53 protein-coding genes and 1 tRNA gene (1 of these 54 only partly in view) are annotated in these 57258 nt (G+C 55.0%); 23 read left to right on the top strand and 31 right to left on the bottom strand.

All coding sequences use genetic code 11. From position 1 onward, the window contains the following. The 4 genes from rpsJ to gap form a co-directional block, all read left to right on the top strand. Positions 1 to 263, top strand: the 3' portion of a protein-coding gene (rpsJ, locus tag LEP6406_RS0217700) for a 30S ribosomal protein S10 (protein ID WP_263971260.1). It extends 46 nt beyond the left edge of the window; only the last 263 of its 309 coding nucleotides appear in the window; the start codon falls outside the window, past its left edge; the stop codon is at positions 261 to 263. 227 nt (positions 264 to 490) lie between these two features. After that, on the top strand, positions 491 to 1132 hold the full coding sequence (locus LEP6406_RS0217695; protein ID WP_008317751.1) for an LON peptidase substrate-binding domain-containing protein: 642 nt from the start codon (positions 491 to 493) through the stop codon (positions 1130 to 1132). 5 nt (positions 1133 to 1137) lie between these two features. Further along, on the top strand, positions 1138 to 1764 hold the full coding sequence (locus tag LEP6406_RS0217690; protein WP_008317749.1) for a methyltransferase domain-containing protein: 627 nt from the start codon (positions 1138 to 1140) through the stop codon (positions 1762 to 1764). Positions 1765 to 1947: 183 nt separating this feature from the next. After that, on the top strand, positions 1948 to 3006 hold the full coding sequence (gap, locus tag LEP6406_RS0217685) for a type I glyceraldehyde-3-phosphate dehydrogenase (RefSeq protein WP_008317747.1): 1059 nt from the start codon (positions 1948 to 1950) through the stop codon (positions 3004 to 3006). Between the two features lie 207 nt (positions 3007 to 3213). Here the strand turns inward: gap and ftsH2 are convergent, their stop codons facing one another. Together ftsH2 and LEP6406_RS0217675 are read right to left on the bottom strand one after the other, a co-directional pair. Continuing rightward, the gene (ftsH2, locus tag LEP6406_RS0217680; protein WP_008317744.1) at positions 3214 to 5100 is read right to left on the bottom strand and encodes an ATP-dependent zinc metalloprotease FtsH2; all 1887 of its coding nucleotides are present in this window, start codon (positions 5098 to 5100) and stop codon (positions 3214 to 3216) included. Between the two features lie 270 nt (positions 5101 to 5370). Further along, positions 5371 to 5919 carry a PadR family transcriptional regulator gene (locus tag LEP6406_RS0217675; RefSeq protein WP_263971194.1) on the bottom strand — a complete coding sequence of 183 codons (549 nt, stop codon included), beginning with the start codon at positions 5917 to 5919 and terminating at the stop codon, positions 5371 to 5373. Between the two features lie 374 nt (positions 5920 to 6293). Between LEP6406_RS0217675 and LEP6406_RS0217670 the strand changes: the two genes are divergently transcribed. The 3 genes from LEP6406_RS0217670 to LEP6406_RS0217660 all read left to right on the top strand — a co-directional run bounded on the left by LEP6406_RS0217670 (position 6294) and on the right by LEP6406_RS0217660 (position 11770). Then, entirely contained in the window at positions 6294 to 7640 is a 1347-nt protein-coding gene (locus LEP6406_RS0217670; RefSeq protein ID WP_008317740.1) for an efflux RND transporter periplasmic adaptor subunit, read from the top strand. A 100-nt stretch (positions 7641 to 7740) separates the two neighbouring features. Further along, a complete protein-coding gene (locus tag LEP6406_RS0217665; RefSeq protein ID WP_027269236.1) occupies positions 7741 to 8349 on the top strand; it encodes an adenine nucleotide alpha hydrolase family protein in 609 nt (202 codons plus the stop codon). Positions 8350 to 8689: 340 nt separating this feature from the next. Further along, positions 8690 to 11770: an efflux RND transporter permease subunit gene (locus tag LEP6406_RS0217660; RefSeq protein WP_008317735.1), complete on the top strand. Its 3081-nt coding sequence runs from the start codon at positions 8690 to 8692 to the stop codon at positions 11768 to 11770. A 255-nt stretch (positions 11771 to 12025) separates the two neighbouring features. Here LEP6406_RS0217660 and LEP6406_RS0217655 read toward each other — a convergent pair whose 3' ends face one another. The 3 genes from LEP6406_RS0217655 to LEP6406_RS33895 all read right to left on the bottom strand — a co-directional run bounded on the left by LEP6406_RS0217655 (position 12026) and on the right by LEP6406_RS33895 (position 18370). Next, a complete protein-coding gene (locus LEP6406_RS0217655; RefSeq protein ID WP_008317733.1) occupies positions 12026 to 14086 on the bottom strand; it encodes a carotenoid oxygenase family protein in 2061 nt (686 codons plus the stop codon). 112 nt (positions 14087 to 14198) lie between these two features. Further along, positions 14199 to 14525 carry a DUF433 domain-containing protein gene (locus LEP6406_RS0217650; RefSeq protein ID WP_008317731.1) on the bottom strand — a complete coding sequence of 109 codons (327 nt, stop codon included), beginning with the start codon at positions 14523 to 14525 and terminating at the stop codon, positions 14199 to 14201. Between the two features lie 182 nt (positions 14526 to 14707). Further along, a complete protein-coding gene (locus LEP6406_RS33895; RefSeq protein WP_027269235.1) occupies positions 14708 to 18370 on the bottom strand; it encodes a type I restriction endonuclease subunit R in 3663 nt (1220 codons plus the stop codon). A 69-nt stretch (positions 18371 to 18439) separates the two neighbouring features. Here LEP6406_RS33895 and LEP6406_RS0217640 point away from each other — a divergent pair, with 69 nt between their 5' ends. Both LEP6406_RS0217640 and LEP6406_RS0217635 read left to right on the top strand, forming a co-directional pair. Then, a complete protein-coding gene (locus tag LEP6406_RS0217640; RefSeq protein WP_008316396.1) occupies positions 18440 to 18691 on the top strand; it encodes a type II toxin-antitoxin system Phd/YefM family antitoxin in 252 nt (83 codons plus the stop codon). After that, positions 18688 to 19065, top strand: coding sequence for a type II toxin-antitoxin system VapC family toxin (locus LEP6406_RS0217635; protein ID WP_008316394.1), 378 nt, complete (start codon positions 18688 to 18690; stop codon positions 19063 to 19065). Before LEP6406_RS0217640 ends, LEP6406_RS0217635 begins: the two co-directional genes overlap by 4 nt. Here the strand turns inward: LEP6406_RS0217635 and LEP6406_RS31430 are convergent. The 6 genes from LEP6406_RS31430 to LEP6406_RS0217580 all read right to left on the bottom strand — a co-directional run bounded on the left by LEP6406_RS31430 (position 19036) and on the right by LEP6406_RS0217580 (position 22220). Continuing rightward, positions 19036 to 19302, bottom strand: a complete 267-nt coding sequence (locus tag LEP6406_RS31430) for a DUF4926 domain-containing protein (protein ID WP_008316392.1) — start codon at positions 19300 to 19302, stop codon at positions 19036 to 19038. The two genes, LEP6406_RS0217635 and LEP6406_RS31430, sit on opposite strands and share 30 nt — an antisense overlap. 124 nt (positions 19303 to 19426) lie before the next feature. After that, positions 19427 to 20695: a restriction endonuclease subunit S gene (locus LEP6406_RS0217625; RefSeq protein ID WP_008316390.1), complete on the bottom strand. Its 1269-nt coding sequence runs from the start codon at positions 20693 to 20695 to the stop codon at positions 19427 to 19429. Positions 20696 to 20848: 153 nt separating this feature from the next. Beyond that, positions 20849 to 21142 carry a nucleotidyltransferase family protein gene (locus LEP6406_RS0217610; RefSeq protein ID WP_008316388.1) on the bottom strand — a complete coding sequence of 98 codons (294 nt, stop codon included), beginning with the start codon at positions 21140 to 21142 and terminating at the stop codon, positions 20849 to 20851. 105 nt (positions 21143 to 21247) lie between these two features. Continuing rightward, positions 21248 to 21454, bottom strand: coding sequence for a hypothetical protein (locus LEP6406_RS28725; protein ID WP_008316386.1), 207 nt, complete (start codon positions 21452 to 21454; stop codon positions 21248 to 21250). Beyond that, positions 21447 to 21632, bottom strand: coding sequence for a hypothetical protein (locus LEP6406_RS0217595; protein WP_008316384.1), 186 nt, complete (start codon positions 21630 to 21632; stop codon positions 21447 to 21449). Before LEP6406_RS0217595 ends, LEP6406_RS28725 begins: the two co-directional genes overlap by 8 nt. A gap of 231 nt (positions 21633 to 21863) precedes the next feature. Beyond that, complete coding sequence (locus LEP6406_RS0217580; protein WP_008316381.1) at positions 21864 to 22220, bottom strand: HepT-like ribonuclease domain-containing protein; 357 nt, start codon at positions 22218 to 22220, stop codon at positions 21864 to 21866. A 151-nt stretch (positions 22221 to 22371) separates the two neighbouring features. Here LEP6406_RS0217580 and LEP6406_RS31420 point away from each other — a divergent pair, with 151 nt between their 5' ends. After that, positions 22372 to 23316 carry an IS630 family transposase gene (locus LEP6406_RS31420; RefSeq protein WP_027268884.1) on the top strand — a complete coding sequence of 315 codons (945 nt, stop codon included), beginning with the start codon at positions 22372 to 22374 and terminating at the stop codon, positions 23314 to 23316. Here LEP6406_RS31420 and LEP6406_RS35690 read toward each other — a convergent pair. The 14 genes from LEP6406_RS35690 to psbD all read right to left on the bottom strand — a co-directional run bounded on the left by LEP6406_RS35690 (position 23301) and on the right by psbD (position 35703). After that, positions 23301 to 23492, bottom strand: a complete 192-nt coding sequence (locus tag LEP6406_RS35690; RefSeq protein ID WP_263971259.1) for a nucleotidyltransferase family protein — start codon at positions 23490 to 23492, stop codon at positions 23301 to 23303. The genes LEP6406_RS31420 and LEP6406_RS35690 overlap by 16 nt on opposite strands. 26 nt (positions 23493 to 23518) lie before the next feature. Further along, entirely contained in the window at positions 23519 to 23884 is a 366-nt protein-coding gene (locus LEP6406_RS0217570; RefSeq protein ID WP_008309046.1) for a hypothetical protein, read from the bottom strand. 29 nt (positions 23885 to 23913) lie between these two features. Then, the gene (locus tag LEP6406_RS0217565; protein ID WP_008309047.1) at positions 23914 to 24258 is read right to left on the bottom strand and encodes a papain fold toxin domain-containing protein; all 345 of its coding nucleotides are present in this window, start codon (positions 24256 to 24258) and stop codon (positions 23914 to 23916) included. Positions 24259 to 24346: 88 nt separating this feature from the next. Beyond that, positions 24347 to 24772: a type II toxin-antitoxin system VapC family toxin gene (locus LEP6406_RS0217555; RefSeq protein ID WP_008309051.1), complete on the bottom strand. Its 426-nt coding sequence runs from the start codon at positions 24770 to 24772 to the stop codon at positions 24347 to 24349. Next, positions 24769 to 25020: a hypothetical protein gene (locus LEP6406_RS0217550; RefSeq protein WP_008309053.1), complete on the bottom strand. Its 252-nt coding sequence runs from the start codon at positions 25018 to 25020 to the stop codon at positions 24769 to 24771. Before LEP6406_RS0217550 ends, LEP6406_RS0217555 begins: the two co-directional genes overlap by 4 nt. Positions 25021 to 25067: 47 nt before the next feature. Beyond that, positions 25068 to 25241, bottom strand: a complete 174-nt coding sequence (locus LEP6406_RS28715) for a hypothetical protein (RefSeq protein ID WP_155834713.1) — start codon at positions 25239 to 25241, stop codon at positions 25068 to 25070. Positions 25242 to 25295: 54 nt separating this feature from the next. Further along, positions 25296 to 25550, bottom strand: coding sequence for a hypothetical protein (locus tag LEP6406_RS0217540; protein ID WP_008309057.1), 255 nt, complete (start codon positions 25548 to 25550; stop codon positions 25296 to 25298). Between the two features lie 54 nt (positions 25551 to 25604). Then, positions 25605 to 25949, bottom strand: coding sequence for a nucleotidyltransferase family protein (locus LEP6406_RS0217535; RefSeq protein ID WP_008309059.1), 345 nt, complete (start codon positions 25947 to 25949; stop codon positions 25605 to 25607). Further along, a complete protein-coding gene (locus LEP6406_RS0217530) occupies positions 25946 to 26362 on the bottom strand; it encodes a nucleotidyltransferase family protein (protein ID WP_008309061.1) in 417 nt (138 codons plus the stop codon). Before LEP6406_RS0217530 ends, LEP6406_RS0217535 begins: the two co-directional genes overlap by 4 nt. A 26-nt stretch (positions 26363 to 26388) precedes the next feature. After that, positions 26389 to 26592, bottom strand: coding sequence for a PIN domain-containing protein (locus LEP6406_RS28710; protein ID WP_202807537.1), 204 nt, complete (start codon positions 26590 to 26592; stop codon positions 26389 to 26391). Beyond that, entirely contained in the window at positions 26580 to 26855 is a 276-nt protein-coding gene (locus tag LEP6406_RS0217520; protein WP_008309065.1) for a hypothetical protein, read from the bottom strand. Before LEP6406_RS0217520 ends, LEP6406_RS28710 begins: the two co-directional genes overlap by 13 nt. After that, positions 26848 to 28587, bottom strand: coding sequence for a type I restriction-modification system subunit M (locus tag LEP6406_RS0217515; protein WP_008309067.1), 1740 nt, complete (start codon positions 28585 to 28587; stop codon positions 26848 to 26850). Before LEP6406_RS0217515 ends, LEP6406_RS0217520 begins: the two co-directional genes overlap by 8 nt. A gap of 130 nt (positions 28588 to 28717) precedes the next feature. Next, on the bottom strand, positions 28718 to 34144 hold the full coding sequence (locus LEP6406_RS28705) for an AAA family ATPase (protein WP_008309069.1): 5427 nt from the start codon (positions 34142 to 34144) through the stop codon (positions 28718 to 28720). A gap of 500 nt (positions 34145 to 34644) precedes the next feature. Then, positions 34645 to 35703 (bottom strand): photosystem II D2 protein (photosystem q(a) protein), encoded by a 1059-nt coding sequence (psbD, locus tag LEP6406_RS0217505; protein ID WP_027269127.1) that lies wholly within the window; start codon positions 35701 to 35703, stop codon positions 34645 to 34647. 283 nt (positions 35704 to 35986) lie between these two features. On the opposite strand from psbD, the gene LEP6406_RS0217500 reads away from it, so the two are divergent. The 5 genes from LEP6406_RS0217500 (at position 35987) to LEP6406_RS0217480 (ending at position 39186) form a co-directional block, all read left to right on the top strand. Further along, positions 35987 to 36262, top strand: coding sequence for a UPF0367 protein family (locus LEP6406_RS0217500; protein WP_027269232.1), 276 nt, complete (start codon positions 35987 to 35989; stop codon positions 36260 to 36262). A 31-nt stretch (positions 36263 to 36293) separates the two neighbouring features. Then, a complete protein-coding gene (locus tag LEP6406_RS0217495; protein ID WP_008315368.1) occupies positions 36294 to 36998 on the top strand; it encodes an energy-coupling factor ABC transporter ATP-binding protein in 705 nt (234 codons plus the stop codon). A gap of 389 nt (positions 36999 to 37387) precedes the next feature. After that, positions 37388 to 37933: an NYN domain-containing protein gene (locus LEP6406_RS0217490; protein WP_008308536.1), complete on the top strand. Its 546-nt coding sequence runs from the start codon at positions 37388 to 37390 to the stop codon at positions 37931 to 37933. Between the two features lie 108 nt (positions 37934 to 38041). Beyond that, positions 38042 to 38113, top strand: a tRNA-Asn gene (locus LEP6406_RS0217485). 359 nt (positions 38114 to 38472) lie between these two features. After that, the gene (locus LEP6406_RS0217480) at positions 38473 to 39186 is read left to right on the top strand and encodes a response regulator transcription factor (RefSeq protein ID WP_008308534.1); all 714 of its coding nucleotides are present in this window, start codon (positions 38473 to 38475) and stop codon (positions 39184 to 39186) included. 382 nt (positions 39187 to 39568) lie between these two features. Here the strand turns inward: LEP6406_RS0217480 and LEP6406_RS0217470 are convergent, their stop codons facing one another. Then, entirely contained in the window at positions 39569 to 40651 is a 1083-nt protein-coding gene (locus tag LEP6406_RS0217470) for a PIN/TRAM domain-containing protein (RefSeq protein WP_008308532.1), read from the bottom strand. A gap of 268 nt (positions 40652 to 40919) precedes the next feature. Between LEP6406_RS0217470 and hemW the strand changes: the two genes are divergently transcribed. The 4 genes from hemW to LEP6406_RS0217450 all read left to right on the top strand — a co-directional run bounded on the left by hemW (position 40920) and on the right by LEP6406_RS0217450 (position 47822). Next, positions 40920 to 42164, top strand: a complete 1245-nt coding sequence (gene hemW / locus LEP6406_RS0217465) for a radical SAM family heme chaperone HemW (RefSeq protein WP_008308527.1) — start codon at positions 40920 to 40922, stop codon at positions 42162 to 42164. Between the two features lie 383 nt (positions 42165 to 42547). After that, complete coding sequence (locus LEP6406_RS0217460; protein ID WP_008308525.1) at positions 42548 to 44077, top strand: FAD-dependent oxidoreductase; 1530 nt, start codon at positions 42548 to 42550, stop codon at positions 44075 to 44077. Positions 44078 to 44359: 282 nt separating this feature from the next. Next, positions 44360 to 44569, top strand: a complete 210-nt coding sequence (locus tag LEP6406_RS0217455; protein ID WP_008308523.1) for a hypothetical protein — start codon at positions 44360 to 44362, stop codon at positions 44567 to 44569. Between the two features lie 100 nt (positions 44570 to 44669). Next, positions 44670 to 47822, top strand: a complete 3153-nt coding sequence (locus LEP6406_RS0217450) for an MFS transporter (RefSeq protein ID WP_162160894.1) — start codon at positions 44670 to 44672, stop codon at positions 47820 to 47822. A 456-nt stretch (positions 47823 to 48278) separates the two neighbouring features. On the opposite strand, the gene LEP6406_RS0217445 is transcribed toward LEP6406_RS0217450, so the two are convergent. Together LEP6406_RS0217445 and LEP6406_RS0217440 are read right to left on the bottom strand one after the other, a co-directional pair. Continuing rightward, a complete protein-coding gene (locus LEP6406_RS0217445; RefSeq protein WP_008307783.1) occupies positions 48279 to 49505 on the bottom strand; it encodes a lipid-A-disaccharide synthase-related protein in 1227 nt (408 codons plus the stop codon). 76 nt (positions 49506 to 49581) lie between these two features. After that, the gene (locus tag LEP6406_RS0217440; protein ID WP_008307785.1) at positions 49582 to 50793 is read right to left on the bottom strand and encodes an NAD(P)/FAD-dependent oxidoreductase; all 1212 of its coding nucleotides are present in this window, start codon (positions 50791 to 50793) and stop codon (positions 49582 to 49584) included. A gap of 96 nt (positions 50794 to 50889) precedes the next feature. On the opposite strand from LEP6406_RS0217440, the gene LEP6406_RS0217435 reads away from it, so the two are divergent. After that, positions 50890 to 51744 carry a YaaW family protein gene (locus tag LEP6406_RS0217435; RefSeq protein WP_008307787.1) on the top strand — a complete coding sequence of 285 codons (855 nt, stop codon included), beginning with the start codon at positions 50890 to 50892 and terminating at the stop codon, positions 51742 to 51744. Between the two features lie 12 nt (positions 51745 to 51756). Continuing rightward, the gene (locus LEP6406_RS28700; protein WP_071992250.1) at positions 51757 to 52335 is read left to right on the top strand and encodes a J domain-containing protein; all 579 of its coding nucleotides are present in this window, start codon (positions 51757 to 51759) and stop codon (positions 52333 to 52335) included. A gap of 181 nt (positions 52336 to 52516) precedes the next feature. Here LEP6406_RS28700 and LEP6406_RS0217425 read toward each other — a convergent pair whose 3' ends face one another. The 3 genes from LEP6406_RS0217425 to LEP6406_RS0217415 all read right to left on the bottom strand — a co-directional run bounded on the left by LEP6406_RS0217425 (position 52517) and on the right by LEP6406_RS0217415 (position 55552). Beyond that, positions 52517 to 53365 (bottom strand): DUF5131 family protein, encoded by an 849-nt coding sequence (locus tag LEP6406_RS0217425; RefSeq protein ID WP_008307790.1) that lies wholly within the window; start codon positions 53363 to 53365, stop codon positions 52517 to 52519. After that, positions 53358 to 54233, bottom strand: a complete 876-nt coding sequence (tcmP, locus tag LEP6406_RS0217420; protein WP_008307792.1) for a three-Cys-motif partner protein TcmP — start codon at positions 54231 to 54233, stop codon at positions 53358 to 53360. The genes LEP6406_RS0217425 and tcmP overlap by 8 nt, the downstream gene beginning before the upstream one ends. A gap of 146 nt (positions 54234 to 54379) precedes the next feature. Further along, a complete protein-coding gene (locus LEP6406_RS0217415; protein WP_193364930.1) occupies positions 54380 to 55552 on the bottom strand; it encodes a cysteine desulfurase family protein in 1173 nt (390 codons plus the stop codon). On the opposite strand from LEP6406_RS0217415, the gene LEP6406_RS0217410 reads away from it, so the two are divergent. Then, entirely contained in the window at positions 55551 to 56135 is a 585-nt protein-coding gene (locus tag LEP6406_RS0217410) for a hypothetical protein (protein ID WP_008307795.1), read from the top strand. The genes LEP6406_RS0217415 and LEP6406_RS0217410 overlap by 2 nt on opposite strands. Before the next feature lie 167 nt (positions 56136 to 56302). Continuing rightward, the coding region (locus tag LEP6406_RS28695; protein ID WP_008315143.1) for an IS66 family transposase at positions 56303 to 57258 on the top strand (956 nt) is incomplete at its 3' end.

Genomic DNA, 57258 nt, shown 5'->3' with positions numbered 1-57258 from the left:
GCCTACTTGACACTTCTTGCGAAAAGATCGTAGATACGGCTAATCGGACGAACGCCACGGCCATTGGTCCGATTCCCTTACCCACGAAGCGTAGGATTTATTGTGTACTGCGGTCTCCCCACGTCAATAAGGATTCTCGGGAGCACTTTGAGACCCGGACCCATCGCCGCATTATCGATATTTACCAACCCTCTTCTAAGACTATTGACGCCCTCATGAAGCTGGATTTACCTGCTGGGGTAGATATTGAGGTGAAGCTGTAGGGGAGAGAAGAACGGGAAACGGTAGAGCCACTACCAGGGATAGCACCCATGCTATCCCTGGTAGTGGCTCTGAGGTCTGCGGGGAATCCCCATTGGTACGGTATCGGCGGTATCCCTAGGGCCAATGGGATAGAATGTTAAGAGAAATGTAGGAACGCTAGATGCCTGGGATCTCACTAATGTTGGGAAAATCAGGGTTCTGAGCGTGTTCGCAACCACCGGAGATAATGGCGTCCTCATCCTCATTGGCCGTTCGAGAGCTGCCTCTCTTTCCCTTGCCTGAGTTGGTTTTGTTTCCGGGAGCCCATCTGCCGCTCCATATTTTTGAGTTTCGCTATCGCATCATGATGAATACGGTGCTTCAGGGTGATCGTCGCTTTGGAGTTCTGATGACGGATCCGGAGACGGGTCAGCCTGCTCGGATTGGCTGCTGTGCGGAAATTCTCCACTGTCAGCGACTCCCAGATGATCGCATGAAGATGTTGACTTTGGGCCAGCAACGGTTCCGGGTCTTGGACTATGTTCGGGAGAAGCCCTACCGGGTGGGCCTGGTGGAGTGGATTGAGGATCAGCCTACGGAACAGGATTTGGAAAATCTTGTTGTTGAGGTGGATCAGCTGCTGCGGGATGTAGTTCGCCTTTCTGCTAAGCTCACGAGCCGTAAGGTGGAGTTACCTAGCAATATTCCTGACTTGCCTTTGGAACTCTCGTACTGGATTGCTAGCAATCTCTACGATGCCGCTGATGAGCAGCAGGCTCTATTGGAGATTCAAGATACGGGTAGCCGCCTAGAACGAGAGGCGGAAATCCTCACAACGACCCGGAATCATTTGGCCGCTCGTACTGCTCTCAAGGATGTGCTGGAGTAGACCCGATGGCGTTTACTTCTCCACCACTCCTCTCCTCTGAATTCTGGGAGTCCCGCTACCAGGAGGGGGCCACTCGCTGGGATTTAGGTCAGCCGTCTCCGGCTTTTGTCGAGTGGCTAGATCAGCAAAACCACAGGATGGGGCGGGTGTTGGTGTTGGGCTGTGGCCGGGGGCATGATGCTCTATTGTTTGCCCAGGCAGGGTTTGATGTGCTGGGAGTAGATTATGCTCCATCTGCGATCGCGGCTGCCACCGCAGTGGCCCAAGCCCGAAACCTAAATGCGGAATTTCGTCAGCGGGATATCTTTACGTTGCTGCCGGAGTACACAGCCCAGTTTGACTATGTGGTGGAGCATACTTGCTTTTGCGCCATCGATCCGACTCTGCGAGATCGCTATGTCACCTTGGTCCAGGGCTTGCTGAAACCGGGGGGCTATTTGCTGGGGGTCTTTTTCACCCATGATCGTCCTGGTGGACCGCCCTACGGGACAACTCCAGTGGAACTACGCCAGCGGTTTACAGGCCCTTTTGCCATCGTGACCCTTAACCCCGTCACCAGTTCTGTCCCCACCCGCCAAGGGGAGGAGTATCTGGGGTTGTTTCAGAACCAGGGGATATCCTCTAGGAGCTGATGCCACAGCAGAATAACGCCATCCTGAAAGGGGCGTAACTCTGAAGGAAATCCAAGGGATTGGGTGCGATCGCGATTTCACCCCTTAGATAGAGAGGAACTGGATTGGCAGAAGCTCCAGTCGTTGTGCTGGCAGCCCTTGTGTAGTCCAGATTGCCCATCTCAGACAGGACGATTTTCAACCATGGCAACCCTCAAGGTCGGTATTAACGGATTTGGTCGCATTGGTCGCCTGGTATTTCGGGCCGCGATCGCAAACCCCAACATCGAATTTGTCGGTATCAATGACCTCGTACCCCCCACCAACCTAGCCTACCTGCTCAAGTACGACTCCACCCATGGCCGCTATCGGGGTACCGTAGAAGCCACCGATGAGGGCATTGTGGTAGACGGTAAATTCATTCCCTGTATGGCGGTACGCAACCCGGCTGAACTGCCCTGGGGAGACTTGGGAGCTGACTACGTGGTGGAGGCCACTGGGCTGTTTACCGGCCATGACGGAGCCAAGCAGCATATAGACGCCGGGGCCAAACGGGTGGTGATTTCTGCCCCCACCAAGGATCCCGATCGGGTGGCCACGTTGTTAGTGGGGGTTAACCATGAAACCTTTGCACCAGACAAAGATGTCATCGTTTCCAATGCCAGTTGTACCACCAACTGCCTTGCCCCTATTGCCAAGGTAATCCACGACAACTTTGGGCTATTGGAGGGGCTGATGACCACTGTCCACGCCAGTACCGCCACCCAACCCACCGTGGATGGCCCCAGCAAAAAGGACATGCGCGGGGGCCGGGGGGCGGGACAAAATATTATCCCGGCTTCCACCGGAGCCGCCAAGGCGGTAACCCTAGTGTTACCAGAACTTAAGGGTCGTCTCACGGGCATGGCCCTCCGGGTGCCAACACCGGATGTCTCCGTAGTAGATCTCACCTTCCGCACCGAGCGCCCCACCAGCTACGCCGCCATCTGTGAAGCGATGAAAACCGCTGCTCAAGGCCCAATGGCAGGCATTCTGGGCTACACCGACGAGGCTGTCGTTTCTACTGACTTCACCACCGACCCTAGTTCCAGTACCTTTGACGCTGGGGCAGGTATGGAACTGAACGATCGTTTCTTTAAGGTGGTCGCCTGGTACGACAACGAATGGGCCTATTCCTGTCGGGTGATGGATCTGATGCTGTACATGGCCCAAATCGACGGCATTCTCAGTGGGGTAGAGATTCCTTCCCTACCTACGGTGTAATACCAAATCTGGATAGACTATAGCGGTTCTCACTCGGGTTAAGTACAGGCAAGGGGCTTAAGCCCCTTGTTCGCCGAAGTGTACAGGCAAGGGGCTTAAGCCCCTTGTTCTAGGACCACAAAAAAGGCTCGCCCCTAGAGGCGAGCCCGACAACTATCCCGGTTTTTAAAGGCCGTTAGCGCTTCGCTGGGAAGCGCGATTAGGGCGCTAGATTTGGGATACCAGCTCTTCTTTTTCCGGCACTGTTGTGTATTCAGAAACAATCTGGCGAAACTCGTCGCCGTCGATGGTTTCCTTTTCGATCAGCAGATCTACTAGGCGATCAATTACTACCCGGTTGTCGATCATAATTTGGCGGGCCTCGCTGTAACAGCGGTCCACAATCAAGCGCACTTGGCCATCAATGCGGGAGGCAATTTGCTCGGAATATTCCGAGCGGTTGAGCCAGTCGCGCCCCAGGAAAACTTCGCCCTGAGAGTCCTCTAGGGACAGGGGTCCGAGATCGGACATGCCGAAGCGCGTCACCATCTGACGGGCCATAGCAGTCACCTGCTGGAGGTCATTACCAGCTCCCGTTGTCACCTCCGAGTCACCAAAAATGACATCCTCGGCGGCGCGACCGCCAAGTGCCCCTTTGATACGGGCCAGAATTTGGGCGCGGGAGATCAGGCTCTGCTCTTCGCTGGGGGTGAACCAAGTCAGCCCTTGGGCTTGGCCTCGGGGAATGAGCGTCACTTTCTGAACAGGATCGTGAGCTTTGACTAGGGTACCAATGATGGCGTGGCCAACCTCATGGTAGGCAATCAGACGCTTACTCTTGCTGTCCACCAGGGGCGTGCCTTCCATACCAGCTACGACCCGATCAACGGCGGCGTCTACCTCCGCCATGGTGATAGCGTCCTTGCGGCGACGGGCGGTGAGAATGGCGGCTTCGTTCAACAGGTTGGCGAGGTCCGCCCCGGTAAAACCAGGGGTCCGCCGTGCAATCGCTTCCAAGGAAATCTCGTCCGCTAGCTTTTTGTTGCGGGCGTGGACATTGAGAATTTCTAGGCGACCCTTAACGTCGGGGGGATCTACCATGATCTGCCGGTCAAAGCGGCCTGGACGCAGCAGGGCGGAATCCAAGACATCTGCTCGGTTGGTAGCGGCGATAATGATGATGCCGGTGTTGCCCTCGAAACCGTCCATCTCGGTGAGGAGCTGGTTCAGGGTTTGTTCCCGCTCGTCATTGCCACCACCGATGCCTGCGCCCCGCTGGCGACCCACAGCATCAATCTCATCGATAAAGATGATGCAGGGAGCGTTTTCCTTGGCTTTCTTGAACAGATCACGGACGCGGGAGGCCCCGACCCCGACGAACATTTCCACAAATTCAGACCCTGAGATGCTGAAGAAAGGTACTCCAGCTTCCCCAGAGATGGCCTTGGCCAGTAGGGTTTTTCCCGTTCCTGGAGGCCCCACCAATAGCACCCCCTTGGGGATCCGGGCACCGACAGCGGTAAAGCGCTCTGGCTTTTTCAGGAAGGTTACGACCTCTTGCAGTTCTTCCTTAGCTTCTTCAATGCCAGCAACGTCATCAAACATGACCCCGGTTTTAGCTTCCATCATGAAACGGGCTTTGGACTTGCCAAAGTTCATGGCTTGACCGGGACCACCGGGGACGTTGCTAGAACGGCGAAAGAGAAAGAACAAGCCACCAATCAAAAGAAAGGGAAATAACAGGTTGCCTAGGATTCCCCAGAGCGCTCCATCATTACGAATAGGGTGCGAGTCGAGACTGACATCCGCCGCCTTGAGTCGGGTAATCAACTCTGGAGTGTTGCCGGGGAGGTCTACCCGCCAGCGCTGAAGCCGATTGTCGATCTGGGGATCCGCTGCCTCTACGATCGCAGTCCGGCCTCCATCGTAGAGATCTACTGCGGTGACACGCCCCGCATCCAGATAGTCAAGGAAGCGACCGTAGGTCATGCGGGTGCTGGCGGTGTTGCGCCCCGTATCGGCGGCGTTGCTGGAAAAGGCTCCTTGCCAAAAGAAGAAGCCAATGAGCAAGATTGGTAGTGCCCACAGGAGGACAACTCTCCAGGAAAGTTTCATAACCGGGTGACCTCTAACGTGTCATTAAACATTAAGTCTGACATCCCTCCAGCCTGTTGGCGGGGCCGCAGCGGACTAAGCCGGGGACGGTTTCTTAAAACGCACAGGGGTGGGAAATGGCCTAGGGCTGGGAAAGCCTTGTGCCTAGGCAGTTCCTCTCTATGAGGATGTCTCTTAACTAAATTTAACGTAATTCCCAGGGTCTGATCAAATCAAACTGGGGAAGCAACGCTAGAAACCGGGACAATTTTTCCATACTCAAAATTTCTGTCACCTGTCACCTGTCACCTGGCACCGCTCATCTTTATCCTCCGCCTGCAACACCGCCAGCACTTCATCACACCAGTTGACCCAGTCCTGCTCGTAGTGAATGCCACGCCGTAGGGTGAGGTAGCGATATTGTTCCTGCACAGGAGGGTGGGGTATCGCCTGATAGGCTGTTGCCTTGGCCTGGTACTGCTGCAATTGGGCTAGATGACATTGGCGACGACGTTTCAGTTCGGCCAGCAGCAGATCAGGGGGCATAAAGGCACCCGCTAGCACCTTAACCAGTAAATCCTCGCGAATTGGGGTCGGCTCCGTGGGCTCTAGATACCAGCGGTGGAGTTCTTGCTGGCCGATTTCAGTGACGCAGTAAACCTTTTTGTCAGGTTTACCCTCTTGGGGAATGAGCTCAAACTCCACCCAGCCCTGCTGCTCCATCTTGCCTAGCTCGCGATAGATTTGCTGCTGGCTGGCTTTCCAGTAGCAGCCTACTCCCTCATCAAAGCGTTTGCTGATGTCATAGCCGCTGCATGGACTGGCGGAAAGAACGGTCAAAATTGTATGCGCTAGAGCCATAGGGAACGAACGTTAATTGCAAGTGTGGTGAAGCTTAGACGGATCTGGGCGTAGATATAGCGGTTCCCTAATGTATGAGGTACCCCTCAACTTGATGACACTTCGATTAACAAGGGGCTTAAGCCCCTTGCTTGTAATTACACTTCTTCGATTAACAAGGGGCTTAAGCCCCTTGCTTGTACTTAACCTGCGTGAGAACCGCTATAGGGTCGGTTGGACTATCTACGATTTATACGATCTAAATGTTGACATACTCCAAGTTGACATACCCAATAAGTTGAGTATAAGCTGTGGAGCAATACCCAACACTTTTGTTATCAAATTGTTGGACAGTAAGTTTTTGGACAGGTGCCATGGTTGCTGACCCCAAGCCGTTGCTGGTGAGTGCTCCCGAGCAGGAAATCGCTGAAACAGAGCGGGGCTTGGTACTGCCCCACCGTCCTCGGTTGCCCAAACGGCTGGGATGGTTGCTGCCCCTGGCAATCTCGCCGCTGATTGGGGTTTATCTGCTGTCGGATCGCACTCTCCCCCCACCGGCAGTGACTGCCCTATCGGTGGAAACCGTCACCCTGGAGTTGAGTCGTGAGTACGTGGCGGAGCGCGAATATAGTGGCGAGCTGGTGGCCAGCCGCAGCAGTGTTCTGGGGTTTGAAGCGGGGGGTACGGTAGTCAGCATTCTGGTCCAGGAAGGGGATCGAGTCAGCGCTGGTCAGCCCCTAGCGCGGCTGGATACCCGCAGCCTAGAGGCCCAGCGCCAGCAGCTCAGCGCCCAACAGGATCAAGTTCAGGCCCAATTGCGAGAACTCCAGGCGGGGCCACGGCGGGAAAATTTAGCCGCAGCCACGGCGGCAGTGGGGGATCTGCAACAGCAGTTAGCCTTGGCTCAGCTTCAGCGCGATCGCCGCGCTGACCTTTATACCCAGGGCGCAATCTCGCGGGAAGAGTTGGATCAGCAGACCTACAACACTGGAGCCCTGGAAAATCGTCTGGCCCAGGCTCAGAGCCAGCTCGATGAACTCCAAGCTGGGACGCGATCGGAGCAACTGGATGCCCAAGGGGCGCGAGTGCGGCAATTGGCGGCCAGTTTGGGGCAAGTGGATGTGGACTTATCTAAAAGCGTCCTCTACGCCCCCTTTGATGGGGTGATTCAAACCCGTGCCCTGGATGAGGGGGCGGTGGTGGGCGGCGGGCAGCCAGTGCTGACCCTGGTGGAGGCGGGGGCACGGGAGGTGCGGATTGGACTCCCGACCTCAGTGGCGGAAACCCTGAGTTTGGGGAGTCCCCAAACGGTGCGGGTGGGCGATGGCACGTTTACGGCTACCCTCACTGCTCTGTTGCCAGAAGTGGATGCCGTTAGTCGCACAGTAACAGCGGTGCTCAGCCTGAATGCTCCAGAGTTGACCCTGGGGCAGACAGTGCGGTTGGTGCTATCGGAATCCCAAGACACCGACGGATTTTGGCTCCCGGCGACGGCGCTGGTGCCGGGGGAGCGGGGGCTGTGGGGGGTGTATGTGGTGGCTGAGTCGGCAGAATCCGCAGAATCTGCTGAGGCTTTTACCGTGGCGCGACGGGAGGTGGAGGTGTTGCACACAGAGCGCGATCGCGTTTTGGTGCGGGGCACGGTGCAGGCAGGGGAGCGGGCGATCGCCTCCGGCACCCACCGCATTGTCCCCGGTGATGCGGTGCGCGTGCTCCCCTAGCAACAAGACGGTGCATTGCTAAAGCGAATGCACCCTACCCCCTCCGCAGGCCATGCAGATGTTCGATACAGTCGTAAAAAAGCGCCATGGGGAATTCAGGATGGCTTTCAGCACTTACAAAACCATGCGATCTGTCGTTCAAGACTATGAAATTGTCTACCAGGAAACGGATTTTATTTATGAACGCACCCTCCTGGTAAGTGACTATTTTCGAGAGGATCTACTGGGATTGATTCGAGATGGCGTTGTGGACAATTCTGAATACGCCATTTGCGAGAATTTGATCGCGCCGATTTTGAAGGAAGTCTGGAAAAGCTATCGCGACTATTTTCTGCTGTGGAGTCATGAAACCCTACGGTATGACAATGTCCTCAATGGAGTGCCTGACTATATTTTGGCAACGCGATCGCCCTTAGGGAAAATCGTCATGGGTCTGCCCTATTTGCTGGTGGTAGAGGCGAAGCAGGACAAGTTTGATGAAGGCTGGAGTCAGTGCTTGGCGGCGATGATTGCGGCTCAAAAGCTGAATCAAGATGATATAAAAACAGTTTTTGGTGTTGTCACCAATGGGGAGATCTGGGAATTTGGCAAGCTGACTTCAAATGGTTTTACGAAAAACAGAAGGGTTTATTTGCTACAGGATTTAGAGGGTCTTTTGGCGGCGGTTAATGATGTGTTCTTCCATTGCAAGGCGCAACTTGCTGGATGACGGGACGGTACAACAAGACGGTGCATTGCTAAAGCGAATGCACCCTACCCCCTAAAGCTGGATGACGGGACGGTGCATTGCTTCGCGTGGGCGGAGCCTCGCTTTAGCGTTATGCACCCTACCCCCCAATACCCCAACACGGGTCACCCGGCAACAAGGGCAACCACAAGGGATTGCCCCTACGGGAAATTCAAAACTCAAAATTCAAAACTCAAAATTCCTGTCACCCCAATACCCCCTCACCCCATCACCCCATCACCCCAAAGCCCTTCGGGCAGGCTAACTCCCAGGGAGTGGCTTCGCCAACGCCAACACCCCTCCACCCTCACACTCCCCTCCCATGCCCAACCTCTTCTACCGCAATCGACAACTCCTCATCCTCACCCTGACGCTGGTGGTGGTGTGGGGGCTGTCGGCGCTGTTCACCCTGCCCCGGATGGAGGATCCAGAGATTACCCAGCGCTTTGGTCGGGTGGTCACATTCCTGCCAGGGGCGACCCCGGAGCGGGTGGAGTCTCTGGTGACGGATCCCCTAGAGCGGCGGCTGTTTGAGCTGGAGGAGGTGGACTTCTTACGATCCACCTCGGGGAATGGGGTGTCGGTGATCTCCATGGAGCTGAAGGAAGGCATCCGGGATGTGGATTCGGTGTGGTCTAAGGTGCGGGGCAAGATCGCTGATGCAAGGCCCGATTTGCCCCTGGAGGCGACGGATCCCCAATACCAGGACGAGGCTGCCAGCGCCAGCGCTCTGATTGTGGGGCTGACTTGGGAACTGCCGGAGCCCCCGAATTACGTCATCCTTGGACGATTGGCTCAGGGGTTGGAGGAGCAGTTGCGATCGCGCCCCGGTACAGACAAGGTGGAGCTATTCGGCAACCCCGAGGAAGAAATTCAGGTAGAAATCAGTGCCAGCGAGTTAGCGCGGCTGGGGCTGACGGCGCAATCCCTTTCCCAGCAGATTGCTGCCAGCGATGCCAAGGTCTCGGCGGGGCAGGTGCGGGGCGATGGCACCGAATTTCTCCTAGAGGTGAACAGTGCGTTGGATTCCCTGGAGCGGATTCGCGCCATCCCCATCCAAGTCGGGGAAGCGGGCACCACCGCCCGCCTGGGGGATGTCGCCCAGGTCAGCAAAGGGATTAAAGCGCCCGCCAGCAGCTTGGCCTATATCAATGGCTTCCCCGCCGTGGTGGTGTCCGCCACGGTGGAGTCAGACTATCGGGTGGATCTATGGGCGGATCAAGCCCACCGGGTTCTGGAGGAATTTGGGGCGCACCTGTCGGACGGGTTGGGGGTGCATACCGTGCTGGATCAGAGCCTGTACGTGCAGCAGCGGCTGAATGGGGTGATTGGCAACCTGATCACCAGTTCACTTCTGGTGATTGGGGTTTCCCTAGTGATGCTGGGGGGTAAGGCGGCGCTGTTGGTGGGGACGGCGCTGCCCCTGACCACCCTGTCGGTGTTTGGCTCCATGGCGGTGCTGGGCATTCCCCTGCACCAGATGTCCGTCACGGGAATCATCATTGCCCTGGGGCTGCTGATTGACAATGCCATCGTGGCGGTGGATGAGGTGCAGGGGCGGCTGCGATCGGGTATGGCTCCGGCGGCAGCGGTGGGGGAAACCGTGCGTCATTTGTTCGTTCCCCTGCTGGCCAGCACCCTGACGACGGTGCTGGCCTTTGTACCCATCGCCTTTTCCCCCGGCAGCGTGGGGGAATTCATTGGCACCATTGGCCTAACGGTGATTTTGGCGCTGGTGAGTTCCCTATGCCTCTCCCTGACGGTGATTACGGCGCTGGCGGGACTGACCCACCGCTGGGAACCCTGGGGAATTCAAGGGACTTGGTGGCGGCAGGGGGTCGCGAGTCAGGTTTTGGCAGGGCTGTATCAGCGATCGCTGCGGGGAGTGTTTCACCATCCCTGGCGGGGTATTGGGCTGGCGCTGGTGCTGCCGGTGATGGGCTTCGCGGTGTTTGGCAGCCTAGAGCAGCAGTTCTTTCCCCCGACGAATCGGGATCAGTTTCAGGTAGAACTCCAGTTCCAAACCCAGGGGGCGATCGCCCAAACCCAGACCGGGGCACTGGCGGCGCGGGATCTGATGCGGCAACATCCCCAAGTGGCAGATGTCCACTGGTTTATCGGTAAAAGCGCCCCCAGCTTTTTCTATAACTTGGTGGGCGGACGGGAAAATGCGCCTAACTATGCCCAGGGCATTGTCCAGCTTCGCGATACCACCGACCTCCGGGGTACGATTCAAACCCTCCAGCAAGAACTGGATCAGGCGTTTCCGGGGGCTCAGATTTTGGTGAAACAACTGGAACAAGGTCCCCCCTTTGATGCGCCCATTGAGCTACGGCTCTATGGCTCGGACATGACCCAACTGCGGGAGATCGGCGATCGCCTGCGGTATGAACTGGCTCAAGTGAAGGACGTGACCCACACCCGTGCCACGCTGACGGAGGCCCTGCCCAAGCTGGCCTTGCAGGTGGATGAGGTGCAGGCACGGCGGGCGGGGTTGGATAATCGCGCCATTGCCCAGCAGCTTGATGCCACCCTAGACGGCAGCGTGGGCGGTTCCATCCTGGAGGGCACGGAGACGATTCCCGTGCGGGTGCGGGTGCCCGCCGCCCAGCGGGGGGATCTGGCCCAGGTGGCTTCCTTGGATTTGGTAACTCCCAGGGGAGACACGGTACCCCTGTCGGCGGTGGCTACGGCGTCCCTGAAGCCAGACTTTGCCAGCATTGCCCGCTACAACGGTCAGCGTATCAACACCATCATGGGCTTTGTTACGGCGGGGGAGCTGCCTGCAACGGTGCTCCAGGGGTTTGAACGGCGGCTGGCGGCGGTGAATTTTCAACTCCCGGCGGGCTACCGAATTGAATATGGCGGAGAGGCCGATGCGCGGGGGAATGCGATCGCAAATCTCCTCTCCACTGTGGGCATCCTCACCATTTTGATGACAGCAACCCTGGTGCTGTCCTTCAATTCCTTTGGCTTAGCGGCGCTGATCGGCTCCGTTGCCCTCCTCTCCGTCGGCCTCGCCGCCCTAGCGTTGAAGGTGTTCGGCTCCCTCTTTGGCTTCACCGCCATTCTGGGGACGCTGGGGCTGATTGGCCTCGCCATCAACGACTCCATTGTGGTGCTGGCGGCGCTGCGGGAACATCCCACCGCCCAGCAGGGTGACCCCGTCGCTACAGAGCAGGTGGTGATGAAGGCGACCCGCCACGTCCTGGCCACCACCTTCACCACCATCATTGGTTTCACGCCGTTGATTTTGGACCAAACCGGCTTTTGGCCGCCCCTGGCAATTGCGATCGCGGGGGGATTGGGGGGCGCAACGATCCTCGCCCTCTATTACATCCCCGCCGCCCATATCCTGATCTTTCGGCGCGGGGAGGCGCGATCGCCGAAGATAACCCCATAGTCTAGTACTGGGCGGCGTCAATATCCTTGCCATTTTCTAACGACGAGGCAGAGCCTCGGTGAGGATTCCCAGGCAGAGCCTGGGAACCAGGAAATTCAGGAAAACTTCCGACTACTGTCGCGAAAGCCAGAGGCTTTCGCGACGACGATCGCCCAACTTCACCCTTCACCCTTCACCCTCCACCTTCACCCTCCACCCTTCACCCTCCACCCTTCACCCTCTAACCTCCACCCTCCACCTTCACCCTCCACCCTTCTAAAAATGGGGATAGACGTAATCCCTGAATAACCGCTGGACCAGTTCCGGCTGATCCTGAATCAAGTCATCGAAGTCGGATTGCACCGAGACATGGTACTTGGCGGTGCGGGGGGCGATTTCTGGAATCCAGGTGGTGTGGATGGTGAGCCCAAACTGAATCGTGCCGGTGGGATCCCCCAGTTTGCAGATCGGCCCCTGGGACAGGTTTTGGGCATCGAAGATCCAAATCTGGCTGGTGGGTTGGCCATCCTCTTGATCCGTGAGCACGAGGCAAGTGAGGTAGCCGTCGGTTTGATCGCTACCGTCACCTCGGGGAATGAACTGGGGCGAGTTGCCGAAATGGTCAGGGGGAAACAGGTACTTATCCACAATTTTCATGGTGGTGGTGTCGAGGTGGCACAGGGCGGGGGGAGCCCCGTCGCTGGCGGCTTTTAGCACCTCGGCAATGGGCATCTGACGGTACTTGTAGCGCTTGTAGAGATTGAGGATGAACTGGGTCAAGAGTTCATCCCAGCAGCCCCAGGCAATCCAGTAAATATGGTCGTAGCGCTCGGGTACCCCCAGGTTGCCCACGTCGGCGTAGATGGAGGGTGCCCAGGTGCAAGTGCGATCGCTAACTAACTGGGCATCCTTGACCTTCCCTGCTTCGCCATCGATGACGTAACGGGCCAGATAGTTCAAATCCGTGGTGGACACGGTCATCCCCACCAGGCGTTCGATGCTATCCTCCACGGGGCGGGGGAGCGGGGGGCTCTGGACAAAGAAATCGTAGGCTTGGGGCCACTCGGCGGGATCCCAGGCATTATTGTGGGCGGCATGGAGCACCACCCCCTGGGTGTCGTCATAGTCCACCCGAAAGTGGGCCATCTCGCGGGGAATGGTGATCTGACGGGCAAAGACGGTGGTGCGCTTAGGGGTCAAGTCCGCTCGCCGCACGATGTAGACCCTGGTATTTGGAGACTGGGGAAAGTTCAGCAACTCCCGCAGCACCCGCTCGGTGTCGGTATTGCCCGGTAGGGGATTGGGGATCAACTGCTCTGGCCCGAGTTTGAAGCTGGTGTCCATCAACACCACGTAATTGCGCGTGATGCCGACCTGGTGCATACTCTGCTCGATTTGCACCGGACGTTGGATGGGCAGTCCCCAGGTGCGGGGCAGCATCACCTGCCAGCGGTTGAGATCGCCCTGGCCATCCCATTGGATGAGATACACAAAGTCAGAACTGCGCCCCACAATATGCAGCAGCAAGTTCAGAAATTGCAGCACCTTCATCACCACCCACCGAAACAGCCACCGGATCAAGCGGGATATGGGGCCTAGACGAGTCAGAAATCCCGCGCCGCTCACCAGCACGGGCGCAATCATGGTCAGCAGCGACTTGCCAAAGTTGATGGTAAACAGTTCCTGGGTGTGGTCGTCGTAGGCGTGGTGGGTGGCGGTGGTGACCAGTTTGAACGGCCCCACCTTCAAGGGCAAAAACTGCTCCCGCCATTCGTCATTGCGGCCTACGGGGGTAATCACCTTGAGGCTGACGGGGTCAATTTCGTAGGGGCGTCCGGCATCCCAGGTCACCAGCAGTCGCCAGTGATCGTCTCCAGCAAATTTGACGGGAATGCAGGCGGTGTTGACCTCGTTGCGAAACCCCAAAATGAAGGAAAAGCGCCCCAGGCCACTGCTGAAGAATTTGAAGTCGCTGAAGCGGGTTCCCAGGGTGCTGGCGCGATCGGCGTAGAAGCAGGGGGTCTTGATCAAACGGCTGGTGAGGCGCATCTCCCCAGCGCGATCGCAGTCGAACCGATGCAGCATCGCGTCGCCATTGAACAGCGAAGTCCCATCACTGCCGGGATAGTTGGGTTCACCGGGGAGTGGCGTCATGGCCACACTGCCCACGGGTCCCATGGCAATCCAGTGACCCTTCAGGTCTGGCGGCAGGGTGCCCTCCAAGACCGTGAGGACCACCTCGTCGAATTCCTGTCGCGTAGACACCATCGCCGCTTCGGGGAAGCGGGAACCAGTTTGGGGAGAAGCAGTTTGGGGAGAAGCAGTTTGGGGGACCATGGGGAGGCACGTCCTGATAGCGAACCAATTTCCCAAAACAATATGCGATCGCGCCTAAGATCCCCCAATTCTCGATAATTCCTTCATGAAGGGGCAATCGGCGGCATAAAACCTACCCATGCGCCATATCCTTGTCGGCATTGATTTCACGGTTGATCTCGTCGCCATGGCGGGCATAGTAGGCCCGTGCCATAGTCAAATCGAAGGGCGTCAAGCCGGGGAAATTGTGGAGAAGTTCGGCATCATCAGCACCCTGATTTTGTAGAGAAATAAGGGTCCAAACCGGAATACGGGTATTGCGGATGCGGGCATGTCCACCACAGACTCCCTTGGTTTTCGGAATGCTACGAGTGGTGAGCTGTTCTTGAAACAGGGCGTAGTCCTCTGGAGGTAAGGACTCAATGGCTTGAACAAGGGATTCCACAAGTTTGAAGTTCATCCTGTCCCCCCAGATATACACAGCATCGTTTTGATAGAGGGGATTTTACCTCCCCCATTGAGGCTACCGCTCATACACATCTCTTGTTACTTACGGCTTTTCCAGTAACCAGGCTCACGACTGCAATGCATGACCGCCAAAATCAAAATGTAGTCTTGCTCAGAGGTGAATCGCATCCCCGATCACCCCCCAGCTTGCTCCACCTCAAACTCGGTAAACACCTTCGCCTGATCCAGTACCAGATCAACCGCTAGAGCCTGCATATCTGGGGGATAGCCGTACTGCCGCAATAGACGCTTCACCATCACCTTCATTCGAGCCCGAACACTTTCCTTCAGGTTCCAGTCGATGGTGGCGTTTTTGCGAATGCGGACAACCAGCGCGATCGCGAGTTCCCGCAGTTGGTCTTGGCCCATCACATCGCGGGCACTCTCATTCTGGGCCAGGGCATCATAGAAAGCGAGTTCGTAGGGTTCAAGGCCCAGTTCTTCGCCGCGCTGTTTCGCCGCCTGGACATCCTTACCCAGCTCGATCAGCTCTTGCAGAATGTCGGTGACGCTGATGACCTGGTTTTTGTAGCGATTGAGGACATTTTCCAGCATCTCCGCCAATTTGCGGCTCTGGACAATGTTGGTGCGGCGTTGGGCCTTGATTTCGTCGCGGAGCAGTTTTTTGAGCAGTTCCACCGCCAGGTTCTTATGCTCCATACCCTCGACTTCTTCGAGGAATTCGTCGGAGATGACGGAGACATTGGGGTTTTTGATACCCGCCTCGTCGAAGATGTTGACGACGGTATCGGACACCAGCGCCTGATCTACCACCTGGCGAATGGCGGTTTCGATCTCGGTATTGCTGAGGTTGCCATCGCTAGGCTCAAGTTTCCGCAAGCTGGACTGGATCGCCTGGAAGAAGGAGATTTTCTCCCCCTGGGCGATCGCGTCGGGATGGTGAGCGGTCAGGGCATAAATCTTGGCCAGCGCGGCTACGGCATCGAGGAAGCGGTCTTTGCGCTGGGGGTCAGCGATGTGGTTGGTGGCGGCTTTGAGCAGGTTGAGTTTTTCACCAGTACTGGCGGTGAAATAGGGGGTGTAGTCAAAGCCTGCCATGATGCCCTCGACCACCTCTAGCTTGGTGGCCAGCAGCCCCAGGGCCACATCTTGATCGAGGGTGAGATCGCCTTTGCCACCGCTGTTGGAGTAGAAGTTGAGGGCTTCTTTGAGTTCTTGGGCCACACCGAGATAGTCCACAATTAGGCCGCCCATCTTCTCGAAGTAGACCCGGTTGATGCGGGCGATCGCCTGCATCAGGTTGTGGCCCTTCATGGGCTTGTCGATGTACATGGTGTGGAGGCAGGGGGCATCGAACCCGGTGAGCCACATATCGCAGACGATCACCAGCTCCAGTTCGTTGTCGGGGTCTTTCAGCCGCTGGGCCAGAATCTGGCGTTGCTTTTTGGTGGTGTGGTGCCGCACCAGATTGCCTTCGTCAGCGGCGCTGGCGGTCATCACGACCTTGATTTTGCCGGTGTTTAGATCATCGCTGTGCCAGTGGGGACGGCGTTGGATGATTTCGGCGTAGAGGTTGGCCGCTACCCGCCGACTGAGGGTGACAATCATGCCTTTGCCCCGGTTGACGGTCTGGCGCTGCTCGAAGTGGGTGACGATGTCGCTGGCGATGGTCTGGAGGCGCTGGGTAGAGCCCACGATCGCTTCGATTTTGGTCTGTTTGGCTTTGGCTTGCTGGGTGGTGCTGAGGTCTTCAAAACTGAGGTCGTCATCCAATTCATTCAGCAGTTGGCGGCCTTGCTCGTCTAGGTCTACTTGCACCAGACGGCTTTCGTAGTAGATGGGCACGGTGGCCCCATCTTTCACGGCCTGGGCGATGTCGTAGATGTCGATGTAGTCGCCGAAAATGTCGGGGGTGTTTTTGTCGGTTTGCTCAACGGGGGTGCCAGTGAAGCCGACAAAGGTGGCGTTGGGGATGGCGTCGCGGATGTATTTGGCGAAGCCGTAGCGGGTTTCGATGCCGATTTCGTTGCCGTCTTTGTCTTTGAGGATGACTTGTTTGGCCTTGAAGCCGTACTGACTGCGGTGGGCCTCGTCGGCTAGGACGACAATGTTGGTGCGATCGCTAATCTGCGGATACAGGGTTTCGCCATCGGCAGGGGCGAATTTTTGGACGGTGGTGAAGACGATGCCGCCAGAGGCCACGTTCAACAGCGATCGCACGGCGGCGCGATCGTTGGCCTGCTGGGGTTCTTGGCGCAGTAGTTGGCGGCACCCGGCAAAGGTATCAAAGAGCTGGTCGTCGAGGTCGTTGCGATCGGTGAGGACAATCAGGGTGGGGTTATTCAGGGCCAGCACCAGTTTGCCGCTGAGGAACACCATGGAGAGGGATTTACCGCTGCCCTGGGTGTGCCAGACTACGCCGCCCCGATGGTTGGCCCTCTCTCCAAACCTCTCTCCCACGGGGAGAGAGGCTTCCGGATTCCGATCCCCCTCCCCCTGGGCTACTGTGTATACATAAGTTTTCGGTTGAGTCTTGTTTAGGGTTTGATCCCCCCAACCCCCCTTTTCAAGGGGGGCAGTCCCATCCAGGATTGGGGTAGCCCCCCTTGAAAAGGGGGCGGCGATAGCGGGGGATTCGCCAGAATGTGACTGCTCAGAGAGATGTGTATACACGGCAGCCCCCTGGGAGGGGTTAGGGGAGGGCATTCCGCAAGCCCGCAACACACTTTCAACCGCCTTATTCACCGCGTAATACTGGTGATAAGCGGCCAGCTTTTTGGTGGTCTTGAGGGTGACAATTTCGGTGGCGGGGTCTACGGTTTTGACCTGCTCGAACACGGTAAAATGGCGGATTAGGTCGAGCAGGGTGGCTTTGTTGAGCATTCCCTGCACCAGGATTTCCAGCTCGGCCCTCTCTCCAAACCTCTCTCCCACGGGGAGAGAGGCTTCCGAACTCCAGCTTGCCACTTGTGCCCTCTCCCTAAATCCCTCTCCCAAAGGGCGAGGGACTTCCGGACTCCGATCCCCCTCCCCCTGGGAGGGGTTAGGGGCGGGATTCCGATCCCCCTCCCCCTGGGAGGGGTTAGGGGCGGGACTCTGGGCGGGAAACTTCCACTGGCTGAAACGGGTGTAGTCGGCAGACAGAGAGCCAGCGCGGGCGGAAAGGCCATCAGAGATTACCAGCAGAGCGTTGTAGGTAAACAGGCTGGGAATCTCGCGTTTGTAGGTTTGGAGTTGGTTATAGGCCGCGTGTAGGTCGGCTTTGGCATCGGCGGCGTTCTTCAGCTCGATCACCACCAGGGGCAACCCGTTGATGAACAGAATTACGTCGGGGCGGCGGCGGTGGTTGTCTTCGATGATGGTGAACTGATTCACCGCCAGAAATTCATTGTTGTCGGGGTTGTCCCAGTCAACCAGCCAGAGCTGTTCCCCTTTGGTTTCGCCGTCCCGCTGGTATTCAACGGTGATGCCTTCGGTCAGGTAGCGGTGAAAGGTTTCGTTGTTGCTGATCAGGTCAGGGCTGGCGATGTTTTGTAGTTCTCGCTGGGCCTGGGCGCGAACGGTAGCGGGGATGTGGGGGTTGATGCAGCTGATGGCGGCGGTGAGGCGGTCTTTGAGCAGGACTTCGCTGAAGTTTTGGCGTTTTTCGAGGCTGAGATAGGTGCCGCCGCGATCGCTGGCACGGAAGTCCTCCCCAGCTCCTCGCCCGCTGGGAGAGGGGTTTGGGGTGAGGGCATCTGCTGGTGCCAAGGCGGCACCGTGGGTGTAGCCATAGCCCAGGGCATCGAGCAGTTCGAGGTTATAGGTTTCGATCTGGTCTTCGGTGATGAATTTCATCTGGGGCTGCTGGAGGCGATGATGGGAACCAACCTACAATTAGGCTAAGTCTAGCTAAGGCTTTTTGAAATGCACAATGCCAATATCCATGAGGCCAAAACCCACCTATCGAAGCTGATTGAGTCGGTTTTGGCGGGGGAAGATGTAATTATTAGTCGGGCTGGAAAGCCCCTAGTGCGACTGATTCCCTATGAGGGGGCATCAAAACCTCGAACGCCGGGGGCTTGGAAAGGACGTGTTGTGATGGCAGAAGACTTTAATGCAGAATTGGCGGAGGTCAATGCCCTGTTTTATGGGCCAACAGATGGGTTAGCAGAATGAGATATCTGCTGGATACCCATGTGTTGCTGTGGTGGTTGGGGGATGACCCAAAGCTATCGCCTCAAGCGCGGCAAGTCATCAGCGACCCGACGCATTTGATTTTTGTCAGTGCAGCGACGGTCTGGGAGATGTCGATTAAGCAATCTTTGGGCAAGTTATCTATGCCCGATAATCTGTTAGACATGCTGGCCGTGAATGAGTTTGAGGTGTTAAAGGTTTCGGCGGAGCATGGGCTACAGGTGGGGGCGTTACCGATGTTGCACAAGGATCCCTTTGATCGCATGTTGATTACCCAGGCATTAGCAGATGGGCTAACGGTGATTTCTGGGGATGCCAAGTTTGAGCTATATGAGGTGCCGTTGCTGGCGGCTTAGATCTGAACCAGGGGACACACGGTGGGAATCATCGGAGTGGAAGGGGGCAACGGCAGACTGGGGCACAGTGACAACATCAATAGACTCGCCCAAAGCATTAAAGACTTCGAGGATGTAACCTTCTTCGCCGCCTTCGGGATGGGGAACGGTGTCAACCAAGGTGGCGATGTCGCCCCGTTTGAGATTGTATGCGGGGAAGTCCCTGGTGAGTGAGACGTGGGTGTATAGCTCAATCATGGCGTGGTGCGACCTGTTCAAACCTTAAAATGCCAGACGATGTCTGGCATTTTGCAAAAAATAAGTGATTGGAGTTGAGATTTGGCAGACAGTGTCTGCCATTTTCGAGGTAAGGTCACTCATCTCACCCCTCCTGAATGCGGAGCTGGCCGCTCATCAGTTTAGGCAGAAGCGCGTCACGGGTTTGGGTCAGGGTTTGGATTTGGCGCTGATTCGATTCAATTTTTAAGAATAATGGCTGGCAAACATTGTGAAATAACTGAAACGTTGTCAGTTCTGAGATGGCAAGCTCGTAATCTTCCACTTGATCATTAGGCACACGTTGACGACCTGATGAACCAGTCATGTTTTTGATCGCATAATCGCGAAAATTTTCACTTCGACTAAGGCAATAAACATATTCTGGACAACAGGAAGACTTAGCTCTCATCACGATAAACTCAGTCGAGCCATAAGCGACTTCATCACTATCAAGAAGATTGACAAAGGCTGTTTTTCCATTCTCAAGGCAAGGAGTAATTCTTGCTAAAAGAGTATCGCCATTTCGGAACTTACTGCCAGAATTAAATTTTCGGATGATGTAGCCAGTAATTTCCATACTAGATGTAGACAGTGATTTCATGTCTACGTATTTCACATCATTTCCCTTTTTGATTGCTTCTCTTGGATTAACCTCAATTAATTCTCTTAGCTTCCCAACTCGCCAGCCTGCGGGGATTGCGCCTAGTTCTGACGGCACCATCTCCCCGCCAGACGACTTGTAGGGCCTGCCCTGAGCAAAGCGCTGCCCTGAGCTTGCCGATGGGTCGTAGGGAAACTCGAAATCGACAAACCAATGTTTGAAGAGGGTTTGCGCGATTTGCTCCAGTGTTTCGTTCTGTTTGCGGAGGTTTTCGATCTTGCGATCGAGACAGGCTAAAGTTTTAGCAGTTTCTTTCTGTTGTGAATAATTAGGAACTTTTATTGTAAATTGAGTAATATCTGTCTTCAACAATCTGGGCACGGTACTTCCTCTATTAGCAGAGAGCATCCGCTGTTTAACAGGCGGTGATTGAAGCAAATAAAACAAGTAGAGATTGTGCAGCACTTTTTCATCTGTCCGTAGCGCAATCACTCGCCTCGATATTTGATAAATTCCTTCTTCAGGATAAAAGGCAACTTCTGCGGTAGGAGCTTCCGTCGTGAAAAGAACATCACCAGGCTTTGTGAAACCTCTTGTTGTCCAGTTCGCATAGTCTTCTTTACTAATAAACTCTCTGCGACTAAAATCTAAAGTTCCTGATTTAATATTGGCAGCACTAATTAACGTGATTCCATCTGCTGATTTAGGTGGTGTTTTTCCTCGATAATCAATTATTTTCTGTAAACCATCGTTGATTTTAATTGTTTTCACAGCTCAACCCCCACCTTCATCAACTGCATCTTAATCTCTTTACCCAGCACCTCTGCCTCCTTCATCTGCGGCTTCATTCTTCAGACTCCATCAGCTTCCGCACCGCCGCCGCCAGTGCTGGCAAGTAGCTTTCGAGGTACAAACGGCTATCTTTCATAGGAGCTTTGCCTCCGCCAACACCCGCGCCTTGATGTAGTCGTGCAGCGACTTGGCAGACACCACATCCACATCTCGCTTCAAAAAATTCTGCAAGTCGTGAATGAGCCCCACTGGAAACCAAGGCGTGATTTTTTCAAGGTCATAGTCAATCAAAAAATCAATATCGCTTTCTGGGGTATCTTCCCCCCGCACCACCGAGCCAAACACGCGCACGTTGTCAGCTCCATGCTTAGCAGCAATGGCCAAGATTTGCGATCGCTGTTCTTGTAACGTTTCCAACGTTGCCATCAACTCCGACCCTCCCAATCAAAAAGTGCGATCGTCAACTGCACCTTAATCTCTTTATCCAGCGCCTCTGCCTCTTTCATCTGCGCTGCCATATTCCCTCTATCCCTATACCACCGCATCCGCCAGTTCCTCTGCTACTCCAGCTTTATCGATCTGCCCCTGCACAACCCGAATCACCAAGTCAAAAGCCGCATCATCCGCCAGCATTAGCCGATAGCCATTCACCCGCAAAAACGTATCCATCACCGCAAAAGCCGTGCGCTTGTTGCCATCCACAATCAGCACCTCCTCACGAGTCAGAAAGTTAGACATCAGCAAGGCGGCGATACACCTCCCGTCGTTCCTGCTTAGAAGCCTGGTAAGCCTGCCACACCGACTGGGTCGCAGCGCGGCGTTTAAGCTGCTCCGTGGTGTAGCTGATGACCTCTAACTGCTCCTCAGCACTCAACTGCTCAATGTCGCTCAGAATTGTTCGTAATTGCGGACTCATACCTCAAACCTCACCTTTGCCAACTGCACCTGAATCTCCTTGTCCAGCGCCTCTGCCTCCGACCTCCCATGTTTGGCGACAACTTCCAAAAACTGTTCCCGCTTGTTTTGCAAGGTTTATAACAACGTCATCAGCTCACTCCCTCCAGGTCAAAACCCACCTTGGCTAATTGAATCTTAATCTCCTGATCTAGCTCCAAGGCTTCCGACCTCTGCGCTGCCCACTCCGCCATCATGCCCCCTGGGCCTCCAAAGCATCCAAAATCTGCTGCAACGCTGTCTTGAGCATCGGCAAATCTAACTGGGTCGTTTGCCATACCGTCTCTACATCCACCCGAAAATACTCATGAATCACCGCATTCCGCATCCCGCGAATCTGGTGCCACGGGGTCGCTGGATCTGCCGCATCTAACTCATCAATGGCACTCGCTACCGCTTCACCAATCACCGCCAGGCTGTACAGCACTGCCCGCACTGCCTGCCGATTTTGAACAAATAACTCAACGCCCAAGCCAGCGACTGTTTCCTCCACCACAGCAATCTCGGTCAACATATCCCGCACCCGCAGTTCAAACTCTCTAGACGGCACGAATTGCCTCCTCTAGCACCGTTTCCCGCAGGTGGGGGCGCAGCGAACTCGGCGTGCCCACATCCACCGAACAGCCCAGCAGGTCCTCTAAATATAGCGGATTTCACAAAGATGTGGTACGAATAGCGGGTAGAAAAAGCGCGAGGAGCCGATGAAGGCCTACAGCACCGATTTGCGACAGAAGATTATTGAGACCTATGAGAACGAGCGCATTTCGCAGCGCCAGTTAGCCCAGCGATTTCGAGTGACTCTAAGTTTTATCGTGAAACTGCTGAAGCAGTATCGGGAAACGGGTGAGCTTGCCCCCAAGACCAGTCCTGGGCGACCGAGGGAACTGGATGAGGCGCAGATGCAGGGGGTTCAAGCCTTCGTTGAAGCGAACCCTGATCTGACCTTAGATGAGCTTCGCGCCGAAGTGGCTCAACAGTATGGGGTGACGGTGAGTCGATCCACGATGTGTCGGGTGATGAAGCGGCTTCAGTTCACCCGTAAAAAAAAAGCCCTTCACCCCAGTGACAAGGTGAGTGATCGGGTACAGCGGTTGCGAGGGGAGTACTGGGATGAGATTCGAGACATCCGAGTTGAAGACTTGGTGTTTATCGATGAGTCGGGGATTAATCTGGGGTTGATTCGGTTGTTTGCCTGGGCGCTGCAAGGCCGACGAGCCTATGGAGAACAGCCCAAGCGGGGGAAGAATGTGTCCCTGGTGGCAGGGTTAAGCTTGGCTGGGGTAGTGGCTTCGGCGGTGATTTTAGGAGCCTTTGACGGCTTGAGTTTTGAGGCATTTGTGGCCACTCGCCTGGTGCCCAACCTTTGGCCAGGGGCCTGTGTCGTGATGGACAACTGTTCCATTCATAAGGACGACATGATTCGGGAGTTGATTGAGGCCGCAGGGGCACGTCTGGTATATCTGCCGCCCTATTCGCCGGACTTCTCGCCGATTGAGAACTTTTGGTCAAAGCTAAAGTCAATTCTCAGGGCACTGGGGGCACGGACTTATCAAGCGCTATCAGAAGCCCTTGAAATAGCCTTTGAGGACATCTCTGAAGCGGACATTAAAAGCTGGTTCACCCATTGCTGCTATTGTGCCGCATAATTATGAAATCCGCTATAAGCCTTTAGCCCCAGTAAGGTGAATAATCCCACCGGGCGGGTGAACTCCACCCAAAAATCCACATCACTGTCCGAGGTAGCCTCATCCCGTGCGACAGAGCCAAACAGGAACAGGGCTTTGACTGCGAATTCATCAAGGCGATCCTTGTGAGCGCTCAGTTTATCGAGAACCTGTTGCTTCTCTATCAGGTCACCCCCTCTAGGTCAAAGCCTACCTTCGCTAACTGCACCTTAATCTCCTGCTGGGGGCGTTGCTCGTTGACAAATTCGGCTAGCAACTTGAAAAACAGCTCAAACCCCGCTCGTTCATCTGCCGAATGTAGCAAAATGATTTTCGCCCAAGACACCGAAGTCGTGATCTTAAACCGTTGCTGCACCCAAGTTTGAAACTGCTCAAACTCTTGTTCCTCTGCCGTCAGTTCCAGCCCTTGCTCCTGCCGCGAGAACCCATAGCCACACAAAAACAGATAGAGGCTGCTGACTGATGGCGAGCCAATATAAACCCCCGGTTTTTGATGGATTTTTTGAAGTAAATTATACAAATTAGCCATTTTTAAGCTCCGTTATAGGGACTGAAACTTTAGAAGACTTCCAGTTCGACAACCTCAAATTCCCCGCTGGCACAATCAAAATCAGCAATCCAGTCAGTTCTCTCTAAGCCGCCCAACGAAAGATTGTCGAAAACCTGATCATAGGTTTCAACTCCTTGATGAATTCCGGCCTGAGCAATAGATTCCTGCCCATTTTGCCAGCGACGACTCACAATGACCTTCAGACGACCCACCGCTACAATTTGCAAATGAACACCACTGATGCCGTTTGCCTTCAGCCAAGCCTTGATCGTCTCAGCACACTCAACACACTGGAAAACGGTATAGCTTGAGATGATCTTACCAATTTTCTCAAACACCTCATCCTGAGTCATCCCTCAAACTCCACCTTCACCAACTGCACCTTAATCTCCTTATCCAGCACCTCCGCCTCCGACCTCTGCGCCGCTAACTTTGCCATGATCAACTCTCCTCTTCAAACCAGTTTGCAATGGTCAGGCCCTCAAAGTCCTGAAAATCTGACCTATTACGAGTCACTAGCCTCAACCCGTTGCAAATAGCAATGCTGGCAATTTGACCATCCACAAACGCAGGTGTTTTGCCAATTTTAGAAAGTCTTGCCCGTTCTTCCGCGTGCCAGCGGGCAGCGTTGAGGTCATAGTCAAAAACAGGCAAAATCAATACTGACTCTTGAATATAGTTCCAGAGATAGTCCCGCCGTTTAGAGGACGGCAAACGCCAACAGCCGTAAAGGATTTCATGAACCACTACGCTTGCTACCCCTACCTCAGCCTTATGTTGCGTTAGCTTGCTCAAAACGTTCTCGTTCGGCACGGGACGGCTCGGCTCAGAAAGAATGTTAGAGTCCAGCAAAAATTGAATCGTCACAGCTCGATTTCCCTACCTGGACTGCGATCTCTGAGATTAGAAAAGTCCTCGTCAGTAAACTCAATGCCTTCTCTCTCAATAGCTGCCCTGAAATGTAGAATCCCTTGCCAGAAATCTTCACCCCGATTTTCGTCAATCTGGTCTTGCTGAGTGGTTTCTGACAATTTAAGCTGGAGCGCACTCAACAGGAACGTTTGCTCATCTACCGACAACTCATCCACCGCATGAAGAATTTCTTGTAACGTCATGGTTCCACCCTCCTATCAAATCGACAGCAAATACGTATATGACCCACTTAGCCACGCAGCCGATCCTCACGCAATAGTTCTGTACTGTTGCTAAATATCTGGTCTTGATGCTGCTCCAGCATGGCCTGAAATCGCCGTTTAGAGTCTTGATGGCTTCTTTTCTGAATAGGCTGGTAAATCACCATTGCTTCGATGTCCTGGTTCTGGACAGGTAGCTGCAAAGACAACACTCCATCCTGGCCTATATGGGCTTTGACTGTGATACTTTCCATTGTCTAACCCTGTCTTTGAGCTAAGCGTTGCCGAAACTGTAATATCGCTGTCTCTCCATCAATTCCTTCAACCTGCTCTAATTGCTGGATCGCCACATCAATTTTCTCGCCAACTTCCCGAACCCATTGATCGTACTGGTCGCGTTTTGCCAGCAAACTCAGCGCCACCTCAAAAAGTTCATCAATACTGTCGTATTGACCTGAAGCGATTTGCTGCTCAACCAATTTGCTGATCTGAGGACTTAACGTGACTTCCATCTCTTTTACCTCACTGATAATATAAATTGCTCAAACTGATGGATGTGCGATCGCTCATACCGTAATGCCTTCTTCTAGTACCTTTGTGAGTAGAGGGCTGGCTCCCACCGCACCTTCTCGAAGCTGATCTTCGGTCACCACAAAAGTTGAAATCACACGATCGTACTCAAAGCCAATTTCCCAGGCAAGGTTGTGAATTTGTTCGCGGAGGGTGCGATCGAGCGTTTCGACCTGAATGAACACATCAAGGTCAGAGTCTTCTCTAGCATCTCCACGGGCTCTAGAGCCAAACACCCGTAAATCCAAAATGGGGATAATGGTCTCTAGCCGCGATCGAAATTCTGACATCGCCTGTTGATCAATTGGTTCTATTTCTCGAATCTTTTCAATTGGATTCATAAGACCCTCGCCTCCTTGAGAACGCGATCGCGCATTCCATCCTTCAAGCCGCCCTCTGTTACTACATCCACTTTTCGTTCCAACAGTTTCGCTAAATCTTGAATGAGGCCAACGGGAAACCAGGGGCTGGTTTTACCCGCCTCATAGTCAATCAAAAAATCAATATCACTGTATTGGTCTGCCTCGCCCCTTGCCACAGAACCAAAAACCCGAACATTGTAGGCTCCATGTTGGGCCGCGATCGCTAAAATATCAGCTCGTTTGTCCGCCAATAGCGCTTCGATGCCTAATCCAGGTTGCGTTTTTCTAGGCAGTTCCCGCCTACAGCAGTCCATCACGAGATGGAGAATTTCCCGCTGACTATCCGGCGACAACCTCGGCAAATTATCTGCAACAAACTGCTCGATATTCATAGGGTCACAGTTCTCTTATCCACGTTCTAACGAATAAACTCAATCGGGCAAATATTGAAATGAGCGATCGGTTCAAACTCCTTGCGATCAGAAGTCACTAAAATCCCACTTTCTCGATGTGCTAGCGTCAAGGCAAAGCAATCTGCCAGGGAAATTCGGGCGACGGCTGCGCCCTCTTCATCTCTGAAAAACGCAATCACCGCGCAAGCATCGAGAATCACTTTTTCCAATTGCGATCCTCCCAATCAATTTCTTCCTGCTTTCTGCGGGCAAACTCATCACTGCTGATAGCAAGATGAGCATACTTACCCCTGAGACTTCTTATGAACGCTTGCTGTTGTATTTCATTGGCAGAGCTTTCAGACATCGTTGTCTGTTGTGATTGTCGGTAGATAGTCAAACTGTCAATAAAGCGGTCTAAAAAGGCCAGGGTGTCTTGCCCCATGCTCTCCAACTTTTGAATAATGCGCTGTTTTAGCTGCGTCTCACTCATGGCCTTTCCTCTCCAAATCAAAGCCCACCTTGGCTAACTGGATCTTAATCTCCTTGTCCAGCACTGTCGCTTCCTGCATCTGCGTCGCCAACTCTGCCGTCAGCGCTGCCATCTTGTCCTCAAAGGGCACCCCGTCATCCTCTTCATCGGGGATGCCCACATAGCGCCCTGGGGTCAGCACGAAGTTGTGCTTCTGGATCTCCGCTAGGGTGGCCGACTTGCAGAACCCCTTGATGTCCTGATAGGCCCTCTCTCCAAACCTCTCTCCCAGAGGGCGAGAGGCTTCCGGACTCCGATCCCCCTCCCCTTGGGAGGGGTTAGGGGAGGGACCCTGGGCGGGGTTAGGGGCGGGGGAGGGCTTCCGCTTCCAGGCGTGGTACGTGCCTGCAATCTGCTGAATGTCTTCCTCCGAAAAAGCCCGGTTGCGGCGATTCACCATGTAGCCCAGCTCAGAGGCATCAATGAATAGCACCTCGCCCTTGCGATCGCGGTTCTTGTTGCCGTTCTTATACCGACTGAGAAACCACAGACAGGCGGGAATCCCGGTGTTGTAGAACAACTGGGTCGGCAGCATCACGATGCAGTCCACCAAGTCCGCCTCCACTAGGGCCTTGCGAATCTCCCCCTCGCCGCTAGAGTTCGACGACAGCGATCCATTGGACAACACAAACCCCGCCGCCCCGGTTGGGGCTAGGTGGAAAAGGAAGTGCTGCACCCAGGCAAAGTTGGCATTACCCACGGGCGGCGTTCCATACTGCCAGCGCCCATCCTGCCGCAACAAATCACCGCCCCAGTCGCTGTCATTAAAGGGCGGATTGGCGATCACAAAGTCCGCTTTCAAGTCCTTGTGGGCATCGTTGAGGAACGACCCCTCCGGGTTCCACTTGATATTTGAGCCATCAATGCCCCGAATCGCCAGGTTCATCCGGCACAGCTTATAGGTCGTCTCGTTGCTCTCCTGGCCATAGATAGAGATGTCATCGATCCGCCCCTGGTGGTAGCTGACAAACTTCTCACTCTGGACGAACATGCCCCCCGACCCACAGCAGGGGTCAAACACCCGCCCTTTATAGGGCTCTAGCATTTCCACCAGCACCCGCACGACTGCTTCTGGCGTGTAGAACTGGCCCCCTTTCTTCCCTTCTGCTAGGGCAAACTCTCCTAGGAAGTATTCATACACCTGCCCCAATAGGTCGGCCTGACGGGGGTCTGCCCTGGGCTCGATGGGCGTTGTCTCCAGCTCTAGTTGCTCGTTAGGCACTGCGGCGGTCTTGGCCAGATTGACACTGCCGATCATGTCGATCAGTCCCCCCAGAGAAGTGGGGTCGAGCTTCTGCTGACCGTAGACCTTCGGCAAAATCCCCTTCAGCGCCTTAGGGTTGGCCTGCTCGATCGCCTCCATCGCCTCATCAACCTTCTGCCCAATGGTGGGCTGTTTGGCCTGGGCCTGAAGCGTAGACCACCGGGCCACCTCGGGCACAAAGAAGACGTTCTCAGCTTTGTACTCATCGGGATCTTCCGGGTCGGCCCCTTCGTAGTCCCCTGCCCCGGTCATCAGCTTTTCGTACAACTGCCCAAAGGCATCGGAGATGTACTTGAGGAAAATCAACCCCAGAACGATGTGCTTGTACTCAGCGGCATCAATGTTCTTCCGCAGCTTATCCGCCGCTTTCCAGAGCTTTTGTTCTAGCGAGTCGTTGTCTTGGGCTTTAGCTTTCTCCGTTTTGGGCATATCAACTCGTGATCAAAAGAGCAGGTGTCCTCAGGGTACGTCCGATGGGCTCTGGGGAGCATCTACAACTGTGCGATCGCGCCTAAGATCCCACAATTCTGGATAATTCCTTAAAGACTTACGACTCCGCTCAGCCAGCGGTCAACGGGCTCGGTTCTCCGTAACCTTCCAAGTTGTGAAGGTGACCCTGGGCCTGATGACATTGCAGGAGGTAATACTGCACCACCGGATCCTCGGGCAGGATGGCGGCACATTGTTTGAAGTCGGTAGCGGCAGCCTCAAGTTGCCCCAGGTCGTAGTGATCTACCCCCCGGTGGAAATCTGCCAAGGTCTGAAGCTTGCCTTGGCGGAGCGGTTCCGGATCGCCGTCGAAGACCTCATACACCGTGACCGCTTGGGTTTTGCCCTGGACGGTAACGAGGCCAATTTTGCGGATGCAGTATTTCTGGGGATAGCGGATCTGATCGTAGGTGTGGTAGCTAATCAACAACGACACGCCATAGGTTTTGGTCAGGGTTTCCAGGCGTGCCGCCAGATTTACCGCGTCACTAATCACCGTACTGTCCATCCGGTTGGGGCCGCCCACGGTGCCTAACATCAAGGAGCCCGTATTGATGCCAATGCCAATCCTAAGGGGAGCATGACCCAGTTCTTGGCGCTGAAGATTATAGGCGGTGAGGGTGCGTTGCATGGCAATGCCTCCCTGGACGGCATCGGCGGCGGAGCCACTAAACAGGGCCATGATGGCATCGCCAATGTATTTATCAATAAAGCCGCCATGCTCGACGATCACGGGTTCCATTCGGGCCAGGTAATCGTTGATAAAGCGAAAGTTTTCTTCGGGAGTGAGGGTTTCTGACAAGGTGGTGAAAGCGCGAATATCGGAGAACATCACCGACATTTCGAGCTGGACTTGATCCCCTAGGTTGACTTCGGTGATGCTGCGCTTGTTCAGGTGTTGGAGGAACTGGCGCGGCACAAAGCGGGCATAGGCGGCGTTGAGATCCGCCAGATTGGTGTATAACCGGGCGTTGTCCAGTGCGATCGCGGCCTGGGATGACAAGAGATTCAGCACCTCCAGACGATCGGGGGTAAAGGCGTTGGGGGCTAAATTGTTCTCTAGGTAGACGAGGCCGCTCAGTCGTCCCTGGTTTTTCAACGGCGTACAGAGCACCGACTGGGGCTGGCGCGCCTGAATATAGGCATCCTGCAAAAACCGCTCGTCCTGAGTGGCATTGTCTAGAACCAGACTTTCCTGGGTTCGCATGACATAGTTGACGATGGCCACAGGCCAATCCAGGGTCGCCGCATCTCCACCCTCACCCTCATGCCCATCCCTGTCAGCATCTCGCTGAACTACCTGGGTTGTTCCTGTCTCGGTGGTGCCATAGACATCTGCCCGCAGTTGGCCGTCATGGTTCAGCAACAACACCCCCGACTGGGCTCCGGCACTCTCGATCAAAATCTCCATCAGACGGGTCAGCAACTGATCCAGCACAATTTCGCTGGAAATGGCCACCGATGCCTTCATCACACTGCTGAAATCTAGGGCTTCTAGGAGGCGACCGCTGCTGGTACTGGTGGCGGTTTGGTGGGTGGTGATGCGCGATCGCACCGTCGTCGCTCCGATTTCTTCCCCCACCGTAATCAAGTGGGGATACTGCCGTCGCAGCAGGGTGGCTTTGGCCACGGCTCCCCAAAGCTGATAGCAAAAGTGGGCACGGCTGAGGTGGGCCGCTGCGGCCACGGTTTGATCTAACTGTAAATACAGTTCGCCGATGCGCTCATGGGCGATAGCCTCCTCACTCAGGCGGCGGTGGGTTTGGGCCGCCTGAATGGCCTGTTGAAAGTGTTTCAGAGCAGCGGCAACCTTACCCTGACTCCGGCGATATTCCGCCTCTAATAGCCAGCGGGCGGCTTCGTAATTGGCAGGGGCATGGGTGGCCCAGCGCTGAAACTGCTGCCGCGCTTTGCGGATATCACGCTTAACTCTGCGCTGCTGCGCCACCTTGGCCTGGGGAAGCCATGCCAACTGGCTCAGACTCACGAATAGGGTATGCACCGGAATAGCGGGCGCGCTGGTGGCAGCATCCAGCACAGGTTTGGCTCCCTCTGCCTCCACCAGTGCCTGGTCGGGCTGGCCGAATAAATAGTGCAGTATCAACCGATAGGAATGGGCGAGAAAAATCCCGGTGCGATCGCCCTCCTCGGTTTCAGGTACCGCCAGGGCCGCAACTGGGCTTTGTCCCTCGGTGGGTAGGGCCATGAGGCATTGGAGGAAGGCTTGCATGATCCGGACCCATTTGCGGGCGGTTTGCTGTTGTAATCGCTCAATCGTGATGGCAATATCCGTCAAGCGGGCGGTGAGGGTAGGCAACTCTTCCCCAGCGAACAGCCGCAGGTGCATCGAGGCATAGAGGGCAAAGGCGGCATATTCTAGATCCCCCGCTTCCAATCCCAGTTGGTAAACGGATTCCATGCGGGGAACAATGTCCCGTAGGGGCTGCTTCCAGTGGCAGATGAGGTAGTTAAACAAAAATTGCGATCGACAGCGAATCATCGGTGATTGAAACCGATCGGCCACCGCCAACCCAATTTGGCCGTAGCGGTAGCCCGCTTCGATATCCCCCATGATTCCCGCCATCACTAGGCCATAGGAGGCAAAGCCTATCGCCGTCGGTACGGTGTAGCCATAGCGCAGGGATAATTTCAGAATTTTGAAGGTGATTAGGGGTGACAGATCGGGGGTGGCAACGTAGGCGGGGGTGCCAATTTTTCCCAGTAGCGCCATCACCGCCTGTTGGTGGGGATCGGTGATCACAGGCTGCGATCGCAGATCGTCCTCTGACCATCGGGACAGCCGCAGTCGGGTCCGCATGAGCCCCAGAATGGTATAGAGCAGCCGCAGCCGCCGAGGAAATTTCACCCCCAAGGGGCGCAGCAGTCCCAGAGCCTGTTCCACCGCCAAGCGGGGCTGATTTTGCAAGATCGTCGCCTGAAGCTGAATGACATGGAGTTGGGTACGACGTTCGAGGGTGTGGACCTGGGCCAGGGCTGTCGCGGTGAGGCGGGTCATAAAGTCGTATTCCCCACAGAGACAGGCCACCTCCGCCGTTTCCTGATAGAGATCCGCCATCAAGTTGGGCTGCTCCTGCCAACCTTCTTCCCCAACTAGATCTAGCCCCAGACGCAAATAGTTCAGCGCCGTATCGTAGGCGGCGGCAGCCTTGGCCTGTTGCCCCGCCCGCAGATTCAGTCCCGCTAAAATCAGGCGGTCCTCCTCAGTTCTCACCTGGGACAGACCCAAATTGAGCTGGTTGACGATGGGGAACAGCCGGGTGGTGTGCTGTTCTTGACTGGCCATGGTCAGCAAGTGATGCCCAACCCAGTGGTGTACAGCGGCGCGATCGCCCTCGGGCAAGAGGGAATAGGCGGCTTGCTGAATGCGATCGTGGGCAAACCGATATTCCAGAGGGCGATCGCTCAGGGCTGCGACGGAGGTCAGGCGATAGGTGTCCCCCAGGGGGAGGACCAATTCGGCCTCCAGGGTCGGCCACAACTGGGCCGCCGTTTCCTCCAGGGTTTGCGCCAGCACCCCTGCCAAGCTTTGCAGGTCAAAGGGATTGCCCATGCAGGCGGCATATTGCAGCACCCGCTGACTGGCGGGGGGCAACTGTTGCAAACGAGCCGCCATCAACTCCACTAGATTGTCGGTAACATTACGCTGCTGAATGGCGGTGAGTTCCCATTGCCAGCGCCCCTGCTGGGGGTCAAAGGTGATCAGGCCATCGCGATACAGGGTTTTCAAAAACTCCGCCATGAAAAAGGGGTTGCCCCCGGTCTTGGCCTGCAACAGTTCCGCCAAGGGGGCGGCTTCCCCAGGGGAACAGAGGAGGGTATCCGCCACCAATTGAGTGATGCTGCCCAGATCCAAGGGCTGGAGGTGGACCGTTGAACATAGGCCCCCCTCGGCGTGGATGCGATCAAGGGTGAGTTGGAGCGGATGGGTCGGGTCAACTTCGTTATCGCGATAGGCTCCAATCAGCAGTAGACTCTCTGCCTCGGGCTCGGTCAACAACCGCTGCATCAGGGCTAGGGAAGCCGCATCGGCCCATTGCAGATCATCGAGGAACATCACCAGGGGATGCTGGGGCTGGGCAAAGACCCGAATAAAGGTTTGAATCGCTAGGTTGAAACGGTTTTGGGCTTCGGTACCGCTGACGGCGGTGGGGGCGGGCTGGTCGCCCACAATCAGCGTCAACTGGGGCACTAAGACCGCCATCACCTGGAGATTTGCGCCCAGGGCTTGGTGCAATTGAGAGCGCCAATGCTCCAGTTGGGCATCCGATTCCGTCAACAGTTGACCGACCAAGTCAGCAAAGGCATTAATCAGGGCGAGATAGGGAATGTTGCGCTGGAGGGGATCAAATTTACCCCCAATTAAGTAGCCCCGCCGTCCCGTAATCGGTTGATATACCTCCCGCACCAGAGTCGATTTGCCGATGCCGGAATAGCCCGACACCAGCACCAATTCTCGTTTGCCCACCGGGAAATGCGCCTCGGTGGGGGGCGGACTCACCCGCGCAAAGGCGGCCAAGATTTGGGCGACTTCCGCCTCGCGTCCGTAGAGGCGCTGGGGGATTTGGAAGCGATCGGATACGTCCTGGGTGCCCAGGATAAAGGACTCTCCCTCAAGGGCCTCTCCCCCAACGGCCTCTCTGTCAAGGGACGGCGCTCCCTTCTGCCGACAGCGCTGGAGATCGGCCACCAACCCCCGCGCACTTTGATACCGCTCTTCGGCGGTTTTGGCCAACAGCTTGTGGACGATGGCGGCAAGGGGTGCAGGGATCTCAGGCCGTAGGGATTGGAGGTTGGGGGGCGTGCGGGCAATATGGGCGTGAATCAGCTCTAGGGGATCCTCGAACTGAAAGGGCAGTTGCCCCGTCAGCATTTGAAAAAATGTTGCCCCCAGCGAATAAAAGTCACTGCGATAATCCAGGGCTCGGTTCATTCGCCCCGTTTGCTCTGGCGACAGGTAGGCAAGGGTGCCCTCAAATGACCCGGTGCCACTGATGGTGGGTGTTTCCCGAGACAGTTGGGAGGCGATGCCAAAGTCAATCAGCTTTACGACCCCCGTCAGGGGATGCACCAAAATATTGGAGGGATTGATGTCTTTATGGATGATGCGGGCGCTATGGACCTCGCCTAAGATTTGGGTAATCGCGATCGCAATCTCTAAAAACGGCTCTAGTTCCAGCGGCCCCTTCGCCAGATATTCCCCCAAGGTCTGCGCGCCATAATCCTCTAGAACAATGACGGGACGGTGGGTAACCCGCTTGAGTGCGTAGACATCAATGACGCCAGCAATGGCACTCAGCGATTGGGTAATGGCATACTCCTGCTGATATCGGGCTAGGTAGGCAGGGTCAGGAATAGCGCCGCGCAGCGTTTTGAACACCACCGCCTGACCATCGGAGGTACGCCTACCTCGATAGATCTGGGAGACCTTGCCCTCATGCAGTAGGGTAAAAACCTCATACCCTGAGATTGTCAACATAGGTAGCGCTCAAGCCCATAGGCCAATGGGCCATATAGAGATAATGATGCGATAGTCAAGCAGATTAGCAAAGCAGCTAACGGACATAACGAACAGAAACAGTCCTCAACCTTCACGACTAGTACTCTGCGGCGTATACCCTAACCGTTCTATCGTGGTACACCTCGGCCCCTCACCCTAGCCCTCTCCCACGGGGAGAGGGGACCAGAATATAGTGGGCTGATTTACGCCCTGCGATACTAGGGCGAAGAGCTTCTCTGTATTTACCGTCCCTATCCCACCCAATCCGCATACTCGACGCCGAACTTGGTATCTTCCCAGATGGCCCTTGAGACTCTCGAAAATATAGCGGTTCCCTGAACAAGGGGCTTAAGCCCCTTGCCTGTACTTAACCCAAGTAAGGACCGCTATAATTCTCCAAAATAATCTCCAAAATAATGAGGGCCGCCCATGGGCGGCCCTCATTATTTTTCAAAGTATGTAAATTCCGCAGGGGCAGTCTACAGCGCGTTACCGCGAGGTAGAACCTCTTCGGGGAATACAAACTTCTCATGGGGCTGGTCGGTGGGAGCCATCCAAGCCCGGATGCCCTCGTTCAGCAGAATGTTCTTGGTGTAGAACGTCTCGAACTCAGGGTCTTCAGCAGCGCGAATCTCTTGGGAGACAAAGTCATAGGCCCGCAGGTTCAACCCTAGACCCACAATCCCTACTGCACTCATCCACAACCCAGTGACGGGCACAAACAACATGAAGAAGTGCAGCCAACGCTTGTTGGAAAAGGCAATCCCAAAAATCTGGGACCAAAAGCGGTTGGCGGTCACCATGGAGTAGGTCTCTTCGGCCTGGGTGGGCTCGAAGGCGCGGAAGGTGTTGGCGTTCTCACCATCTTTGAACAGGGTGTTCTCAACGGTGGCACCATGGATGGCGCACAACAGGGCTCCCCCCAATACTCCGGCTACTCCCATCATGTGGAAGGGGTTCAGGGTCCAGTTATGGAAACCTTGCAGGAACAGAATGAAACGGAAGATGGCCGCTACCCCAAAGCTGGGGGCAAAGAACCAACTGGACTGGCCCAACGGGTACATCAGGAATACGCTGACGAACACGGCAATCGGCGCGGAAAACGCGATCGCATTGTAGGGGCGTAGTCCCACCAGTCGGGCTACTTCAAACTGGCGCAGCATGAAGCCGATGAGGGCAAAGGCTCCGTGGAGGGCAGTGAAACTCCACAGACCACCAATCTGACACCAGCGCACAAAGTCGCCTTGGGCTTCGGGTCCCCACAGCAGCAGTAGGGAGTGACCCATGCTGTCAGCGGGGGAAGAAACGGCAACGGTCAGAAAGTTGCAGCCCTCTAGGTAGCTAGAGGCAAGTCCGTGGGTGTACCAGGAGGTTACGAAGGTGGTGCCGGTGAGCCAGCCCCCCAAGGCCATGAAGGCGCAGGGGAATAGCAGGAGTCCGGACCACCCGATAAAGACGAATCGGTCGCGTTTTAGCCAGTCATCGAGGACGTCGAACCATCCTCTCTGAGCGGGTGCGCGTCCCATTGCTATGGTCATAGCGCAATTCTCCAAATGGATTCAGTAAAAGCAGGGAAGACTCGCATCGACTATCTAGCCATCTAGGATAAATAAGAGCCAGGGATGCCGAATATGAGTTGCCCTTAACTATTCTTTACTATAAACGATCTCATTAATCACCGCAGAAGCTGGAATATTTTGGCGGTGAACGTAAGTCATGCCAGGTGAACCTTTGTCCACCTGGCAGCCCTCCTCTAGGACACAGGATTCTCTGAGATACTGCATAGTGGATCTATCTCCTTATGACCTACTGACCTACTGTATGTACACTCTCGAAATCAACCTAAAACAGTCACCCCTCCCCCTCAATGTCCAAAAAAAGACCATGGAAGAGGCTAAGACTGAATACGACCGCATCGTGGCAGCACTCAAATCCGGAGGGTCCACGCTCCTAGAGTTGACCTGTGAGCAAGTCCCTGACAAGCACCTCAGTGTTCTCAGTAGTGAGGTGGCTGCTGTCCAGCTTTACGAAAAGTCAGGCACCACCTCCGCTTCCGGCAAGCCCCCCGGATTCTTCTCCATGGTTGGGGAACAGTAGGTCTCGGAAGCCCTGCCCTAAATTTTCTTTCATGACCGATTTGATGACCGATACCCCTGCCATCCGCGTTGATCAGGTTTCCTTTCAATGGCCCTCGGGAACAGTTGTCCTCGACAACTGTTCCCTTCAGGTCAACCCCGGTGAGTTTTGTATGCTACTGGGGGACAACGGCAGTGGTAAATCCACCCTGCTCAAGATTCTGGCGGGCCTATTACAGGCCCAGTCGGGCACTATTACCCTCACCCCACCCCTGGGGTATGTGTTTCAAAATCCTGACCACCAATTGGTTATGCCGACAGTAGGCTCCGATGTGGCCTTCGGGTTAGTGGATGAAAAACTGCCCCTAGCCACCATTCGTCAGCGCGTCGGCGAAGCCCTCCATGCAGTGAACCTGGGACACCTGATGCGGCGGCCCATCTATGCCCTGAGTGGGGGGCAAAAACAACGGGTGGCCATTGCCGGTGCGATCGCCCGCCATAGCAATGTGTTGCTCTTGGATGAGCCCACAGCCCTTCTAGACCCCGATAGCCAGTTAGAGCTCGTAAAGCAGGTGAGGCAATTGGTCAAAGATCGCCACCTGACTGCGCTCTGGGTCACCCATCGCTTGATGGAGTTAGACTACTGCGATCGCGCCTTCCTTCTCCGTCAAGGCCGGGTGGTTGAGCAGGGCGATCCCACCACCATCCGTCACCGCCTAGAAAGCACCTTGACCCCATCCATCCATCCCCAGTCCTAGGGCCTAGGGCCTACTGTGTACCCCCATCTTGGCCCTCACCCCAAGCCCTATCGGGCAGTTTAAGCCTTGCTCGAATGCCGTTAGGTTATACAGTCCCCGTCTCCCCAAAATTGACTTATAGCGGTTCCCTAATGGATGAGGTACAGCTCAACTTGATGGCAATTCGGGGAACAAGGGGCTTAAGCCCCTTGCCTGTACTTAACCCGAGTGAGAACCGCTATAGCTTGCTTCCCGCAGAGTGGAGGAAGCCGGACAAGACTTTCCGGCCCCCCTTCTCCCGTTGGCTGAGCGGAGTCGAAGCCAACGGGAGAAGGAGTACAGGTCCGGCAGGATTGACTATATTAAAAAAATAAACAGATTGCTCATTAGGCATATGCCCTCCTTATCCCATGGCTAACGTAGGGCCAGTAGCGCTGCTTTTTGTCGATGGCTACAACATCATCGGGGCTTGTCCACAGTTGACGCAGGTGCGGGATCAGTCAGGTCTAGAGTCTGCTCGTCACCAACTTGCAGAATCCTTGGTCAACTACGCCGCCTACAAAGACTTCGAGGTGAGGCTGATTTTTGATGCCTACGCCCAACCCAACCCTCGCGCTATTGAACCCATTACCCACCACCTGTCAATCCACTACACCGCCTTCGGGGAAACCGCAGATACCTACATCGAGTGCTGGTGTGCCCGCCTCCGCCATCATGACCAACGCCGTATTGTCGCCACCTCTGACCGGGCTCAGCGACTCACCGTCATCGGCTACGGAGCAGAATGGATGTCTGCCCACCAACTGGCGATCGACATGACCACCCTCCTTCAACAGCAGCGGCAACACCATCAACGCCAGCGCCACCGAGGCCCATCTCCCCAGCGGTTTTTAGCCAACTCCCTGTCACCGGAAGCCCAGGAACGCCTCCGACAGATGCGAAATGGTAGGGCCTAAGCCCCTCGGTCCATATCGACACACCCGCTGCCACGAGTCATCCATCCCAAGAACTCATTAGAATTTCTTGTCAAAGCTCCCATTCTGCGGCTAGGATAGATCCTGCGTTCCTCAGTAGCTCAGTGGTAGAGCGGTCGGCTGTTAACCGATTGGTCGTAGGTTCGAATCCTACCTGGGGAGTTTTATTAAAATCCATTGCTTACCCAGCGGCTGGCAGTAAAATAACGGGCCTGGTTATTGGGGTTCCGACGTGTAGGCGTAGGCGTCTGGCTAGCAGCCAGCAAATTACTGGCGCGCCAGTATTCGCATCAGGAGTAGAGACATTCCTGCCAAGCGGTACCCGACGAATTGTGGAAGTAATGGCAGGGAAATGTAAAGCAAATCTTAAATCCCATCGGAGGAACTCGCTCCATGGGGATAATTTGTGTGCATCTTTATAATTTAGGCAAATAATCTTCGAGTTTGTACACGATTCGTATCATACTCATCGTTAAGGTCGCCTATGTTTAGGCGTAGTTTATAAAAAGCGTGATTGGATGATGCCTCGCATATTGGTCATTGACGACGATCCTTCCATTTCGGAATTGGTAGCTATCAACCTAGAGATGGCTGGCTACGACGTGAGCCAAGCTAGCGATGGCATTAAAGGTCAAGCTCTGGCTGTGCAACTGCTGCCGGACCTGATCATGCTGGACCTGATGCTGCCTAAGGTGGATGGCCTCACGGTTTGCCAGCGATTGCGGCGCGATAGCCGGACCTCCGATGTGCCAGTGCTGATGCTGACAGCCTTGGGACAAACTCAAGACAAAGTGGATGGGTTCAATGCTGGAGCCGATGATTACCTCACCAAGCCCTTTGAGTTAGAGGAGATGCTGGCGCGGGTACGGGCCTTATTGCGCCGCACCGACCGCATTCCCCAGGCGGCAAAGCACAGCGAAATCCTAAACTATGGGCCTTTAACCCTGATTCCAGAGCGCTTTGAGGCCATCTGGTTTGATGGCACCGTCAAACTTACCCACCTAGAGTTTGAGTTGCTCCACTGCCTCCTCCAGCGCCATGGTCAGACGGTGTCCCCCAGCGAAATTTTGAAGGAAGTCTGGGGCTACGACCCGAATGATGACATTGAGACCATCCGGGTCCATGTCCGCCATCTACGGACGAAGTTGGAGCCCGATCCCCGCCATCCTAAGTACATCAAAACGGTCTATGGCGCGGGCTACTGCTTAGAACTGCCCCTCGGGGAAGGTGACTAGCTAGACTTACGGCGGTTAAAACCGCTGCTATACAAACAAAGTCGGCCTTCGCCGACTAAATAACCTGCGCAGGCACTAACCCGCGTAGGCGGCTTATAACCCTTCGGGTATGCTGCGCTAGTGACTGTATAGGCGCGGTTTTAACCAACCGCCCCTTAACGGTTGTCAGTCAACCAGGGATTTACGCCGCCCAGTACCAGTACTCGGCGGCGTCAATATCCTGGCCGTTCCATCGTGGTACACCTCGGTCCCTCACCGTTCGGCTGAGCTCACGCCGAAGCCCTAGCCCTCTCCCAGGGGGCGAGGGGACCGGAATCAGGTCTACGACGACATCACCCTTGTTCTTCTCAAGCGTCATGCTTTGGGCTAAGGGCATTCCCGATCAAGATGTCATTACTGATTCCTTGGGGCGGGCAAAAATCATGCGACCGGCGGAGGTTTGTAGCGACCCGGTCACCACCACATCAATCTCATCGCCAATGTAGTCGCGACCTTCTTCGACCACCACCATGGTGCCGTCGTTGAGATAGCCCACCCCTTGCTGGGGCTCCTTGCCTTCCTTAAGGATTTTAAGTTCAATGTCATCCCCCGGCAGATAACTGGGACGAATGGCCTGGGAGAGATCGTTGATATTCAGCACCTCTACCTCTTGGAAACTAGCGACCTTATTGAGGTTGTAGTCATTGGTGAGAAGCATGGCATTGAGTTCCTGGGCCAATTTCACCAGCTTGGCATCTACCGTGGGGATGTCTTCATAGTCAGCGGCGCTGATCACCACCCGGTTGGGATAGGATTCCCGGATCCGGTTCAAGACATCCAGCCCTCGACGGCCCCGAGTCCGCTTTTGGTCATTGGAGGCATCTGCCACCTGCTGAAGTTCCTGGAGCACAAACTGGGGCACTAGCACTTGGCCTTCTAGAAACCCCGTTTCCATCAGACCTTGAATCCGCCCATCGATGATACAACTGGTGTCCACAACCTTGGTTTTAGAGGGCTTCAGCGTCCCTTCCGCCAACAGCATGGATTCCATGCTGTTGGGGCTGATCAACCGCAGCAGCGATCGCCCGTGGGTATCCGCCAGGTTCATGCCCGAGACCGCAAAAAGAACGCTTCCCATCACCGCTGTCAGGGGTTTAATGAAGCCAAACTCAGCGGGAATCGGCAGCAAAAATAGAGGGGCCAGCATCAGGTTGGCAATGAGCAACCCCAGCACTAATCCTGCGGCTCGACTGAGAAGACGGTCGGGGGGCAGTTCGCGAATTTGTTTTTCTAAGCGGCGATAGCTGGTCTGTACCACTAGCCCCAGGGCAGTGCCGATCAATGCCCCAAAACCGCCAGTGACGGAGCTGAGTCCCTCTAGGCTGCTGACCTGTCGGAGGGTATCAGCGGGGAGAAGATCCGGCGCATAGAAGCCAATGCCTGTACCAGCCAGGATGAATGAAAATACGATGAGTGCATCTAGCATGGTGTTCAGCCCACAGGCTACACAGGATATACAGGGACTGGAGCCAGGACTGGGATTTGGACTCTAGACATCCGCGTCCAATTTTGAACGAGATCGCCGCCAATGAGGGAATTTTCCCCTTTGTGGACTTTGCCGAGAGTTGTTACCCGTCCATTCCAGTTCTGCCGTAATTCCGCCATAATTCTGCCCTAGTCTGGCGTCATTACCTGGCTTCATTACAAATACCACCATACTCCTCTGCTTGAGGGGCTGTCCGAGGGATTTTATCGTGTCAACCGTTCTCCAAGCGGGGGGATCACTGTTTACCCAGTCTGCTGCTCCGCCCACCGCTGCCTATGTCCACATTCCGTTCTGCCGCCGCCGCTGTTTTTACTGTGACTTTCCTATTGCTGTCGCGGGGGACCAGGCCCGAGGGGAAACCTCCCCCACCATGGCAACCTATGTGGAAACTTTGTGTCGGGAAATTCGGGCGACTCCGGTGCTGGGATCTGCTGCTGCCCCACTGACTACGGTGTTTTTTGGCGGTGGCACCCCCTCTTTGCTGGCGGTGGACCAGGTGGGGCAGATTCTCCACTGTTTAGATCAACGCTTTGGTATTGCCACTGGGGCGGAAATTTCGATGGAGATGGATCCGGGTACCTTTGGGCGATCGCAGATCCAGCGTCTCAAAACCCTGGGGATCAGCCGGGTCAGTCTCGGGGTGCAGGCATTTCAAGACGAACTCCTGACGGCCTGTGGTCGCACCCATCGGTGTGCTGATATTGACCGGGCGGTGGCGGATCTCCAGGGGGCGGCAATCCCTACCTGGAGTCTGGATCTAATTTCGGGACTGCCCCACCAAACCCTGGAGATCTGGCAGGACTCTCTGGAATCTGCGATCGCACTTCATCCCCAGCACATTTCCGTTTATGACCTGACGGTGGAACCGGGCACGGTTTTCCATCGCCGCTACCGGGCAGGGGATGATCCCCTCCCCCCGGACGACGCCACCACGACGATGTACCGCCGCACCCAGGCCACCCTCACCGCTGCTGGCTATGACCATTACGAGATCTCTAACTATGCCCGCCCCGGTCACCAGTGCCGCCATAACCGCGTCTATTGGGAAAATCGTCCCTATTACGGGTTTGGTATGGGGGCGACCAGCTACACCCAGTACCAGCGTTTTGGTCGGCCCCGCACCACCCACACTTACCAGCAATGGGTACAGGACTATGAAGCCGCCGGGGGACAGCTAGACTGCGATGTTACCCCGCTCCAAGAACAATGGCTAGACCGACTGATGGTGGGACTGCGGTTAGCCGAAGGGGTGGTGTTGTCGGATTTGCCGCTGGATTTAGGGCCAGAAGCCTTCGTGGATTTACAGCGATGCCTAGCCCCCCATCAGGAGCAGGGCTGGGTTCAATGGAGCACCGATCCCCATCCCCATCTGCGCCTTACCGATCCCGAAGGCTTCCTCTTTTCCAATCAGGTTCTCGTCACGCTGTTTGCCGACTGGTGCAGCGAATCCTAGAGCGTGGACAGCCGGGAGGCTATCCCACATTATTTGATCGCTACTCCTAAGTTTTGCATCATATTCAATCAATTCATTCAGAGCCTCATCAAATCATCCATCAAATCAAAAGCTTATCGATCACGATAAGCCCATAGGCCGAATTCTTAAACGCAACTTCGATCGGATTTGCTCAATTTTAATGTGCTCAATTTAGGGTGATTAGCATGAGTTTGCCAGATAAAGCCAAGGCCGCAGCCAAGAATTCTGAAGGACTAAGAATTCTGAAGGCAAAGTTCAGAAAGCAGTAGTGATCTGGCAGTAGTGATCTGACTGACAGTACCACTATGTGGTAGTTAAGGCGATCGCACCCAACCCGGAATTTTAGAACTGGCTAAATAAATATGACGACAAATTCATCGAGAAAACCGGTCTCCTTTTGGATCGACTCAACCCCCACTACAGCCTATCCAGCTTTTAGCAACGGCATTGCAGTGGATGTAGCTATCATCGGCGCTGGGATAGTGGGATTAACGGCTGCTACCCGGCTTAAGAAAGCGGGGAAAACCGTTGCAGTGATTGAGTCTGGTCATGTTGCCGCAGGGGTCAGCGGTCATACGACGGCTAAGGTCACCTCATTACATCAATTGATCTATGCCGATTTGATCGAGCAAATTGGTGAACCCAAAGCGCGACTTTATGGAGCATCCAATCAAGCGGCGATTGAATATGTTGCGGCATTGGTCGCAACAGAGCAAATTGATTGTGATTTTAGCCGTCAAAGTGCCTATACCTTTGCCGAACCAGACAGTGAGCTTAATCAAATTAAGGATGAAGTGGAAGCCGCGCTCAAACTAGGGCTGCCAGCCTCCTTTGTGAAAGAAACATCGCTGCCCTTTGCGATCGCGGGTGCCGTCAAATTTGACAATCAGGCTCAGTTTCACGTCCGCAAATATCTGCTCCATCTCGCCCAAACCATTCCAGGGGATGGTAGTCATTTACTTGAGCACACGCGAGTGCTCAAGGTTGAAGAAGAAAAACCCTGTCAGGTGATCACTGAACAAGGGGTGATTAACGCCCACGATGTGATTGTGGCCACCAATCTGCCGATTTTAGATCAGGGTCTTTTCTTCGCCAAAACCCATCCCAAACGGTCTTATCTGGTAGGCGCAAAAATTGATCCCGAAACAGCACCGGAGGGCATGTTTATCGGCAGTGGTAAGGAGTCCCATTCCATTCGCACCACGCCCCATGATGGTGGATTACTGCTGATAGTGGGCGGGGAAGGGCATAAAGTGGGTACGGTCACGGATACAGCAGCCTGCTACCAAAAACTGGAAACCTACGTCCGCGATCGCTTCAACATTGATGCCATATCCTACCGCTGGTCAACTCAGGATATGGTGTCGTTTGATCGACTGCCCTACGTGGGTAAACTGACACCCTTTAGCCACCATACCTATGTCGCTACTGGATTTAGTCTCTGGGGCATGTCGAAGGGAACGATGTCGGGAATGCTGCTCTCGGATCTAATTTTAGGGCAGGAGAATCCCTACGCTGAGCTATACGATGCCACTCGGGCCACGCCATTTTTGAAGCCAGACCTGATTAAGAATGGCGTGGATGTTGCCGCTCGTTGGGTGGGCGATCGCCTCAAAAATCTTGAGTCTTCTGCCTTGACCGAGGTGCCTCAGGGTGAAGGCAAACTGCTCACAATTAATGGGAATAAGATCGCCGCTTACCGGGATGATCAGGGCACAGTTCATGCGGTTTCTGCCGTGTGCCCTCACTTGGCTTGCATTGTCAGTTGGAACAACGCCGAGACGAGTTGGGATTGTGCCTGTCACGGCTCTCGATTTAGTTGCGATGGCAAGGTAATTCACGGGCCATCCGTCAAGGATTTAGAACAGCAAACCGTCCAAACCGTCAGTTAACGCTTTCGTCTAATCGTCTCAGTAGGCAACCCCAATCCTAATCATTTTCCCGAATTATTTGTTGGCTGCTGTTACGCATCCACCCTTGCCGGACGATACGTTACAACTTTGCCAAAGTCAAAGCCTATGTCGAAGGTTTTACGCCATATAGCAATCCCATTTAATTTCTGAAGACCTTCGTAGCATGGGTGAAACGAAGGGTAACCCACGGAGCAAGAAGCTTACTCAAGGCTCATGCAGAATCGGTATAGCATCGTCAAACCCTAATTAGTGAGAGCACTTATGTTGCTACAAGAAAAGAAAACAGGCAATCTGGTAAAAGTCATGGATTTTGAATCCTTGATTAATCCCATGAAAAACGAAATTACAATTCGGGTGCAAGCTGGGGAGGAGGAGCAAGATCCTGAGCCCAAACAGAAAAACAACTTACTTTTCCCCTCTGGTGAGGATCTGCCCCAGTGTTGGCTAGATGTCAATTACAAGAATGATTGATTTCGTCTATTACTGACATGAATAGGACTGGATTTTGAACTTTATTTCGGAGTTAACAAAAATGCTTTCAAGACGTAGAATAAGACGTTTTTTCATTGTCATGGGTGTAGCTGTAATGATGGTGATGACTGTGGCTTTTGATTTTGGCAACTCCAGTGGCTGGGCTGCGGCATTAACGCCCAATCAGCTTTTAGGACAATTACCCATGAGTGAACCTGTGGTTTTATTTTCAAGTCCCAATTTCCTACTGGCGGTGGTAGTAGGCGTGGTGATGGCCTTCGCCTTTCAACTGCTCTTTACTAATCTTGCGATCGCAGTTATTGCTGGCCCCGATCGCCCGTCGAAAGACGGTGACTCAGAAAGCCTGGGGGACACCGTTCGCGGCATTGAGACCAAAGTGGGTCTGGGGCTGTTGATCAGCGTCAGCATTGCCCTATTTATCGCCTCCTTTCTAGCGGTCAAGCTGAGTCTTGTGGGCACCCCTGGGTTGGGAGCCATTACAGGGATAAGTATCTGGGCAGTTTTCTTTACTGCCCTGACCTGGTTTAGCTCTAGCGCCCTAGGGTCACTGCTGGGGTCAATCATCGGTACTGCCACCGCCGGAGTACAAAGCTTGCTGGGGGCTGGCGGTAGCCTGCTGGGGGCTAACCTGGCCAAAAGCCAAATCGTTTCTACCGCAGAAGAAGTCACGGCAGCGGTACGGCGGGAGTTAACCGCAGGCTTTGATCCCGATACGATTCGGACAACGCTGCAAAGTTCCTTGGACAAAGTCCAGTTGCCTAACTTGCATCTGGATCAACTGGGGGGACAGTTTGAAAAGCTGTTGCAGGATGCTGACTTGGGGTCGGTCGCCGACAGTGATCTGCTCAAGAACGTCAACCGCGACACCTTTGTGAAGCTGGTGAGCAGCCGCACCGATCTCTCGAAACGTGATATCAATCGCATTACCGATCAGTTGGAAGCCGCTTGGCAGAAGGTTGTCGGGTCAAAGGATCAGGTCGATACCGAAGCCTTACTGAAACAGTTGAAATCTGCGGATCCGGAAGATCTGCAATCGGGTGAACTCAGCGATCGTCTCAATCAACTCATCAAAACCACTTCGGCCCAACGTCAGCCCAGGGGTAGCTTGACCAGTCAGGCGGTTCAGTTTGGCGCGACGGCATTACTGAGCCGGGTGCTACAGGATGTTGATCTTTCCGATGTGGATGTCGAAAAAATTGGCGGGCAATTGTGGACTTTGGGCAGCAATATGTTGCAGTCCAATGGATCATCCAATGGTCACACCAACGGTCATCTTAAGGGTTCCTTAAAGGGCAAGTCCGCCAGCACCTCTAAACCCTTTAGCATCATTCAGGCTGACCTGGAAAACTACCTGCTATTTTCACCCCTGTGGAAATTCAATCAGGAGGCTGTGCAGCAGGAATTTCGTGATGTAATTTATGACGCGGAAGCGAATCCCAGCATCATTCGCCAAGAACTGGACTTAATTGATCGCAACTATTTTGTCCAAGTTTTGAGCATGAGGGATGACTTATCCTCAGAAAAGAATCAGGACTTAGCCAACCATTTAGAAGCCATTCGGGTTGACGTGTTTAGCATCGTCCACAAGGCGGAAATCGAGGAAAAGTCCCAAGGTTTACGGCGTCGGGTGGAAAATTACCTGCGCTCTACGAACAAAGCAGAACTGAATCCCGATGCCATCGGCAGAGATTTTCAGACTCTGTTGTCAGACCCACAAGCGGGGTTCGAGGACTTGAGTCATCGTTTCCAGCAGTTTGATCGGGACACCTTGGAGCAACTGCTGAGTCAGCGCCAGGACATGACCGCTGAAGAGGCCAGCCAATTGGTAGAACAACTGGTGGGGATCCGCGATCGCGTATTGTCCCAAGCCCAAGAATGGCAAGATCAGGCTCAACATGCAGCCCAAACACTGCGTCAGAAGGTAGCCGACTATCTGCGCGATACGCACCGGGAAGAACTGAACCCCGAGGGGATTCAGCGGGACTTCAAAACCCTGTTTGATGATCCAGAAGCGGGGGCGAGTGCCCTCCGGGCTCGACTTTCCCAGTTCGACCGCGAAACCTTGGTGCAGTTCTTGAGCCAGCGCCAGGATCTCAGCGAAGAACAGGTGAATCAGGTACTCGATCAAGTGGAGTCGGTGCGAGATAGCATCTTGCAGGCTCCCCAAAGGCTGGCCCATGCAGCTAAGGACCAGTATGACGAGACCACCCAAGCCCTAGCGGACTATCTCCGTAACACCAATCTGGAGGAACTCAACCCGGAAGGAATTCAGCACGACCTGTCCACGCTGTTTAATCACCCAAAGGCGGGTGCTACCGCATGGCAGGCGCGGCTGTCTCATGTCGATCGCGATACCCTGGTGCAACTCTTGAGCCAGCGGGACGACTTGACCGAGGAGCAGGTGAATCGGGTCATTGACCAGGTTCAAACAGCGATTCGCAACGTGATCAAAGCCCCCCGGCGTTTAGCCAATCGGGTGCAGCAACAGGCGGTGGACTTTGAAGCCAACCTGGAAAGCTATCTGCGCCACACCGAGAAAGAGGAGCTAAATCCTGAAGGGATTAAGCGCGATTTACAGCTCTTGTTACAAGATCCTCGGGCTGGGCTGAGTAGCCTGGGGGATCGCGCCTCCCATTTTGATCGGGCCACCTTTGTGGCGTTGCTGGCTCAACGGGACGACATGACTGAGGAAGAGGCCAATCATATTGCCGATCAACTGGAATCCAGCTTCAGGACAGTCGTTGAACAACTCCAGAAGGTGCAGCGGGCGGTGCAGGCCACCATCGATAAGGGGTTCGACAATGTCCGTAACTACCTGAATGGTTTGGAACGCCCCGAACTCAACTATGAGGGGATCAAGCGGGACTTTAGCCAACTGTTTGATGATCCGCAGATGGGCTTAGATGCCCTGCGCGATCGCCTGACGCAGTTCGACCGGGAAACCCTGGTGGCGGTGATGAGTTCCCGTGACGACATCTCTGAAGCCGATGCCAACGGCATCATTGACCAGGTTGAAGCGGCGCGCGATCGCGTTTTGCATCAGGTGGAACGGGTGCAGCAGGAAACCCAGCGGCGACTCCAGGCCGTGGGAGACGAAGCCCAAAGACAAGTGCGGGAAACGCGCAAAATGGCGGCGGGCGCAGCCTGGTGGGTCTTTAGCTCGGCTCTATTCTCGTTAGCGGCCTCAGCGAGCGCCGGGTTCTTGGCCGTGACCCGATTTGTGGTTCCATAAACCGGGCGGCGTTACTCCTGCGGAGCCACCGACCCAACCCAAAATGTTGGGTAATGCCCGGAAGAAACCCAGGGAAGCCTGTCATTCCGAACGCAGGGAGGGATCTCGGTCTGGCTCACGGAGATCTGAGCTCGACTTATGCTTCGCTGCCCATCCGCCAGGGAATAAATTGCCCTGGCTCATCGCAGAAGTCCGTTAAAACGGACTCGCCCCCCTATCCCCAGCCCAGCTCCCAGTCCATTTTTAATGGCCCTTAAAAATGGACTAGAGCCTGTTAGCCGGGAATTTTGAATTCCCGGCGGGGTAGTCCAAGATCCTTCACGACGCTCCGTTACTCCCCGAGTGTAGGGAGGAATCTCGGTCTTGCTCACAGAGGCAAGTTTCTTACTGCTACGCACGGGACAGCCCTACATCCTTATGCCCTTATCCTTCTGTCTGCTAAACAAGGGCAAAGCCCTACTTACGTCTGCCTTCTGTACTAGCCAGAATGAGGCGGGCGATCGCGGTTGATCCCCCCGGTGGCCCCACCCGTTCTTGCCCGATGGTTTGGCAGCGCTGACGATATTCCGTGTCCTGCAAAATTTCGTGGAGGACTCTCGCTGCGGCCTCCAGGGTTTCCGAGGTGGCGGCGGTGGTGCCGATGGTCTGCACCGCTGGCCCCAAAAGCCGCATCTGGGCCTCAGCAAAGAGATAGGTAAACTGCGGTCCCGCCCCTGGAATCTGCACTACGGGCTTGCCCAAACCCACCGCCTGCTCCACCGCCGTACCCGCCATTCCCACCACCACATCGCACTGATGTAGCAGGTCGGCAAAGGCGTCGTAGACATACTGGACGGTAATATCGTCCTGCACCAGCAGTCCGGGCTGGGGAGCCTCCCAGCCCTGGGCCGTTGCTAGGGCGATTACCTGATCTGGGGTTAGACCGGGGACGAGGGCCGCGATCGCGTGAAACGAGCCCAGGGGATTTAGAGCCCGACAGAGCCCCAGCATTAAGCCAAGATTTTCCGCCGCCTCCGGCAGGCGGCTACCGGGAAGGAGGGCCACGAGGGGACGATCATCCCGGCGCAGGGTCTGGCCGCTGGGGGTGAGCACATCCATAATCGGATAGCCCGCAAAGACGGCCTGCTGAAAGCCCCGTCGTTGCAAGTCCTCGGCGGTGTAGGCATCGCGGGTGAAGATGTGGCGACAGCGGCGCGATCGCAGGGCGATCTGCACTAGGAGCGGTAGCCGCACCGTGCCCTCGTAGTAGCTGGAGGTGGAGACCAAAAACACCCCAAAGGGCCGTCCAGTGATGGAGGCAAAGAGAATGGGGACGATATCTCCCGTGGCAAAGAGCAGATCGCACTGGCGGCTGTAGCGCTGCACTGCCCGAATTTGCCCCCATGTGAGCCCAATCAGTCCTGCCCCCAAATCCCGCAACAAACTGAGGGGATTGGTATCCCGCCCCCAGTTGGCAGGGTTGAGAAAGCGACCGAAATTGATGTAGTTAAACCCGCCGGAGGGCAGGCTTTGGGTTGGCCCGATGATGGGCACCCCCAAGTTTGCGTAGGCTTGGCCAACCCCCACAATGGGCATCGCCGCCACCGAGATCTGGGGCGCTAGGGTCCGTAGGGCGCTGAGAATCAACGTGGCGTTGAGGTCTTCGCCATGGCCATTGCTGAGAAACAATATCTGCTGGCCCATGCCATCCTCTACATTTACGGAACATCTACATTTACAGAACATCTTTCGACCCCAAGCGTGTGGTCGAAGCCAACCCTCATCCCAGCAGCTCTGCAAGCGTCGGCAGGGGTCGCCCATCCAGGGTAGCCGCGATCGCGGCGGCACTCTGCCAGCCCGAAGCCAAGGCACTATCTACCGACTGGGAACCGCACCAGTCCCCACAGGCCACCAAGGGTAGGGGCTGGCTCACCTGCCACGGGACATTAGACCCTGATGCCGCCAGCGGTTCCCGCACTAGGGCGTAACGCCAGCGATGGACCTGCCAATGCTGGGGCCGCCCTAACCACGGCGCTAGATGGGTTTGGGCACTGTGGAGCAGCGCTTCTCCTGCTGCCTGGAGGACAGGAGCCTCTAGCCAGTCCGTGGCAAAGGTGGCGCTACTTTGCAGCACCACGTTGACGGTTGTCGCCATAGCGGTGGGGGCCATGACCCTGTTTCCCCCCACGTTTTCCCCAAGCATCCCCCCAGTGTTTGCACGCTTACTGCTGTCGAGACCCACCCAGGCGAAATCCGTATCGGCCTCGCCCCAGACCATCCAGGGGCGGGCGTCTAGGGGGCTGTCTTCGGCAGGTGAAAGGGGGACCAGGGCAGCGGAGTAGGTGGCCATGACCGTAATGCAGGGGTCATAGTGCACCGCTGCTAAGGTTTCGTAGGCGGCGGTGGGTAGTCCCTGCTGGACTAAGGGTGCGACCAGTTCCAGGACTTGGGGGGCAGGAATGGCAAGGACGAGGGCGCGGGATTGGAGGGAGACGGAGGTATTCCGATCTGTCTCCAGGGCCGTAATCCGCCAGGTACCCTCAGTCTCGGGTGCGATCGCAGTTACCCGCCACTGCCGCTGAATCTTCAATCCGGCCCCCAGCGCTTTGCCCACGGCAGACATCCCCGCTGGAGCAACCCAGTAGGGGGGCCGAGATTCCTGGGATTCCTGGGATTCCTGAAGATCCTGCCGCTGCAATCCCCCCGTTTTCCCCAGGCGAAACACCTGAGGGTGCCAGGGCTGGAGCACTTGGGCCGCTGCCAAATAATCCACCCAGGCTTGCAGCGCTGGGGTCTGGGGTTGCAGAAAGCGGGCTCCGTGGTCCAACACCCTGGATTCAATCCGCCGGGTGGCCAAACGCCCCCCCAACCCCCGAGATTTTTCCACTACCGCTACGCTATAGCCCGCCCCCTGGAGTCTGCGGGCACAGGTGAGTCCGGCCATGCCCGCTCCGATCACCGCCACATCTACCCTCACTGGCTCCGACCCCATCTCTGACGAAATCCCTTTGCACCGTTAACTTTACCGCGCTTAGAATGGGACACAGGTTTCCCCTTAAAATGCTTCCCATTAGGCGGGTAAAGAGTCGTGGATGAACTCCGTTCTGCGCTAGAACTAGCCAACGAAGAAGAACTGCAAGCCCTAGCGGAGTTGCTGTTTCGCCCTAAGTTGAACCCCCTCGACTATTTGAATGCCACGGATGTGTCGGGGCTCCAGCGCCTCAGCCACCGGGAACGGCTGAACCGGATTGACGGGCGATTGCGCTACTTAGCCGCCGATGGGTTTACGGTCCTACAGGGCAACAGCGATCGCATTTCCTATCGCCAAATTTTGCTTCAGATCTGTCGCTATCTGAAGATGACCTGCCCGGAATCGATCTCCACCCCAGATCTGGAAGCGGAGGTCTTTCTCCATGTGCTGGAAACCGCCTGGAAACGGCTGCCCGCTCGGGACCAGCGGGCCTTGCAGCAACAAGTGCGCCAGACGATTATGGATACCCCCCAGTACCGAGCCCTGCCCCTAGCCCTCCAAGAAAATCCTCTGGGGTTACTGGCAAAGGGGAGTGGAGCCCTGGCGGTGAATGCGGTGGTGCGACCCTGGCTGCTGCAACAGATTGCCCGTCAGTTTGCGGTGCAGATGGCCCGTCGGCAGGTAGCGCAGCAAGCCCTTGCCCGTGGAGGCTTGGGGGTGGCAGGGCAGATCCAAAACCGGGTGACGGTGGCCATGGCCTCTCGGGGTATGGCTTTGAATACGGCTCGCTATGGGGCGGTGCGAAGTATGTTTGCAGTGCTGGGGCCAGCCCTGTGGGTCTGGTTCTTTGCGGATTTGGGCTGGCGGGCGATCGCCACCAACCATGGACGGGTGATTCCGGCGGTGTTTGCCCTAGCCCAGATTCGTCTGACGCGGGGAGAAACCCCGGACTACGAATTGGCTCAGTGTTAGGGGACGATGGCGATGGCAAATTCCAAGGGCCAAACCACGACCCACTACACTCTGCTGGGGCTGAAACCGACCGCATCGGTGCAACAGATTCGGCAGGCTTACCGCGATCGCAGTAAGCTCTACCACCCCGACACGACGGAATTACCAGATGCGATCGCAACTGCTAAATTCCAGTCCCTCAATGAAGCCTACGCCACCCTCAGTAGCCCAGAACGCCGCTTGGCCTACGACCACAGCATTGGCTATTCCCGCATAGCCGTCGTCCAGGCTCCCGCCTATCTAAATCGCCCCGCCTCAGAGCGATCGCGCTACGAAGGCACCAACGCCTACCTAGACCCCACCGATCGCCCCCTGTCCGCCGGGGAACTCTTTGCCCTCTTCATTCTGGGGGTGACCTTTGTCTGCTGTCTGATGCTGGTGGTCGCGGTAAGCTTTACCCGAGGCAACTTGATCCAAGCCACCGCCCCCACCCCACCCCCCGAAACCTCCACGATGCCCGCCCCTGCCCCCGACGCTCCCGATCCTGCCCCCAGCCTCCCCACTCCAAAGGATTCTGTCCCTCCAGATCCCCTCCCCACGCTCACGCTTTAGAGGCATTGGGACGTACCGCAAAACACCAGAGGATAGTGCTAATAATGAATCGATGCTGCCGGTACTCCTTTAGGACTACCCAGGAGTTTCTGCATCACCAAGATTTATACTCATTCAAATATACTTGGTCAAGATTCGAGATGCACCCATTGGAAAAATCAATCTCTTGAAGCGATCAAAACTAGACGATTTTCCAAGGTAATTCCTTGGGACGACATCTCAAGTTCTCCTTAAAGTAGACAGAGGTATTAGATACTCTAGCTTGTCTCATTAAATCCTCCACCCAACTCCATTCAGGCTGAAATTCAGGCTCTTGAGTAGTACGACTTTGCCCCCCAATTGCAATCAAGTCAAACATGTCTAAACTCTCGAAAACTAATGGCTCCAACATGGGTTCTATAGACAACCATTTGACCTTGGCTCTGATTTTTCTAAAAGACTTTTCTGCCAGGGATACTCTTGATTGAGTGTCAACAGTTGTTCCAACCCAAACATTGTCCGGAAAGCCATCTAACTTATCATTTATTTCCTGCAATCTTTGTGGAAACTTTGTCAAGAAAAGAAAGTTCCACTGAGGAGATAATTTCACTGATTCAAAGACCTGAAGAATCCAATCTTCAGGAACCCATTTCCCAAATAGATCAGCCATTGAACAGGTAAATACGTTTCTGGCAAATATGTGAGCATCTTCCAGATTGATGCGTCTCTTTTGAGCTTCATTTCTTATTCTCTCAAAGGACATGGGTCTCATATTCTGTGGAGCATAAAGTCTGTTGGGATGAAAGGTTGGCTCGAATTTTGTGTCATAAAAGCGATTTGCAATATCTCTCGCATAGCAATATGGACATCCATGCCAGCATCCAGTTACAGGATTCCATGTCCACCAAGCCCAATCAACCATTTCATTGGTACTATTAAATTGCGATCTAGTATCACTTTGGACAATGTACAGCTTTCGTCCATCTTCTAAGTAGATAACTTGAACATTCTCTTTTTCTTCTGCAAGAGATAAATGCAAAGTCTTACTCATGACTGTTTTCTTCTCCTGGATTTGAGCTTGGGATATGCAGATTCAAATCACCTTGAATTGCAACCGAGCCATCATCGTAGATACCTGGCAATGGATTAGATCTAGGATTGAATAAATGATCTAAAATTCTTTTCCCCAAATCAGTATCAATGCTGTAAAGCTTGATTGCGGTTAAATCCTTCTGCTTACACCAGTTTGTGGCATAAATAAAAGTCCATTTCAAGGAGGGATTCTCAGGATTTCGCACAAATATTTTTTCCTTTCCATGGCCATTAATTATTTCTTCAAGAGAGTAGACTTCCCAATTTACTTTCGGATTAGACTCCCAACGTTTCACGTATGTAGTTGCAACATTCATTAAAAGATCTACTTTTCTCATTTGAGGGAATTCAAAAACTTTTTTAATCTCTTTGATCGGAAAATCCTGCTTGCCATTAGGATCTGAGTATACCAAACCATTGAATTGAGAGTTGGCAAGATCTCGAGAAACTCTGAGCAGCGAATCTTTATTTTCACCCGGCCAATAATGAGGATCGCACTTCAGATTTAATTCTTTTATTGCTTTCTTTAAGATATCCAATGATTTGTGACTGGCATCACAAAAATGACATATTGGTTCAATGCCTTCCTTATTGAGTTCTTGTAAGGCGATTATAGGGGAACCAAGATCTTCGTCACCAAATTTCCTGTAATCAGGCTGATAACCAGCTCCACAATTCAAGTCTATGTAAATATAAGGTTGTTTTGTTTTTTCAAGAATTAGCTTGCACACACGAGAATGGTAGCTCATAAGATAGCGGAATCCTTTGAGCTTATAAGGAGTAGACTTAGAGTATTGCTGGCCAGTTGACGTGGTGTCTTGTGCCATGATTTCTGATGAACGATGATTTAAACAAGTGTGCAGCCAGACAGTTCGTATATACTAGATCAATTCACTAAAACTTGCTCATCAATTTATGTGCTTCCCTGAACTCTTGTTAGCCCATTACCTTGGGCTAACCTCAAGGTAATGGGCTATGCCTTAAGAGCTAAAATCGTGTCCCGGACAGCGGCGGCGACGGTGTCAATGTCCGCTTCAGTGGTGAAGCGGCCTAGACCAAAGCGGAGAGAGGCGTAGGCTAGGGCATCGCTATGGCCCAGAGCCTTGAGCACAGGGGAGGGGGCTGGGTTGGCGGTGCTACAGGCGGAGCCGGAGGAGACGGCGACGACGGATCGCAACCCCAGTAGCAGGGCTTGACCGTCTACCCCCGCCACACTGATGTTGAGGTTACCAGCTAGGCGCTGGATGGGGTGGCCGTTGAGGGATACCCCCGGCAACGGGGCGAGGGCCTGCCAGAGGCGATCGCGCAATTTTCCAATTCTGTCCTGTTCTGCCGCCCCGGACTCCATTGCCAGTTCCACCGCCCTTTGGAAGCCCACAATCTGCGGGGTGGCCAGGGTGCCGGAGCGTCGCCCCCGTTCGTGGCCCCCGCCGTGGAGTTGGGGAGCCAGGGAGACTCTGGGATTGCGTCGCCGTACATAGAGCGCCCCGATGCCCTTAGGGCCGTAGACCTTGTGGGCGGTCATGGAAAGGAGGTCAATGGGCATTTGCTGGACATCTAGGGGAATTTTGCCGATGGCTTGGGCCGCATCAGTGTGAAAGAGGATGCCGCGATCGCGGCACAACTCCCCGATCTCCGCCAAGGGTTGCAGCACCCCAATCTCGTTATTCGCCGCCATCACCGACACCAAAATCGTGTCCTGCCGCAGCGCCGCCGCCAGGGTGGCCAGATCCACCAACCCATCCGACTGCACCGGCAGGTAGGTGATCTCAAAGCCCAGTTTTTCCAGATAGCGACAGGGATCCAGCACCGCACTGTGCTCCGTCTGCACCGTGACGATGTGGCGACCCTGGGTACAGTACGCCTCCGCCACCCCCTTGATGGCCAAATTATTGGCCTCCGTTGCGCCACTGGTGAAGATAATTTCCTCAGGGGTAGCCGCGATCGCAGTAGCCAAGCTTTCCCGTGCCTGTTTCACCGCTGCTTCTGCCGCCCAGCCATAGGCATGGGTGATGCTGGCGGGGTTACCAAAATGCTCGGTAAAAAAAGGCATCATAGCCTCAAGCACCCTGGGATCCATCGGCGTTGTGGCATGGCAATCCAGGTAGATCGGTCGTGTTATCCCCAGAGCCCCAGCATTTTCCATGAATACCCCCAGCCATATCATCCTCAATCTAGCGATTCTAGGTCGCCGTCAGGGTACTCCCACCGCCCCCGCCCCTGGCCGCACTTGGGCAGCGGGCCTAGGGGGATTCCTACCCGATGCCCCCCTATTTTTGTTCTATGGCTGGGCCAAGCTGTGGGTTCAGGCTCCAGAGCGCCAAATCTGGCGGGAGCTGTACAACACCCCCATCTGGCAGGACTTCTTTGCCCTCAGCCATTCCATTCCCTTGGCCTTGGTGGGATGGGGTCTAGCCCGCTGGCGAAAATCCCCCATCGCCATGGCCCTGTTTGCCAGTATGTTGCTCCACGATGCCGCCGATCTGCCCCTGCACAATGCCGATGCCCATCGCCACTTTTTCCCCCTGAGCAATTTTCGCTTCATTAGCCCCGTGTCCTACTGGGATGTGAACCACTTTGGAGCCTATGCCGCCCTGGGGGAATGGATTCTGGTGGTAGTGGCCAGCGTCGCTCTATGGCGGCGGGGGGCACCGCCCCTAGCGAAAGTCGGACTCATTGCCGTCAATAGCCTTTATCTGGTGATGTATGGGCGCTTCTACCTGGGATAACCTGAGTTCGGCTTAAGCTTCGCTGCCCATCCGCCAGGGAATAAATTGCCCTGGCTCATAGCAGAAGTCCGTTAAAACGGACTCGTCCCCTTACCTCCAACGTAAGCCTTCAGGGGTTCACGAAGAATTAAGGGTTCCAGGGTCTCGATAGGGGTTAAGGTAGGCTCATGAGTGAAGGCAACGAGCCCACCATAGACATCGGCGGCATCTCCATTTCTGTGTCAGATTGGGATGCCACCCCGGCTAGCGTAAAAAAAGCTCTGGTGTGCGCTCTCATTGAGACCATCAGTCGCTTAGAAGAGCGGGTGAGCCACCTCGAAGAGCAACTCAACCAGAATTCGCAAAACTCATCGTTGCCGCCTTCAAAGGATGGATTCGGCCCCCCTAAGCCAGACCCGGAGGGCAAAGGCAAAGGGAAGCGGAAGCGCGGAGGCCAACCGGGACACAAAGGATATTCCCGCAAGCTGTATCCCCTAGAAGCCTGCAAACAGGTGTTCGAGCATCGCCCCAAGACCTGTGGGCATTGTGGAGAGCCGCTATCAGGAAACGACCCAGCGCCCTATCGGCACCAGATTGTCGAACTACCGCCAATTGAGCCCATCGTCATCGAGCATCGCCTGCACGCCTTAGATTGTGAGCACTGCGGTAAAACCACCCGTAGCAAATTACCAGCAGAGGTGCATCAAGGCGGTTATGGTGAGCGGTTGAGTGCAGTAGTGGCCTTACTGAGTGGCGCTTATCGCCAAAGCCATCAGCAGGTGAAGACCTGTCTAGCAGCGCTGTTTGAGATCGAGATTTCTGGCGGCAGCATCAACCGGCTACGCCGAGAAGCCAGTGCGGCACTGGGGCAGCCAGTAGCTGAGGCGCAAGGCTACGTGCAGGGGGAAGCGGTGATTCACAGTGATGAGACTAGCTTTCGCCAGGGGAACAGCGATGGCCAGAATCAGGCCCAGCGACAGGGTTGGCTGTGGGTGCTGGTGACGCCGATGGTGAGTGTGTTCAGCATTCTGTTGAGCCGGTCTCAAGCCGCCGCCCAAGCACTGATTGGCCCAGCCTATGACGGCATTGTGGTCTCAGACCGCTACAGCGGCTATGGGTGGATTGATATTAGCCAACGCCAGGT

It is taken from the genome of Leptolyngbya sp. PCC 6406, assembly GCF_000332095.2.
Taxonomy (GTDB): Bacteria; Cyanobacteriota; Cyanobacteriia; order Phormidesmidales; family Phormidesmidaceae; genus PCC-6406.
Note: the sequence above shows the minus strand (reverse complement) of the source record. Positions and strands in the feature narration are given on the sequence as shown.

Excerpts from the sequence above, each read along its gene's own strand:
- tcmP (WP_008307792.1), bottom strand. The coding sequence starts at position 54,233 with ATGGCACAAGACACCACGTCAACTGGCCAGCAATACTCTAAGTCTACT.
- LEP6406_RS0217665 (WP_027269236.1), top strand. The coding sequence starts at position 7,741 with ATGGCTTTCAGCACTTACAAAACCATGCGATCTGTCGTTCAAGACTAT.
- LEP6406_RS0217695 (WP_008317751.1), top strand. The coding sequence starts at position 491 with ATGGCGTCCTCATCCTCATTGGCCGTTCGAGAGCTGCCTCTCTTTCCC.
- LEP6406_RS0217570 (WP_008309046.1), bottom strand. The coding sequence starts at position 23,884 with ATGGCTAATTTGTATAATTTACTTCAAAAAATCCATCAAAAACCGGGG.
- LEP6406_RS28725 (WP_008316386.1), bottom strand. The coding sequence starts at position 21,454 with ATGTCTAACTTTCTGACTCGTGAGGAGGTGCTGATTGTGGATGGCAAC.
- LEP6406_RS0217470 (WP_008308532.1), bottom strand. The coding sequence starts at position 40,651 with ATGCTAGATGCACTCATCGTATTTTCATTCATCCTGGCTGGTACAGGC.
- gap (WP_008317747.1), top strand. The coding sequence starts at position 1,948 with ATGGCAACCCTCAAGGTCGGTATTAACGGATTTGGTCGCATTGGTCGC.
- LEP6406_RS0217635 (WP_008316394.1), top strand. The coding sequence starts at position 18,688 with ATGAGATATCTGCTGGATACCCATGTGTTGCTGTGGTGGTTGGGGGAT.
- LEP6406_RS0217540 (WP_008309057.1), bottom strand. The coding sequence starts at position 25,550 with ATGGAAGTCACGTTAAGTCCTCAGATCAGCAAATTGGTTGAGCAGCAA.
- LEP6406_RS0217515 (WP_008309067.1), bottom strand. The coding sequence starts at position 28,587 with ATGCCCAAAACGGAGAAAGCTAAAGCCCAAGACAACGACTCGCTAGAA.
- LEP6406_RS0217450 (WP_162160894.1), top strand. The coding sequence starts at position 44,670 with ATGGGTGTAGCTGTAATGATGGTGATGACTGTGGCTTTTGATTTTGGC.
- psbD (WP_027269127.1), bottom strand. The coding sequence starts at position 35,703 with ATGACCATAGCAATGGGACGCGCACCCGCTCAGAGAGGATGGTTCGAC.
- LEP6406_RS0217520 (WP_008309065.1), bottom strand. The coding sequence starts at position 26,855 with ATGAGTGAGACGCAGCTAAAACAGCGCATTATTCAAAAGTTGGAGAGC.
- LEP6406_RS0217535 (WP_008309059.1), bottom strand. The coding sequence starts at position 25,949 with ATGAATCCAATTGAAAAGATTCGAGAAATAGAACCAATTGATCAACAG.
- LEP6406_RS0217565 (WP_008309047.1), bottom strand. The coding sequence starts at position 24,258 with ATGACTCAGGATGAGGTGTTTGAGAAAATTGGTAAGATCATCTCAAGC.
- LEP6406_RS0217660 (WP_008317735.1), top strand. The coding sequence starts at position 8,690 with ATGCCCAACCTCTTCTACCGCAATCGACAACTCCTCATCCTCACCCTG.
- LEP6406_RS0217670 (WP_008317740.1), top strand. The coding sequence starts at position 6,294 with ATGGTTGCTGACCCCAAGCCGTTGCTGGTGAGTGCTCCCGAGCAGGAA.
- LEP6406_RS0217640 (WP_008316396.1), top strand. The coding sequence starts at position 18,440 with ATGCACAATGCCAATATCCATGAGGCCAAAACCCACCTATCGAAGCTG.
- LEP6406_RS0217410 (WP_008307795.1), top strand. The coding sequence starts at position 55,551 with ATGAATACCCCCAGCCATATCATCCTCAATCTAGCGATTCTAGGTCGC.
- LEP6406_RS28705 (WP_008309069.1), bottom strand. The coding sequence starts at position 34,144 with ATGTTGACAATCTCAGGGTATGAGGTTTTTACCCTACTGCATGAGGGC.
- LEP6406_RS0217595 (WP_008316384.1), bottom strand. The coding sequence starts at position 21,632 with ATGAGTCCGCAATTACGAACAATTCTGAGCGACATTGAGCAGTTGAGT.
- LEP6406_RS0217440 (WP_008307785.1), bottom strand. The coding sequence starts at position 50,793 with ATGGGGTCGGAGCCAGTGAGGGTAGATGTGGCGGTGATCGGAGCGGGC.
- LEP6406_RS0217490 (WP_008308536.1), top strand. The coding sequence starts at position 37,388 with ATGGCTAACGTAGGGCCAGTAGCGCTGCTTTTTGTCGATGGCTACAAC.
- LEP6406_RS0217415 (WP_193364930.1), bottom strand. The coding sequence starts at position 55,552 with ATGGAAAATGCTGGGGCTCTGGGGATAACACGACCGATCTACCTGGAT.
- LEP6406_RS31420 (WP_027268884.1), top strand. The coding sequence starts at position 22,372 with ATGAAGGCCTACAGCACCGATTTGCGACAGAAGATTATTGAGACCTAT.
- LEP6406_RS0217455 (WP_008308523.1), top strand. The coding sequence starts at position 44,360 with ATGTTGCTACAAGAAAAGAAAACAGGCAATCTGGTAAAAGTCATGGAT.
- LEP6406_RS0217690 (WP_008317749.1), top strand. The coding sequence starts at position 1,138 with ATGGCGTTTACTTCTCCACCACTCCTCTCCTCTGAATTCTGGGAGTCC.
- LEP6406_RS31430 (WP_008316392.1), bottom strand. The coding sequence starts at position 19,302 with ATGATTGAGCTATACACCCACGTCTCACTCACCAGGGACTTCCCCGCA.
- LEP6406_RS0217495 (WP_008315368.1), top strand. The coding sequence starts at position 36,294 with ATGACCGATTTGATGACCGATACCCCTGCCATCCGCGTTGATCAGGTT.
- LEP6406_RS0217500 (WP_027269232.1), top strand. The coding sequence starts at position 35,987 with ATGTACACTCTCGAAATCAACCTAAAACAGTCACCCCTCCCCCTCAAT.
- ftsH2 (WP_008317744.1), bottom strand. The coding sequence starts at position 5,100 with ATGAAACTTTCCTGGAGAGTTGTCCTCCTGTGGGCACTACCAATCTTG.
- LEP6406_RS0217480 (WP_008308534.1), top strand. The coding sequence starts at position 38,473 with ATGCCTCGCATATTGGTCATTGACGACGATCCTTCCATTTCGGAATTG.
- LEP6406_RS0217445 (WP_008307783.1), bottom strand. The coding sequence starts at position 49,505 with ATGGGCCAGCAGATATTGTTTCTCAGCAATGGCCATGGCGAAGACCTC.
- LEP6406_RS0217460 (WP_008308525.1), top strand. The coding sequence starts at position 42,548 with ATGACGACAAATTCATCGAGAAAACCGGTCTCCTTTTGGATCGACTCA.
- LEP6406_RS28700 (WP_071992250.1), top strand. The coding sequence starts at position 51,757 with ATGGCAAATTCCAAGGGCCAAACCACGACCCACTACACTCTGCTGGGG.
- LEP6406_RS0217425 (WP_008307790.1), bottom strand. The coding sequence starts at position 53,365 with ATGAGTAAGACTTTGCATTTATCTCTTGCAGAAGAAAAAGAGAATGTT.
- LEP6406_RS33895 (WP_027269235.1), bottom strand. The coding sequence starts at position 18,370 with ATGAAATTCATCACCGAAGACCAGATCGAAACCTATAACCTCGAACTG.
- LEP6406_RS0217650 (WP_008317731.1), bottom strand. The coding sequence starts at position 14,525 with ATGAACTTCAAACTTGTGGAATCCCTTGTTCAAGCCATTGAGTCCTTA.
- LEP6406_RS0217530 (WP_008309061.1), bottom strand. The coding sequence starts at position 26,362 with ATGAATATCGAGCAGTTTGTTGCAGATAATTTGCCGAGGTTGTCGCCG.
- LEP6406_RS0217610 (WP_008316388.1), bottom strand. The coding sequence starts at position 21,142 with ATGGCAACGTTGGAAACGTTACAAGAACAGCGATCGCAAATCTTGGCC.
- LEP6406_RS0217655 (WP_008317733.1), bottom strand. The coding sequence starts at position 14,086 with ATGGTCCCCCAAACTGCTTCTCCCCAAACTGCTTCTCCCCAAACTGGT.
- LEP6406_RS0217550 (WP_008309053.1), bottom strand. The coding sequence starts at position 25,020 with ATGACGTTACAAGAAATTCTTCATGCGGTGGATGAGTTGTCGGTAGAT.